Annotated in this window: 52 protein-coding genes, 1 tRNA gene, 1 pseudogene and 1 riboswitch (1 of these 55 cut by a window edge); of the genes and pseudogenes, 31 read left to right on the forward strand and 23 right to left on the reverse strand. The window is 60.4% G+C overall.

The annotated features are described in order from the left end of the window. Positions 1 to 22: 22 nt before the first annotated feature. The 8 genes and pseudogenes from BM174_RS09245 to BM174_RS09280 form a co-directional block, all read right to left on the reverse strand. Positions 23 to 283: pseudogene (locus tag BM174_RS09245) on the reverse strand (transposase); the annotation flags it as partial. A gap of 92 nt (positions 284 to 375) precedes the next feature. Then, complete coding sequence (locus BM174_RS09250) at positions 376 to 822, reverse strand: trypco2 family protein (RefSeq protein WP_093923584.1); 447 nt, start codon at positions 820 to 822, stop codon at positions 376 to 378. 52 nt (positions 823 to 874) lie between these two features. Further along, entirely contained in the window at positions 875 to 1426 is a 552-nt protein-coding gene (locus tag BM174_RS09255) for a hypothetical protein (protein WP_093923585.1), read from the reverse strand. A gap of 233 nt (positions 1427 to 1659) precedes the next feature. Next, a tRNA-Glu gene (locus BM174_RS09260) sits at positions 1660 to 1734 on the reverse strand. Between the two features lie 78 nt (positions 1735 to 1812). Further along, positions 1813 to 3552: a single-stranded-DNA-specific exonuclease RecJ gene (gene recJ, locus BM174_RS09265; protein WP_093923586.1), complete on the reverse strand. Its 1740-nt coding sequence runs from the start codon at positions 3550 to 3552 to the stop codon at positions 1813 to 1815. A gap of 70 nt (positions 3553 to 3622) precedes the next feature. After that, positions 3623 to 4591, reverse strand: a complete 969-nt coding sequence (gene glpX / locus BM174_RS09270) for a class II fructose-bisphosphatase (protein ID WP_093923587.1) — start codon at positions 4589 to 4591, stop codon at positions 3623 to 3625. A 173-nt stretch (positions 4592 to 4764) separates the two neighbouring features. Then, positions 4765 to 6051, reverse strand: a complete 1287-nt coding sequence (locus BM174_RS09275) for a homoserine dehydrogenase (protein ID WP_093923588.1) — start codon at positions 6049 to 6051, stop codon at positions 4765 to 4767. A 185-nt stretch (positions 6052 to 6236) separates the two neighbouring features. Further along, on the reverse strand, positions 6237 to 6527 hold the full coding sequence (locus BM174_RS09280; protein WP_093923823.1) for a hypothetical protein: 291 nt from the start codon (positions 6525 to 6527) through the stop codon (positions 6237 to 6239). Positions 6528 to 6603: 76 nt separating this feature from the next. Here BM174_RS09280 and BM174_RS09285 point away from each other — a divergent pair, with 76 nt between their 5' ends. Further along, positions 6604 to 7194, forward strand: coding sequence for a TetR/AcrR family transcriptional regulator (locus tag BM174_RS09285; protein WP_093923589.1), 591 nt, complete (start codon positions 6604 to 6606; stop codon positions 7192 to 7194). 48 nt (positions 7195 to 7242) lie between these two features. On the opposite strand, the gene BM174_RS09290 is transcribed toward BM174_RS09285, so the two are convergent. Continuing rightward, complete coding sequence (locus BM174_RS09290; RefSeq protein WP_093923590.1) at positions 7243 to 8154, reverse strand: pirin family protein; 912 nt, start codon at positions 8152 to 8154, stop codon at positions 7243 to 7245. A gap of 199 nt (positions 8155 to 8353) precedes the next feature. On the opposite strand from BM174_RS09290, the gene BM174_RS09295 reads away from it, so the two are divergent. Both BM174_RS09295 and BM174_RS09300 read left to right on the forward strand, forming a co-directional pair. Then, positions 8354 to 8548, forward strand: coding sequence for a hypothetical protein (locus tag BM174_RS09295; RefSeq protein ID WP_093923591.1), 195 nt, complete (start codon positions 8354 to 8356; stop codon positions 8546 to 8548). Positions 8549 to 8686: 138 nt separating this feature from the next. Continuing rightward, positions 8687 to 9631 (forward strand): NAD(P)-dependent oxidoreductase, encoded by a 945-nt coding sequence (locus tag BM174_RS09300; protein WP_093923592.1) that lies wholly within the window; start codon positions 8687 to 8689, stop codon positions 9629 to 9631. A 6-nt stretch (positions 9632 to 9637) separates the two neighbouring features. On the opposite strand, the gene BM174_RS09305 is transcribed toward BM174_RS09300, so the two are convergent. The 5 genes from BM174_RS09305 to BM174_RS09325 all read right to left on the reverse strand — a co-directional run bounded on the left by BM174_RS09305 (position 9638) and on the right by BM174_RS09325 (position 13967). Continuing rightward, positions 9638 to 10159 (reverse strand): Pycsar system effector family protein, encoded by a 522-nt coding sequence (locus tag BM174_RS09305; RefSeq protein ID WP_093923593.1) that lies wholly within the window; start codon positions 10157 to 10159, stop codon positions 9638 to 9640. A 20-nt stretch (positions 10160 to 10179) separates the two neighbouring features. Further along, positions 10180 to 11550, reverse strand: coding sequence for an L-serine ammonia-lyase (locus BM174_RS09310; RefSeq protein WP_093923594.1), 1371 nt, complete (start codon positions 11548 to 11550; stop codon positions 10180 to 10182). After that, positions 11550 to 12245 (reverse strand): glutathione S-transferase family protein, encoded by a 696-nt coding sequence (locus tag BM174_RS09315; RefSeq protein WP_093923595.1) that lies wholly within the window; start codon positions 12243 to 12245, stop codon positions 11550 to 11552. The genes BM174_RS09310 and BM174_RS09315 overlap by 1 nt, the downstream gene beginning before the upstream one ends. A 139-nt stretch (positions 12246 to 12384) precedes the next feature. After that, a complete protein-coding gene (locus BM174_RS09320) occupies positions 12385 to 12870 on the reverse strand; it encodes an isoprenylcysteine carboxyl methyltransferase family protein (protein WP_093923596.1) in 486 nt (161 codons plus the stop codon). Continuing rightward, positions 12867 to 13967 carry a type III polyketide synthase gene (locus BM174_RS09325; RefSeq protein ID WP_093923597.1) on the reverse strand — a complete coding sequence of 367 codons (1101 nt, stop codon included), beginning with the start codon at positions 13965 to 13967 and terminating at the stop codon, positions 12867 to 12869. The genes BM174_RS09320 and BM174_RS09325 overlap by 4 nt, the downstream gene beginning before the upstream one ends. Positions 13968 to 14185: 218 nt before the next feature. On the opposite strand from BM174_RS09325, the gene rpiA reads away from it, so the two are divergent. The 6 genes from rpiA to BM174_RS09355 all read left to right on the forward strand — a co-directional run bounded on the left by rpiA (position 14186) and on the right by BM174_RS09355 (position 20700). Next, positions 14186 to 14974 (forward strand): ribose-5-phosphate isomerase RpiA, encoded by a 789-nt coding sequence (gene rpiA / locus BM174_RS09330; RefSeq protein WP_093923598.1) that lies wholly within the window; start codon positions 14186 to 14188, stop codon positions 14972 to 14974. Between the two features lie 152 nt (positions 14975 to 15126). Beyond that, complete coding sequence (locus tag BM174_RS09335) at positions 15127 to 16605, forward strand: FAD-dependent oxidoreductase (RefSeq protein WP_093923599.1); 1479 nt, start codon at positions 15127 to 15129, stop codon at positions 16603 to 16605. 71 nt (positions 16606 to 16676) lie between these two features. Further along, on the forward strand, positions 16677 to 17894 hold the full coding sequence (gene hflK / locus BM174_RS09340; RefSeq protein WP_177209454.1) for an FtsH protease activity modulator HflK: 1218 nt from the start codon (positions 16677 to 16679) through the stop codon (positions 17892 to 17894). Then, on the forward strand, positions 17894 to 18793 hold the full coding sequence (gene hflC, locus BM174_RS09345; protein ID WP_093923600.1) for a protease modulator HflC: 900 nt from the start codon (positions 17894 to 17896) through the stop codon (positions 18791 to 18793). The genes hflK and hflC overlap by 1 nt, the downstream gene beginning before the upstream one ends. Continuing rightward, positions 18790 to 18984: a DUF2065 domain-containing protein gene (locus BM174_RS09350; RefSeq protein ID WP_093923601.1), complete on the forward strand. Its 195-nt coding sequence runs from the start codon at positions 18790 to 18792 to the stop codon at positions 18982 to 18984. Before hflC ends, BM174_RS09350 begins: the two co-directional genes overlap by 4 nt. A 297-nt stretch (positions 18985 to 19281) precedes the next feature. Continuing rightward, positions 19282 to 20700 carry a Do family serine endopeptidase gene (locus tag BM174_RS09355; protein ID WP_425442350.1) on the forward strand — a complete coding sequence of 473 codons (1419 nt, stop codon included), beginning with the start codon at positions 19282 to 19284 and terminating at the stop codon, positions 20698 to 20700. 85 nt (positions 20701 to 20785) lie between these two features. On the opposite strand, the gene BM174_RS09360 is transcribed toward BM174_RS09355, so the two are convergent. Next, a complete protein-coding gene (locus tag BM174_RS09360; protein WP_093923603.1) occupies positions 20786 to 21355 on the reverse strand; it encodes a peptidoglycan-binding domain-containing protein in 570 nt (189 codons plus the stop codon). Between the two features lie 178 nt (positions 21356 to 21533). Here BM174_RS09360 and BM174_RS09365 point away from each other — a divergent pair, with 178 nt between their 5' ends. Beyond that, positions 21534 to 21857, forward strand: coding sequence for a 2Fe-2S iron-sulfur cluster-binding protein (locus BM174_RS09365; protein ID WP_093923604.1), 324 nt, complete (start codon positions 21534 to 21536; stop codon positions 21855 to 21857). Next, positions 21857 to 22657, forward strand: coding sequence for an FG-GAP repeat domain-containing protein (locus BM174_RS09370; RefSeq protein WP_093923605.1), 801 nt, complete (start codon positions 21857 to 21859; stop codon positions 22655 to 22657). Before BM174_RS09365 ends, BM174_RS09370 begins: the two co-directional genes overlap by 1 nt. 78 nt (positions 22658 to 22735) lie before the next feature. Here the strand turns inward: BM174_RS09370 and purD are convergent, their stop codons facing one another. Further along, on the reverse strand, positions 22736 to 24001 hold the full coding sequence (gene purD, locus BM174_RS09375) for a phosphoribosylamine--glycine ligase (protein ID WP_093923606.1): 1266 nt from the start codon (positions 23999 to 24001) through the stop codon (positions 22736 to 22738). A gap of 72 nt (positions 24002 to 24073) precedes the next feature. Between purD and xseA the strand changes: the two genes are divergently transcribed. Continuing rightward, entirely contained in the window at positions 24074 to 25693 is a 1620-nt protein-coding gene (gene xseA, locus BM174_RS09380; protein ID WP_093923607.1) for an exodeoxyribonuclease VII large subunit, read from the forward strand. Positions 25694 to 25716: 23 nt separating this feature from the next. Here xseA and BM174_RS09385 read toward each other — a convergent pair whose 3' ends face one another. Then, complete coding sequence (locus BM174_RS09385) at positions 25717 to 26112, reverse strand: hypothetical protein (RefSeq protein WP_093923825.1); 396 nt, start codon at positions 26110 to 26112, stop codon at positions 25717 to 25719. Between the two features lie 49 nt (positions 26113 to 26161). Further along, positions 26162 to 27175 (reverse strand): alkane 1-monooxygenase, encoded by a 1014-nt coding sequence (locus BM174_RS09390; protein WP_093923826.1) that lies wholly within the window; start codon positions 27173 to 27175, stop codon positions 26162 to 26164. Between the two features lie 173 nt (positions 27176 to 27348). Here BM174_RS09390 and BM174_RS09395 point away from each other — a divergent pair, with 173 nt between their 5' ends. Further along, entirely contained in the window at positions 27349 to 29061 is a 1713-nt protein-coding gene (locus tag BM174_RS09395; RefSeq protein ID WP_093923608.1) for an NAD(P)H-dependent oxidoreductase subunit E, read from the forward strand. A gap of 13 nt (positions 29062 to 29074) precedes the next feature. On the opposite strand, the gene BM174_RS09400 is transcribed toward BM174_RS09395, so the two are convergent. Beyond that, positions 29075 to 30010: a lytic transglycosylase domain-containing protein gene (locus BM174_RS09400; protein ID WP_245766314.1), complete on the reverse strand. Its 936-nt coding sequence runs from the start codon at positions 30008 to 30010 to the stop codon at positions 29075 to 29077. Positions 30011 to 30060: 50 nt separating this feature from the next. On the opposite strand from BM174_RS09400, the gene ftsY reads away from it, so the two are divergent. From ftsY to BM174_RS09415, 3 genes are all read left to right on the forward strand, one after another. Then, a complete protein-coding gene (gene ftsY / locus BM174_RS09405; protein ID WP_218152923.1) occupies positions 30061 to 31566 on the forward strand; it encodes a signal recognition particle-docking protein FtsY in 1506 nt (501 codons plus the stop codon). A gap of 65 nt (positions 31567 to 31631) precedes the next feature. After that, complete coding sequence (locus tag BM174_RS09410; protein WP_093923610.1) at positions 31632 to 32534, forward strand: DMT family transporter; 903 nt, start codon at positions 31632 to 31634, stop codon at positions 32532 to 32534. An 11-nt stretch (positions 32535 to 32545) separates the two neighbouring features. Then, entirely contained in the window at positions 32546 to 33157 is a 612-nt protein-coding gene (locus tag BM174_RS09415; RefSeq protein ID WP_093923828.1) for an inner membrane-spanning protein YciB, read from the forward strand. A gap of 71 nt (positions 33158 to 33228) precedes the next feature. Here the strand turns inward: BM174_RS09415 and BM174_RS09420 are convergent, their stop codons facing one another. Beyond that, positions 33229 to 34173, reverse strand: a complete 945-nt coding sequence (locus tag BM174_RS09420) for an alpha/beta hydrolase (protein WP_177209455.1) — start codon at positions 34171 to 34173, stop codon at positions 33229 to 33231. A 116-nt stretch (positions 34174 to 34289) separates the two neighbouring features. Further along, positions 34290 to 34366, forward strand: a riboswitch (SAM riboswitch). A 60-nt stretch (positions 34367 to 34426) separates the two neighbouring features. Between BM174_RS09420 and metZ the strand changes: the two genes are divergently transcribed. The 5 genes from metZ to BM174_RS09445 all read left to right on the forward strand — a co-directional run bounded on the left by metZ (position 34427) and on the right by BM174_RS09445 (position 40483). After that, the gene (gene metZ, locus BM174_RS09425) at positions 34427 to 35608 is read left to right on the forward strand and encodes an O-succinylhomoserine sulfhydrylase (RefSeq protein WP_093923612.1); all 1182 of its coding nucleotides are present in this window, start codon (positions 34427 to 34429) and stop codon (positions 35606 to 35608) included. 89 nt (positions 35609 to 35697) lie between these two features. Next, positions 35698 to 36792, forward strand: a complete 1095-nt coding sequence (folE2, locus tag BM174_RS09430; RefSeq protein WP_093923613.1) for a GTP cyclohydrolase FolE2 — start codon at positions 35698 to 35700, stop codon at positions 36790 to 36792. Between the two features lie 250 nt (positions 36793 to 37042). After that, positions 37043 to 37282, forward strand: a complete 240-nt coding sequence (locus tag BM174_RS09435; RefSeq protein WP_093923614.1) for a hypothetical protein — start codon at positions 37043 to 37045, stop codon at positions 37280 to 37282. A 154-nt stretch (positions 37283 to 37436) separates the two neighbouring features. Then, complete coding sequence (locus BM174_RS09440; RefSeq protein ID WP_093923829.1) at positions 37437 to 38885, forward strand: TrkH family potassium uptake protein; 1449 nt, start codon at positions 37437 to 37439, stop codon at positions 38883 to 38885. 44 nt (positions 38886 to 38929) lie between these two features. Beyond that, positions 38930 to 40483 (forward strand): 5-guanidino-2-oxopentanoate decarboxylase, encoded by a 1554-nt coding sequence (locus tag BM174_RS09445; protein WP_425442353.1) that lies wholly within the window; start codon positions 38930 to 38932, stop codon positions 40481 to 40483. Between the two features lie 63 nt (positions 40484 to 40546). Here BM174_RS09445 and BM174_RS09450 read toward each other — a convergent pair whose 3' ends face one another. Further along, entirely contained in the window at positions 40547 to 42376 is a 1830-nt protein-coding gene (locus BM174_RS09450; protein WP_093923830.1) for a serine protease, read from the reverse strand. Between the two features lie 155 nt (positions 42377 to 42531). Here BM174_RS09450 and BM174_RS09455 point away from each other — a divergent pair, with 155 nt between their 5' ends. The 9 genes from BM174_RS09455 to glmM all read left to right on the forward strand — a co-directional run bounded on the left by BM174_RS09455 (position 42532) and on the right by glmM (position 54136). Continuing rightward, the gene (locus BM174_RS09455; protein ID WP_093923616.1) at positions 42532 to 43470 is read left to right on the forward strand and encodes a glycine--tRNA ligase subunit alpha; all 939 of its coding nucleotides are present in this window, start codon (positions 42532 to 42534) and stop codon (positions 43468 to 43470) included. Between the two features lie 43 nt (positions 43471 to 43513). After that, a complete protein-coding gene (locus tag BM174_RS09460) occupies positions 43514 to 44038 on the forward strand; it encodes a DUF6446 family protein (RefSeq protein ID WP_093923617.1) in 525 nt (174 codons plus the stop codon). A 103-nt stretch (positions 44039 to 44141) separates the two neighbouring features. Beyond that, positions 44142 to 44963, forward strand: a complete 822-nt coding sequence (locus BM174_RS09465) for a DUF1206 domain-containing protein (protein WP_245766315.1) — start codon at positions 44142 to 44144, stop codon at positions 44961 to 44963. 88 nt (positions 44964 to 45051) lie between these two features. Next, entirely contained in the window at positions 45052 to 47328 is a 2277-nt protein-coding gene (glyS, locus tag BM174_RS09470) for a glycine--tRNA ligase subunit beta (protein ID WP_093923618.1), read from the forward strand. 81 nt (positions 47329 to 47409) lie between these two features. Continuing rightward, positions 47410 to 49992, forward strand: coding sequence for a putative PEP-binding protein (locus BM174_RS09475; protein ID WP_143092440.1), 2583 nt, complete (start codon positions 47410 to 47412; stop codon positions 49990 to 49992). A 118-nt stretch (positions 49993 to 50110) separates the two neighbouring features. Beyond that, complete coding sequence (locus BM174_RS09480) at positions 50111 to 50752, forward strand: cell wall hydrolase (protein ID WP_177209456.1); 642 nt, start codon at positions 50111 to 50113, stop codon at positions 50750 to 50752. 98 nt (positions 50753 to 50850) lie between these two features. Then, positions 50851 to 51774, forward strand: a complete 924-nt coding sequence (locus tag BM174_RS09485) for a dihydroneopterin aldolase (RefSeq protein WP_093923619.1) — start codon at positions 50851 to 50853, stop codon at positions 51772 to 51774. Then, positions 51771 to 52793, forward strand: coding sequence for a dihydropteroate synthase (gene folP / locus BM174_RS09490; RefSeq protein ID WP_093923620.1), 1023 nt, complete (start codon positions 51771 to 51773; stop codon positions 52791 to 52793). The genes BM174_RS09485 and folP overlap by 4 nt, the downstream gene beginning before the upstream one ends. Then, positions 52790 to 54136, forward strand: coding sequence for a phosphoglucosamine mutase (glmM, locus tag BM174_RS09495; RefSeq protein ID WP_093923621.1), 1347 nt, complete (start codon positions 52790 to 52792; stop codon positions 54134 to 54136). Before folP ends, glmM begins: the two co-directional genes overlap by 4 nt. A gap of 22 nt (positions 54137 to 54158) precedes the next feature. On the opposite strand, the gene BM174_RS09500 is transcribed toward glmM, so the two are convergent. Both BM174_RS09500 and ilvC read right to left on the reverse strand, forming a co-directional pair. Beyond that, a complete protein-coding gene (locus BM174_RS09500; RefSeq protein ID WP_093923622.1) occupies positions 54159 to 55082 on the reverse strand; it encodes a DMT family transporter in 924 nt (307 codons plus the stop codon). An 85-nt stretch (positions 55083 to 55167) separates the two neighbouring features. Further along, on the reverse strand, positions 55168 to 56190 hold the full coding sequence (gene ilvC / locus BM174_RS09505) for a ketol-acid reductoisomerase (protein ID WP_093923623.1): 1023 nt from the start codon (positions 56188 to 56190) through the stop codon (positions 55168 to 55170). 135 nt (positions 56191 to 56325) lie between these two features. On the opposite strand from ilvC, the gene BM174_RS09510 reads away from it, so the two are divergent. Next, on the forward strand, positions 56326 to 56491 hold the 5' end (the start) of the coding sequence (locus BM174_RS09510; RefSeq protein ID WP_093923624.1) for an Lrp/AsnC family transcriptional regulator. The gene runs 290 nt beyond the window's last position; only the first 166 of its 456 coding nucleotides appear in the window; the start codon lies at positions 56326 to 56328; its stop codon lies beyond the right edge, outside the window.

The following is a 56491-nucleotide window of genomic DNA, read 5'->3' on the forward strand; positions in this document are numbered from 1 at the left end:
CGTCGATGAGACGGCCTCAAGACTTTTTTCCGAGGGCTTCCTTGAGCAACTCATTCTGCATGCTCATCTCCGCATACATCTTCTTGAGGCGGCGGTTCTGCTCGGCCATGTCCTTCATCTCTACGATGAGCGACGCGTCCATACCGCCAAATTTGGCCCGCCATTTGTAAAAGCTGGCACTGCTCATCCCATGCTCCCGGCAAAGCTCAGAGACCGGCACACCGCCCTCCGCCTGCTTCAACACAGCCATGATCTGCGCATCGCTAAATCGTCCGTTCTTCATCGTAAATCTCCTCAGATATCTCGCCGAGAAAATTCTACTTTTGAACACCACTAATTTTAGGGGGGATTACCGGGCGGCGTTAGCCGCGCGACCTAGGTCACCTGCCGGCCTCCTTGTCTGCCTTGGTTAGCTCTGCGCGTTCTTTCTTGAGACTCCCTCTTTTCTTTCTCTTTCTGTTCTATATTGCGGGATTCCGCGAGGCTCGCACGTAGCGTGAGTGGGATTGTGAATTGAACGCGGCTTACCTCTTCACTTTGTCGACTGTGCTCCCCCTTGGCACCAATTTCAGCGGAAAAAACCTTGAGACCTGCTTTACCGCCTCCGCTCGTCTCGGATGCAGCGGTGACCGCAACATCGAATTTCACGGTTTGAATTTGACGGAAGATATGGTCGCTACTGTTTTCTTCGTAAACTTCGGAACTGCTTTTTGACATCGGCGGGTTTACATACACACCTTCGTCCGACCATTGGTCCTGTAGTTCGTTCGTTGCTTCAATGATCCCAGTCATTGTTTCCTTAATGAAGTCCTTGAGGTCCATCTTCGTGTTCCTAATCCAACTAGTTTGAAGGAAAAATCTTCAGTGGTGATATTCACCTTCCTGCTGCATCGCAGATGGCACTTCCACGCCAAGTGGCGGCGACTTGAATGAAGCCAGCACTGGCTTGCCCCGTGATGCTTTCAGGTTCTGCGCCCATTCCGCACACAGACGTAATCGACGACTTCATACCGGCAAGAATCCTGTCTCCAATTTCGCTTGTCCAAGCGGTATTATAGAGTTCAGTTTTTATCTCACCCGCATAACCAGTGAGCGCCGGTGCGAACGTCACAGGGGCAGCATCGGAGCTATTCGGCACAACTAAATATCCGACCTGTCCGGGTCCCGAAGTGCTGGAGTAGATCGTAAAGTCGTCTGCCGAGTTTAGCCAAGGCGCGTCAAAGTCTACTGTGAAGCCGGACTCCTCAAGTGTCCTCCGTACTTTTTCAGCGTCGACACCGGCATGCCTTTCGGTCCAACGATTCATTACTTGAGCTTTGTCTTCAAGCTTCGAAAAATCGTCTTCGAGTTGAAATGGCTCCGTTATGACCATTTGCGCATCAGCGCTTGTGGCAACGGCAAACGATAGGGCTAAAATACGTAGCATTATCCAACCTCATATTTAAAAAGCGAAGCGAACCTCAGGTTGAAGCTAGTTGGGCAGTATGACTGGCGCAACTATAATGCGGACCCCGCAACTAAACCGCTGACGCGGTCCATTAGCGCGATAACAAAGGTAATCGCAGCAAGGGGGTCAAAAAGTGGGTTGTGGGCTGGCTTGTGGGTCAGCTTCACGACCGGCCCCTAAGTATCTGTTATGAAACAATAAAATAGGGGAAGTGGCAGCCCGTAGGGGAGTCGAACCCCTCTTTTCAGGTTGAAAACCTGACGTCCTAACCGATAGACGAACGGGCCACTTGGTCGTGAGGGGTCTCTAATATTTTCCCGATGGGGGCGCAAGTATAAATCTCGAAAAATCTGCAAGAAAATGACTCACGCCGCAGCCGCGTCCTCCAAAAGCAATTGCACCGACTGTCGCCCGCGCCAGCTGTTGATGTCCAAACGCCCTGTCAGATGGAACCGCGCACCCCCGTGGTTCTCCAGTGCAGCGCCAAGAGGGGTATCAAACGCCCCGAACGCGATCGCCTCCATCACTGTGCCATCGCCATTGGTAAAGCTGACTTTGAGGTGGGTCTCACCCACGCGCTTGGCAAAGCGGATCGCCATATTCGAGAATACATAGCGCGGGGCAGGGGCGGCGGCGCCGAACGGACCTGCCTGTTCGACTCGCTCGACCAGCTCAACCGTCGCCGCGGCAGGCATCAAGAGGCCGGTAATCTGCAAATCCGACGGTCCGGCCAAATGCGCGCCCTGTTTTTTAAGCAATTCGCCCAAACGCGCCATCGCGGCTTCAAGCTTGTCCTCGGCCACAGTCAAACCCGCTGCCATCTTGTGCCCGCCACCTTTGAGCAGCAAACCCTCTGCAGCAAGTCGCTGGATCGGCGCGCCCAGATCAATCCCGCTGATCGAGCGCCCCGAGCCTTTGCCAATGCCATTCTCGACCCCGATCACGATCGCAGGGCGGTTGGCAGCCTCCTTGAGGCGTGACGCCACGATGCCCACGACCCCGGGGTGCCAACCGGGCCCTGCGGCCCAGACTAGCGGCGCGTCAAAGCCGCGCGCTTCGGCCTGTGCCATGGCCTGTGCGCGCACAACTGCCTCCATCTCCCGCCGGTCGGTGTTAAGTGCATCCAGACGCTCCGCCAAGGCCGCTGCTTCATGCGGATCGTCCGTGGCAAGCAATCGCGCACCTAAATCGGCTTGTCCGATCCGCCCGCCCGCGTTGATGCGCGGACCCAGCAGAAATCCCAGATGATAGGCCGCAGGCGCCGCATCCATCCGCGCCACATCGGCAAGGGCGGCCACCCCGATCCGCGCCCGTCGCGCCATGACCAACAATCCCTGCCGCACAAAAGCACGGTTCACGCCGATCAAAGGTGCTACATCTGCCACCGTTGCCAAAGCCACCAGATCCAGCATGTCCAACAGCGCCGGAGAGGTACGCCCCGCAACACGGCATTGCCGCCCCACCTCGACCAGCATCAGAAACACCACCGCAGCGGCACACAGATGCGCCGAGGTGCCGTCTTCATCCTGCCGGTTAGGGTTCACCACCGCCAAGGCATCCGGCAAGGTCTCCGCCGCCAAATGGTGATCGAGCACAATCACCTCCGCTCCGACCGCCGCAGCAATCGGCCCGTGCGAAAGCGTGCCGCAATCCACACAGACGATCAGATCATGCTCTGCCGCTAAGGCCGCCATAGCCTCCTCATTGGGGCCATAGCCTTCGTCAATCCGGTCAGGGATGTACAAAGTGGCCCGGTGGCCCATCTCGCGCAGCCAGACCAGCAACAAGGCCGCAGAGGACCCGCCATCAACATCATAATCGGCAAAGATCGCAATCCGCTCTCGGCGATCAAGGGCAGCCAGAAACCGCGCCGCCGCCGGCTCCATATCGCGCAGTGATCGCGGGTCCGGCAACAAATCCCGCAAAGCGGGGGCGAGAAAACCTTCCGCCTCCTGCGGTGTCACACCCCGCCGCGCCAAAATCTGGCATAACGCCTGCGGTAAATCCGTCTGCTGCACCAGCAGTTCCGCCGCGCGCTCCACTTCAATGCCGGGCCCAACCCAGCGCCGTCCGGTCAAAGACGTCTCAACACCTAAATAGGCCACAGTACCCCCAAAATTCATTTGGCCGGAAAACTCCCCGCGGAGCGTCCCGCCACCGCCTCACGCGATTGCCTCAGCTATTGCTAACTGGCGTGCGATATATCATGCGCCGTATCGATCCGGTCTTGGACCGCATGATCAACGTCTCGGCAGTCACCCAGCCCCCTGTGCGTTTAACACCCGGCAGCAAAGCGCCATCGGTCACGCCTGTGGCCGCGAAGATCACATCATCGGTGACCATGTCATCAAGGCCATAGATCCGCTCCAAATCGGTAATTCCGGCTTTGATGGCGCGCCCCCGTTCGTCGGCATTGCGAAACACCAATCGGCCAAACATCTGGCCTCCCATACATTTTAGTGCAGCCGCCGCCAACACGCCCTCGGGCGCACCGCCCGCACCCATATACATATCGATGCCGGTCGCTCCATCGGCGCAATGCATAACGCCGGCCACATCGCCATCGGTTATCAGCCGGATCGCCGCACCCGTGCTGCGGATTTCAGCAATCAAGGCCTCATGGCGCGGGCGCTCCAGCACGCAAACTTTGATCTCTGACGCGGCACAGCCGCGTGCGGTGGCCTGTGCAGCGATCCGCTCGGCTGGCGACATCTCGAGCGAAACAACCCCCGCCTCAAACCCCGGACCAATGGCAAGCTTGTCCATATACACATCAGGCGCCTGAAGCATCGAGCCACGCGGTCCCATAGCGACCACCGTCAAAGCATTGGGCATATCCTTGGCGGTCAGCGTCGTGCCCTCCAGCGGGTCAAGCGCGATATCCACATCCGGCCCGTTGCCAGTGCCAACGGCCTCACCGACATACAGGAGCGGCACCTCGTCGCGTTCGCCTTCGCCGATCACCACCGTGCCCGCAATGTCGATCAGATTGAGGGCTTCGCGCATTGCCTGCACCGCCGCTCGGTCTGCCGATTGCTCGTCGCCGTTACCAACAAATCCGGACGCAGCCAGTGCTGCGGCCTCAGATACCCGCGCGAGGCCGAGGGAGAACATGTGGTCCTGAAATTCGGAAGTGACTGTCATGGCACGATCCTTGTTAGCGGTGGGCCAGCCGCAAGGCGGCGGGCAGCGCGAGGTCCCAGCTGTGCGATGGTAACGGCATCACGCGGCTTCGCAACAAGTCTTCTCAGCAGGGGGCCGCCAGTGATGCAGAAGGGCCGCGCCAGCCGCCGCGCCTTCTAATCACGCCAGTCTGTTCAGACTTCTTCGATCCGCAGGGCAACCGGCTCTGCCGCCAGAACGCCCGTCGTGCCCATCGCGCAAAGCGCCCGATCCAGCGAGGCGCGGTCGGTTTTATGAGTGACGATCAGAACGGGCGCGTTGGTATCGGTATGCTCGTACTGGCGCATCCGGTTGATGCTGACACCGGCATCGCCAAGCACCGTGGCGATCTTCGCCATCGCGCCGGGCTTATCCACGAGGGTCATTCGCAGATAATAGGCCGCTGGCCGCTGCGAGGTTGCGGCAACGGCGCTTTGCAGGCTGGCCACCGGTTGCCCGAACACCGGACCCCGCCAGCCGCGCGCGATATCGCAGATATCGGACATCACCGCGCTCGCGGTCGGACCTTCGCCCGCGCCGGGACCACGCAACACGATCTGACCGACCGCATCGCCTTCGATCACCACCATATTGGTGCCGCCATCCAGCTGGCCCAAGGGCGAGGTATCAGGCACGAGACAAGGCTGCATGCGCTGCTCTAACCCGCGACCGGTTTTTTGAGCCACGCCCAAGAGTTTGATTTTATAGCCCATATCTGCGGCGGCGCGGATGTCGTCGATGGAGACCCGTTCGATGCCTTCAAGCTGGATGCCCGCAAAATCGGGACGGGTGCCAAAGGCAATGGCGGCCAGCAGCGCCAGCTTGTGCGCCGCATCAATGCCGCCCACGTCCAGCTGCGGATCAGCTTCGAGGTAGCCCAGACCATCGGCCTCGGCAAAGATTTCCTCATAGGTTTTGCCGGAGTTTTCCATGCGGGTGAGGATGAAGTTACACGAGCCGTTCATCACCCCCATCACGCGGCTTATCTGATTGCCCGCCAAGCCTTCGGTCAGGGTTTTAATCACCGGAATACCGCCCGCAACGGCGGCCTCATAGCGCAGGACGAGGCCGTTGTTTTCGGCCAGTTCGGCCAGTTCGGCACCGTGAATTGCGAGCATTGCCTTATTGGCAGTCACCACCTGTTTGCCAGCTTTCAGCGCCGCTTCGGTCGCGTCTTTCGCGGGCCCGTCTTCGCCTCCCATCAGCTCGACAAAAACGTCGATATCGTCGCGTGTGGCCAGTTTGATCGGGTCGTTTTCCCAGTCATAACCGCTGAGCGAAACCCCACGATCACGGTCCTTGCTGCGGGCGGAAACGGCCGAAATGGTGATTTTGCGCCCCAAACGTGCCTCTAGCAGCGCGGCCTGTTGGCGGATGATGCGCACCACGCCGACGCCAACAGTGCCCAGACCAGCGATTCCAAGGCGAAGCGGTTCAGACATGGTCGGTATTCCTTTGGCGATTTGATTGCCGCGGATGTAGCGGTTTCGGGGTGGCGGTGCAACGCGCAAGGCGTTTGAGGACCGATTGTGATTTCCGGGCGGAGCGGAAGGGGGCGCTGCCCCCGGCCTGCAGCCTTCCAACGGGATATTTTTTGTCAAATAGGGGGGGGCAGGCCGTCGCCAGCCTATTGGCGACCTTGGGACAGGCGTTGGCGTTCGGCGCTGGTGAGGACCGGGTTGCGCAAACTGGCGGCGCGGGCGCGCAGGCGCGAGACGCGGGAGGTCAGGGTGGATTTTGTCTGGGCGGCGTCCACCTGTCCTGCGGTAGCTTGCGCGAGCAGCGGCTCCAGCGGCACGAGGGCGGGATAATCAGCGGCTTCGAGAGCGGGAGTAAGCGTGCGATCAAGTGCAGGAAATTGCGTGCAGGCACTGAGCAGCACGGGTGTTATCAGGCACAGAGATAAGCGGCGTATCATGCGTTGTTCTTGCACCACGCGCCGCAATCGCGCAAGCGGCCTTTGCTTTTGAACAAGTGTTCATTAAATTGATCGCATGGCACGCACGCAGGGCTCACATTCTGGTATCACGGGTCCGCGGGTGCGGGCGGTGGCGTTGCGGCTGTTTGCCAAGGGGGGCTATGCGGCGGTATCGATGCGGGCCATCGCGGCTGAGGTCGGGGTGCAGGCAGGGGCGCTTTATAACTACACACCCGACAAGCAATCGCTGTTGTTTGATCTGATGCAGAGCCATATGGCAGATTTGCTGGCCGAAGCGCCATTGGACGCAGGTGCTGCGCCGCCCGAACAGCTGCGTCAGTTTGTCGAATTCCACATCCGCTTTCATGCGGACCGGCCTGATGCGGTGTTCATTGCCTATATGGAGTTGCGCAATCTGACGCGGGAGAACTTTGCCCGTATCGAAGAATTGCGCCGTGCCTATGAGGACCGTCTGGAGGCGATTTTGCGTGCAGGTGTGGCCAGTGGGGATTTTGGCGTGGCCGACACGCGGATTGCGACCTTTGCGATCATCGCGATGCTGACGGGCGTCAATACCTGGTTTCGGGCCGGGGGGCGTTTGTCGCTGAAAGAGGTGACAGCGCAATATTGGGATATGGTTCAAAAGGCTGTGGCGAAAGCCGACTGATAGTCCTGCGCGCAAGCGTGGTGCCTGCGCGCAGTGTTTTGGTGCGGTTCAATGCGCCGGTGCGATGAAGGTGCCATTGCGCAATTCGGCAAAGGCGCGCTCAAGCTCGGCACGGGTGTTCATCACGATGGGGCCGTGCCATGCCACAGGCTCGTCGATGGGGGCGCCGGAGATCAGCAAAAAGCGCATGCCCTCAGGGCCGGCCTGAACCGTGACCTCGTCGCCGGTGCCAAAGCGGATCAGCGTGCGGTCGCCGGACAGATCGCGAATGTTAAGCTCCTGACCCGCGACCTCTTTCTCCAGCAGCACGCCGCTGGGGGCCGAGGCATCGGCAAATGCGCCAGCGCCTTGGAACACATAGGCAAACGCCCGGCGGTAGGTATCGACGGGGAAGGTTTTCTTCACTCCCGCTGGCACTGTGACGTCGAGGTATTGCGGATCAGCGGCAATGCCATCGACAGGGCCGGTTTTCCCCCAAAAGTCGCCGGTGATCACGCGCACACGGGTGCCGTCATCCTCGATGATTTCGGGGATATCGGCGGAGGTGACATCCTGATAACGCGGCGCGGTCATCTTCTGGCTCGAGGGCAGATTGCCCCAAAGCTGGAAGCCGTGCATCTGGCCTTTGGCGTTTCCGCGCGGCATTTCCTGATGCATGATCCCCGAACCGGCGGTCATCCACTGCACATCGCCCGCACCCAGATTGCCGGTATTGCCCAGCGAGTCGCTGTGCTCCACCGTGCCTTCCAGCACATAGGTGATGGTTTCAATGCCGCGGTGCGGGTGCCAGGGAAAGCCTTTCTCAAAGTCTTGCGGGCGCTCATTGCGGAAATCATCGAACAGCAGAAACGGGTCGAGTTCGGACGGATCCTGAAAGCCAAAGGCGCGGTGTAGTTTGACGCCAGCCCCCTCCATCGTGGGGGTAGCGCGGCGGGTTTCAAGCGTGGGTCTGAGGGACATGGGTCGTCTCCTTTCTGGTGTGCCGCAGAGGTAAGCGCAGTAGCGGCAGCACACAACTCAGCAGCCACGAACCATGGTTGTGCGCGCATGCGCAACTCATCAGATTTCGTGATGGGTTGCGGGTTAAGTATTCGTTTTACTGATTTCTGTTCCAGATTTAGACACCTCTCGTAGAAACAGCTTTTCAATGGAGACTATCATGGCTTTTCAACAAACGGTCACACCCGCAGTGCGCGGCGCAGACTTTGCCCTGCTGGTTGCGGTTGCACTGGCATTTATTGCAGTCGTTTACATCGCATCGGGATACCGCATCGTACGTAGTAATGTCGCCGCGCAGGAGATCATCATCTCAGGGGAAGACTGGCACGGAAATGTGCGCCGCTCGCCGCGCTGAGAGAGGCACGGCAGTTAAATTTCCGAAGGGCCGGGCATGCCTTGTTTGGCCCCAAGGCGCGTAAAAAGCGTCGTTTTCGGGCGCGACAGGGCGGGGCGGGCACAGGCTGATGGTCGAAACTGGATCAGGGAGAGATCAATGAAAATCGGCTTTATCGGGTTGGGCAATGTCGGCGGCAAGCTGTCGGGGTCACTGATCCGCAATGGCGTGGATGTGGCGGTGCACGACCTTAACCCTGAGTTTGTGGCGGCCAAGGTAGCAGCAGGGGCGCGCGACGGGCAGAGCCCTGCACAACTGATGCAAGACTGCGACGCGGTGATCACCTGCCTGCCGTCCCCCGCCGCCAGTGCTGCGGTGGTGACGGAAATGCTGCCCCATGTCGGGCCGGGCAAAATCTGGATGGAGATGTCGACCACCGACGCCGAAGAGGTCAAACGCTTGGGCGCGCTGGTAGCAGAAAAGGGCGGTGCGGCGGTCGATTGTCCAGTTTCGGGTGGCTGTCACCGTGCCGATACCGGCAATATCAGCATCTATGCGGGCTGTGACCGCGCCACTTTCGAGCGGGTGCTGCCGATCCTCACCCATATGGGGCGTCGTATTTTGCATGTCGGGGATATTGGCGTTGCGAGCACCTTAAAGGTGATGACCAATTACTTGGCGACAATGAACCTTTTGTCGGTTTGCGAGGCGCTGACGGTAATGAAAGCTGCTGGCATGGACCTTGGTGTGACCTATGAGGCGATCGCGGCATCGTCGGGCAATTCCTTCGTGCATGAGACCGAAAGCCAGTTGATCCTGTCGGGGTCGCGGGATGTGAATTTCACCATGGACCTTGTGCAGAAAGACATCGGGTTGTTTCAAAAGATTGCCGATGACCACGGCGTGCCTCTAGAACTGTCACCGCTGATGATCGAGATGATGTCGGACGGCCAGCGCCGCTATGGCATCCGCGCGCAATCTGACCGGATGATCGAGCGGTTGGAGGAGGCAACGGGGCTAAGTATCACTGCGCCGGGATTTCCGACTGAATTGCTGGACGATGAACCCGAAGAGCGGGGCTATGAGGTGGCAGTGCGGCGTTAGGGCCGCTCAGGTCAGGGCGGTGATTTCGAGCGCGCAGAGCACGGCAAAGGATAGTGCCGTGGCCCCCAGCGCACGAATGAACCGCATCCGCTTGAGCTCGCGCAGGCGCGAAACTTTCAGCACTTCGTAGCCAAGCTCGCGGTGCCAATCTGCCCCCGTGGTTGCCGCCACGAGGGCATCAACATCGGCAAAACGCGCGGTTTCAACATAGAGCAACCGGCGCGGCTGTTCGGCATCATGTGGTTGCACGCGCGGGGCGACACGGCGCGAGGGGTAGAGCACCGCTCCGAACAGAAACAGCGGCGCCATGACGATCCCCCAAAAGATCGCGAGCGACAGCAGCGACCCGTCCGCCGCACGCGGAAACCCCGCCGCAGCATTGGCCACAATATTCAACGCGAAGGTATAGCCGATGCCGACGATCTGGGCCTTGGTGTCATAGCTGCGCACCGTCGCCTGGGCCTCTTCCAGCGCCTTTTCAAGGTAGTGCCGCGCGGCGGGGTCGGGTGGCGTGGATGCGTCTGGCATGGGCGTTTGTGTCTCTGACGTCAGCAGTTGGGAACGTTCACAGCCAGACCCCCAAGCGAGGTTTCCTTGTACTTCTCGCTCATATCCGCGCCGGTCTGGCGCATGGTCTCGATACAGGCGTCGAGCGGCACAAGATGGGTGCCATCGCCGCGCAGCGCGAGGCTGGCCGCCGATACGGCCTTGATCGCACCCAAGCCATTACGCTCGATACAAGGCACCTGCACCAAGCCCTTGACCGGATCGCAAGTCATCCCGAGGTGGTGTTCTAGCGCAATTTCCGCTGCGTTCTCAACCTGTTCGGGCGTGCCGCCCAACACGGCACAAAGCCCGGCCGCAGACATTGCCGCCGCCGATCCGACCTCGGCCTGACAGCCTGCTTCGGCGCCGGAAATTGAGGCGTTGAACTTGACCAGCCCGCCGATGGCCGCAGCGGTCAGCAGGAAATCTTCGATATGTGCCTCGGAGGCGCCGGGGACGTGATCAAGATAATAGCGCAACGTTGCGGGCATCACCCCTGCGGCCCCGTTGGTTGGCGCGGTGACAACCTGCCCACCGGCGGCGTTTTCTTCGTTCACCGCCATGGCATAAACGCTCATCCAGTCGTTGATGGTATGGGGCGCTTGCTGGTTCATGCCGCGCTCGGCCAGCAGCGCATCATGAATGCCCTTGGCGCGGCGTTTGACGTTAAGCCCGCCGGGCAGGATACCATCGGTGGCCAGCCCGCGATCAATGCAGTCGGTCATCACCTGCCACAGCCGTTTGGAGCCTTCGCGCAGATGCACCTCGCCGTTGCGTGAGATTTCATTGGCGCGTTTCATCTGGGCGATGTTTTTGCCCGAGGCGCGGGCCATCTCCAGCATCTCGGCGGCAGATTTGAAGGGGAAGGGCACCGGCGCGCCTTCGGCAGAGTCCTTGCCTGCCGCAAGCTCGGCCTCGGTCATCACGAAACCGCCGCCGATGGAATAGTAGGTCTCGCGCAGCACAACGTCACCTTGGGCATCGGTCGCCATCAACATCATGCCATTGGCGTGGCCGGTGAGGCGGGTGTCGTAGTCAAAGATCATATCGCTTTTGGGATCGAACTTGAGGGTCGCACCGTCAAAGTCGATCTGCCCCGTCTCATGGATCTTATTCAAAACCGCCTCGGCCTTTTCAGCGTCATACTCGGCGGGAGTGAACCCTGCGAGGCCCAGAATGGTTGCGCGGTCGGTGGCATGTCCGACACCGGTAAATGCCAGCGAGCCATGTAGCGAGGCGCGCAGACCCGCGAAGTGGAAAGGCGAGGCGCGCATGGTATCCAGAAACCGCGCGGCGGCGACCATCGGCCCCATCGTGTGCGAGGAAGACGGGCCGATCCCGACCTTGAACATATCGAATACAGAAAGAAACATCAGGTGGCGCTGCCTATAGGAGGATTGGGATGGCGGGGTGCGGTAAAGGGTGTATCGCCCAGCCCTTCGGCCTGTTGCAAGGCGATGGTGGCGGGCAGGCTTTCAATTTTGGCGCAGACTCGCTGGAGGGCGGGATATACGCCAAGGCGAAACCAGCTGCGATCATGGTCAGCGGGGTAGAGCGCAGGCCAGCGCAGCAAGGCTGCCACGTAGAAATCAAGCACCGTGGGGGCCGTGCCGCCCAGCCAATCGGGACGGAGTGCCGCTGCCGCGTCCAGAGTGGTAAAACTCTGATGCAGGTGCTGCGTCAACCCTGCGCGCAGGGCGGTGGCATGGTCTGGTGCGATGAACTTCTCGGGGTAGAACAACATCCGCTCGGCCGGGTGCAGGGTGTTGGCGACAAAGAACAGCCATTTCAGGAAATCGCCACGCTCGGGGGCATCGGGGGCGGGGCCAAGCTGCCCATGCGTATCCGCCAGCCACAAAAGGATCGCGCCGGTCTCAAAGAGTGGGCCTTGCGGCGTTTCCAGCACCGGAATCAGCCCGTTGGGATTAAGTTGCCGGTATGCGGGGCCCGACTGCTCGGCCTGCTTTCGGTCAACCAGCACCGCCTTATAGGGCAGGCCGCGCTGTTCCAGCGCGAGCCGAACGGCCAGCGAAGCATTGTCAGGGGCGTAGTGCAGAATATAGCTCATGCGCCGATATATAGCGTTTGGCGACACGCGGGTCCGCCTTAATGCGACACATGGAAGCCACTTGGCGCAGAGGCGAAAGAAATCCCAGGTGCGCGGGGCAGATTGTAAGACTAGGCGAAGCGCTGGGCGAGGCGGCAGGTCATGGACGCAGGGCCGCATCCTCTGCCGCGATCCTGTGGCGCAGCATCAGCGCATTCAGCAAGGTAAAGACCGCCGCAACGCCCCAGAGCCCCAGCACCATCGGGGCGACGATGATTTCGGCCACGACCAGCGCATAATTGGGATGCGGCAACACGCGAAACGGGCCGGAGGCGACCAGCGGCGTGTCGGTGACGATGATCCGTGTGGTCCAGCGCGACCCCAGCGTCGACAATATCCAGACCCGCGCGATCTGCAGCAAGACGTAAAGCACCAGCCAACCTGCGTGGATCGCTTGGTCAAAGCCAAAAATAAGCAGCGCAACGACCCAACTGGCGTGCAGCGCGACCATCACCGGATAATGTCCCGCTCCGACCTCGCGCGCGCCTGCGGCCATCAGCTTGGAAGTGTTGCGCCGCGCGATCACCAGTTCGGCAAGCCGCTGCACGACGATGAAACCCAAAAACAGGGCGGTGGCCAGCGTCATCTGTGAACCGTCAGCGGCAACAGTGACGCGGTAAAGCCCGGTCCCAGAGCACAAAGCGCCATCGTGCCACTGTGACCCGCGTCCATCACCCGCTTCAGCACGAACAACGCGGTCGGGGCCGACATATTGCCTGCAGCGCGCAAAGTCGCACGCTCGCAATCGAGACTGCCGGAGGGCAGGGACATCGTCGCCTCAATTGCCTCGACCACCTTAGTGCCGCCGGGATGGCAGACGAAGCGGTCGATCTGGTCAGGGCGCAGGCCGGCGGCGCCAAGCATCGTGGTCACAGCGGTGCGGAAACTCTCCTGCACAAAGGCGGGGATCGAACGGTCAAAGACCACGCCAAGCCCTGTTTCATCAACATCCCACCCCATGATCGGCAAAGTATCGGGCCAGAGGTGCTCATGCCCGTTGGCCAAAGTTACAGCGCCTTCGCCCGCGCCCGAGGTCAAAACCGCCGCCGCTGCGCCGTCCCCGAATAAAACCGTGGCAATCACATCGGCTTTTTGCAGCCGGTCATTGCGAAACGCGAGCGAGCAAGCCTCGACCGCGACCATCAACACGGTCGCCCCCGGTTGTGCGGCAGCCAGCCTGCGGGCGATTGCCAAACCGGTGACACCACCTGCACAGCCCAACCCGAATACTGGCACCCGTTGCACATCGGCGCGAAACCCCATCGCCTTGTGGGCCTGCGCCTCCAGCGTCGGGGTGGCGATACCGGTGGAGGACACGGTGACGATAATATCGACCGCGTCAGCCTCGATCCCTGCATCGCTCAGCGCGGCAGTAGCGGCATCCTGAAACAGCGCTGTCGCTGCTTTGAGGTAAACTGCACCACGATCAGCCCAACCATGCTGTTCGCTGAACCACTCAATCGGCAGCACGCTATAGCGGGTATCGACGCCGGCATTCTCAAACGCGGGCACCAATCGTTCAAAGCTGGGGTATTTTTCCGCGAAAAGATCGCGCGCGGCGGCCAGTACATCGTCCTGTCGCATCTGATAGGGTGGCAGCGCGATGCCAAGGCCCGCAAGGCTGACATGGGTTTTCGCGGCGTGATACGCGGGCTGCAATGCGGGCGTCGGGACGTGAAGCATGGTACTGATACCTTTGAGATCACTAACCGTCGTGAGGTAGCGCCGTGGCAGGCTTTGTCCACCGGGCTGCATTCCGTGCAAATGCCGTTAAATCATGTCTTAACCTGCGCAGGTCAGGCTGGCCGAGCCTGCGCGAAAAAACCGCGGCAAAGCCCCTCGCGCCTGACCGACATTGTGCCTATAACGCTGCAACAACCCATTTCATCGGAGCTGCCCCCATGAGCGGAGAACTTTCCCCCATCGACAAAGCCAAATTCGTGGCCGCCAAACGCGCCTCGCAATTTGTCGAAGACGGCATGCGCGTTGGACTGGGTACAGGCAGCACCGCCGCATGGCTGGTGCGCTGTCTGGGCGAGATGGTGCGCGACGACGGGCTGCGGATCAAAGGTGTGCCAACCTCGACCCGCACCGCTGAGCTGGCCCGCGATGTCGGCATCGAAGTCATCAGCCTTGATGAGGCAAAATGGCTGGACCTGACCATCGACGGGGCCGACGAATTTGATGGCGAGCTGAACCTGATCAAAGGCGGCGGCGGTGCCTTGCTGCAAGAGAAGATTGTAGCAACTGCCAGTGATCAGATGATCGTGATCGCCGATATCGGCAAAGAGGTCGAAACCCTCGGCGCTTTCCCCTTGCCCGTTGAGGTGATCCCCTTTGGCTGGCAGACCACGCAAGCGCTGGTCGAAGAGACTTTGATCAGCATGGATGTGCTGGGGCGGACCTCGACCCTGCGGATGAACGGGCAGGTGCCTTTCATCACAGATGAGGGCAATCACATCCTTGATTTGCATCTCAACCGCATCGGCAACGTGCGCCAGTTGGCGCTGGTGCTGAACCAGATGCCGGGCGTGGTGGAAAACGGGCTATTCATTGATATCTGTGATGCGGTTGTCATCGGCTATGGCGACGGTCGGGTCGAGGTGCGTGACATCAACGAAGGCACCGTGGCGACCGAGCGGCTGGATTTTGTCGAAAGCGACAATCTGTTTTCCGATCTGGGCGACTGAAGCAGAGGATGCGTGAGGCTGCGCCGCTCCCGTCATTGAGGGGGGGCGCTGCACGCACGCGCTCTGCGGCGAATTGTCCGGCAACATATGGCAATCAGCCTTGCGCCCCCATATAGGTAGTCACCAGCACAGCTTTTGACCGGAGACAGCCCATGGCCGCAGACACCCCCGCAGCAGATACATTCGACTATGACCTCTTTGTCATCGGTGGCGGATCGGGCGGGGTGCGGGCGGCGCGGGTTGCGGCCTCGGAATACGGCGCACGGGTCGCTTTGGCAGAAGACGACCGCTATGGCGGCACCTGTGTGATCCGCGGCTGCGTGCCGAAAAAGCTGATGGTCTATGCTTCGGAATATTCCGAGCTTGTGGACGAAGCCCAATGCTACGGCTGGGATATCAAGCAGGGGTCTTTCAACTGGCAGAGCTTTCGCGGGCGGATGCACGCAGAGTTGGATCGCCTTGAGGGCATCTATAAAAAGTTGCTGGACGGGGCAGGGGTCGAACGGTTCGACCAGCGCGCCAAAATGCAGGATGCCCATACGGTCAAGCTGGCGGATGGCACCACTAAAACCGCCAAACATATCCTGATTGCAGTCGGCGGCCATCCGGTGCGGCCCGATATGCCCAATGCCGAGCTTGGCATGGTCTCGGACGATATTTTCCACCTTGATGCGCTGCCCAAGACCATGCTGATCATCGGCGGCGGTTACATTGCGTGTGAATTTGCCTGCATCATGAACGGCTTGGGCGTAAAGGTGACGCAGTATTACCGTGGCGCCCAAATCCTGCGGGGCTTTGATGAGGAGGCGCGCGGGCTGATAGCTGAAGCGATGTGCGAGAACGGGATCGACCTGCATGTCGGCACCGATGTGGTTGAAATGGCTCCGGCGGCAGACGGCGACAGCGGGGCGATGCCCACCGGATCAGACGCGGCTGCCGGCGGCACCAGTTCTGCGGCTCCCTCGACCGCCAACGCCAGCGCCAAGAGCGGGCCAATGCGGGTCAAGCCAACCACGGGCGACGCGCAAGTTTTCGACGCCGTGTTTTTCGCCACAGGCCGGACTCCCAATACAAAAGACCTCGGACTTGAGGATTTAGGCATCGAGATGGGGCGTCGCGGCGAGATCAAGGTCGACGAATACAGCCAGACGGGCGTGCCGTCGGTCTATGCAATTGGCGATGTAACCGATCGGGTAAACCTGACACCAGTGGCGATCCGCGAGGGCATGGCCTTTGTGCAAACCGTCTTTGGCGGCGAGCCGACACCGGTGGACCACGAGTTGATCCCCTCGGCGATCTTTACCCAGCCCGAAATGGGCACCGTCGGGTTGAGCGAGGAAGACGCGCGCGATCAAGAAGAGATCGAGGTCTATTCTACATCCTTCCGTCCGATGCAGACCGCCTTTGCGGGCAAATCGGACCGCGCCTTGATGAAACTGGTGGTTTCCAAGAAAGATCGCACTGTGTTAGGCTGTCACATCGTCGCACCCCATGCGGGTGAAATGATCCAGCTTGCGGGCATAGCGGTTAAGGCGAAACTTACAAAAGAGCAGTTTGACGCCACTTGTGCGGTGCATCCGACCATGTCCGAGGAACTGGTCACGATGCGTACGCCGACGCGGACTGCTTGAATTCCGGCACAAACACGCACAAATTCGGGACAACTGGCCACCGCAAAGGTGGTTCATGAAGGGAAGATTACATGGCAGGAAATTCGGGCGGCCCATGGGGCGGCGGAGGAAATAAGGGTGACGGAGGTGATCGTGAGGAGCGCCCTTCGGGCAATCGTGGCAATGGCGGCGGGCGTGGCCCGGGCGGCGATCGGCCACAGATGCCAGAAATTGATGATCTGGTCAAAAAAGGTCAGGAGCATCTGCGCGTTTTGATGGGGGGCGGCTCTGGTCGTGACCGGACCGGCGGCACAGGTGGCTCCGGTGGTGGCAATGGTCCGATGCTGACCGGCGGCACAATCGGTTTGGGCTTGGTTGCGGCCGGCCTGCTCTGGGCTTTCGCGAGCTTCTACACCGTACGGCCTGAACAGCAGTCGATTGAACTCTTCTTGGGCGAGTTCTCCGGCGTTGGTACCGAAGGTCTGAACTTTGCGCCTTGGCCCGTTGTCACCGCCGAAGTCTTCGATGTGACCACCAACCGCACAGAAGAGCTGGGGGTGAACAAAGGCAGCACCGACAACGAAGGTCTGATGCTGACCACCGATGAAAACATCGTGGACATCGATTTTCAGGTCGTCTGGAACATCAAGAACGCCAAAGATTTCAAATTCTCGCTGCGTGACCCCGAGGCTGCCGTGCGGGCAATCTCTGAGTCCGCGATGCGCGAAGTCATTGCGCAATCCGAACTGGCACCGATCCTGAACCGTGACCGTGCCTCTGTTGCCGAACGTGTTAAAGAACTGATCGAGACCACTCTGGACAAACGTCAGGCTGGCATCAACATTCTGCGGGTCAACGTGAACAAAGTCGATCCGCCCAAACAGACGGTGCAGGTCACCAATGCAGCTGGTCAGACGACCACACAATCGGTTGTTGATGCTTTCCGCGATGTGCAGGCCGCCGAGCAGGAGCGCGACCGGGTCGAGCGTCAGGCAGACGCCTATGCAAACAAAAAAACCGCCGAAGCCCGTGGTGAAAGCGCGCAGTTGATGGAAGCTGCGGAAGGCTACCGTGCCCGCGTTGTGAACGGTGCCGTCGGTGAGGCCAGCCGTTTTGAAGCTGTGCTCAAGGAATATACGGCCGCGCCAGAAGTTACCCGCAAGCGGCTTTATATCGAAACAATGGAAAAAGTGCTGGGTGACGTGGAAAAGATCATTCTTGAAAACAACACCGGAAACGGCACAGGCCAGGGCGTCGTGCCTTACCTGCCGCTCAATGAATTGCGTCGCAACTCGGGAGGGTCGAACTAATGCGTAAACTCGGATTATTAATCCCCGTCGTCGTGGTTGTGCTGGTTGGCATACTGGCATCGATCTTTGTTGTGGATGAGCGCGAAAAGGCGCTGGTGCTGCGCTTTGGTCAGATCAAGCAGGTCCGCACCGAGCCCGGTATCGGGTTTAAAGTGCCTTTGCTGGACGAAATCGTGCGCTTTGAGGACCGTATCCTGACGCTGGAAACACCGGTGATCGAAGTCACGCCCGCCGATGATCGCCGTTTGGAAATTGACGCCTTTGTCATGTACCGTATTGCCGATATCGTGCAGTACCGCCAAGCGATTGGTGTGGGCGGCGAACGTCAGGCCGAGAGCGAATTGCGCGGTATTCTGGAATCCCAGATCCGAGCTGTTCTGGGTTCGCAGGGTGTGACCTCCAACACCATCCTGTCGCCTGAGCGTTCTGCCTTGATGGACCAGATCCGCGAACGCTCCGACTCGCGTGCGCAGCTTTTGGGGCTGGATGTGGTTGATGTGCGTCTGCGCCAGACCAATCTGCCAGAGCAGAACTTTGATGCGACGCTGCAACGGATGATCGCCGAGCGGGAACGCGAAGCGACAGACGAGCGCGCCCGTGGCCGTGAAGCTGCCCAGCGGGTCACCGCTCTTGCAGACCGGACCTATGAGGTCATCCTGTCGGAAGCCCGTCGTGATGCCCGCATCATCGAAGGTGAAGCCGACGCCGAGCGCGCCAACATCTTTGCAAAAGCCTATGGACGCGATCAGGAATTCTTTGAATTCTACCGCTCGCTGTCCGCCTATGAGGAAGCCTTGAAGGGCGAGAACTCCACTATGGTTCTCTCGCCTAACAGCGAATTCTTCAACTATCTGCGCTCCGATCAGGGCAGCCGGTCCAACGAAGGCGAGACCAATTGAGCCTTCTGCTGCTGGCCTTCGGGTTGGTGATGATACTGGAGGGGCTGGCCTATGCGCTGGCCCCTTCGCTTTTGGAGCGCATGCTGGAAGTGCTGCGCAGCCTGCCTGAGAGCGCCGTGCGCCAGATCGGCGCGCTGGTTGTCGTCGCGGGCATTTTCCTTGTTTGGGTTGCTTTCCAGATCGGGATGTAAGGCGCTGACCGGTTGGCCGCCCCTCATGCTTTTCGCGCTCCCGTGTGCGGCAAGCCCCGCGGCTCCACAGTTTTGAAATATCTGCCCCGATATCATCACGCAGTGGTGAGGCGGTTGAAATGCGCCAGAATCACCACATCTTTGATGTTGCGGCGCAGGCATGCAGGATGCACTCTGCGTCTCAATACGTGTCCTCTTCGGGGTGACATCAGAATTTGACAGGAGACGATGATGCAGTCACAGGTCCGCGCGCGAGCCAGAGCCCTTCACGAGACCCCGGTGTTCAGAGCATTTCTAATGAGCGTGCTGACCTTGGCATTTATCATCCTTCAGGCTGTGGCCGTATTGGCCAAGCCCGAGAGCCTTGCCCCGCTGGCCGAAAAGATCAGCCCATCCGTAGTTAACATCACCACCTCAACGATGGTCGAAGGCCGCACCGGCCCGCAAGGCATTGTGCCCGAAGGCTCGCCTTTTGAAGATTTCTTCCGCGAATTTCAGGACCGCAACAGCGACGGCGACGGGCAGCAGCCGCGCCGATCCTCGGCGCTGGGGTCGGGTTTTGTGATCTCCGAAGACGGGTTTGTCGTCACCAACAACCACGTGATCGAGGGTGCCGACGAAATTACCATCGAGTTTTTCTCGGGCTTGGAGCTTAAGGCAGAAGTTGTCGGCACCGATCCCAACACCGACATCGCCTTGCTGAAGGTTGAGGCGACCACACCGCTGCCCTTCGTCAACTTTGGCGACAGCAATGCCGCCCGTGTTGGTGATTGGGTGATCGCGATGGGTAACCCGTTGGGGCAGGGGTTCTCTGTCTCCGCGGGCATTGTTTCGGCCCGTAACCGTGCGCTGAGCGGCACCTATGACGACTACATCCAGACCGACGCGGCGATCAACCGGGGCAACTCAGGTGGCCCCTTGTTCAACATGGACGGCGAAGTGATTGGCGTGAACACCGCAATCCTGTCCCCCACCGGCGGTTCCATCGGGATCGGCTTTTCGATGGCGTCAAACGTGGTGACCCGCGTTGTGGACCAGTTGAAGGAATTCGGTGAAACACGTCGCGGCTGGTTGGGCGTGCGTATTCAGGACGTGACCGAAGATGTCGCCGATGCGATGGATCTGGCCAAGGCCACCGGCGCACTGATCACAGATGTACCTGACGGTCCCGCCAAGGACGCAGGCCTGCAAACAGGCGATGTCATCTTGTCGTTCGACGGCGTTGACGTGGCCGACACGCGCGGCTTGGTCCGCCAGGTCGGCAACAGCCCCGTAGGCCAGACCGTGCGCGTCACTGTCATGCGCGACGGCAAGAGCCAGACCATTAAAGTGGTTCTGGGCCGCCGCGAAGACGCAAACTCTGACGCCCCCGTTGCACCGGAGAATGAGGAAAACCCTGCTGAAGTTTCCCCCCAGACCACATCGCTGTTGGGGTTGACCCTCACGCCACTTACTGACGAGATGCGCGAAGAACTGGCCGTGGGCGACACAATGAACGGCCTTGCGGTGACCGAAGTCGACGAAGCGTCAGAGGCCTTTGAAAAAGGTCTGCGCGCTGGAGACGTGATCACCGAAGCCGGTCAGCAAAAAGTTGTGACCATTGCAGAGCTTGAGGAGCGCTTGACCTCTGCCAAGGAAGCGGGCCGCAAGTCACTGCTGCTACTTGTGCGCCGCGCTGGCGATCCCCGCTTCGTCGCGCTGACTTTGGCTGAGTAAGCCTCAATATTGGGCACTGTTTAAAAACTAAAAAAGCGCCTCCAATCGGGGGCGCTTTTTTCATAGGTCCAATGCCTCTTCGTACCTACAAAGTCGAGCGCGGCACCGCGATCAGCCCCAGTTCACGCGCCGTCTCCAAAGACAATACGCCACTATCCGGCCCGTCGCTGCGTTGGAGTTTCTGAACCGCGGCGCGCGTTGCGGCATCCATCTCGCCATTCACAGCGCCCGCATAAAGCCCGCGCGCTTGCAAAGCCCGTTGCAGGGTTTCCACAAACTCGACCGTCAAAACCTCGTTGCAGGGCGTCTCGAACCAGTTTTCAACCCGCTGACGCACGATCTGCTGCCGCGTCTCGGTGTTATAGACCGGCGGTTTGGCAATGGTGCCATCAGCGTTCACCTTGGCGGGCGATATCTGCACCTGTTCGGTCACGCTCTCAATCACCGCAGGGCTGACGGTTTTGCCCCAGCAGCTGCCTTCCGCTGCACCGTGCGGGCCATTGCGGGTCGGCTCGTAAACCCCCGGCTCCGGCCTTTCAGCCTTGTCCCCTTGCGTGGTGTCTCCACAGCCCGCAAGCACCAGCGACAGGCCCAATGACAGGCCAAGCCAGAGCGGTGCGGATGCGGTGGGTCGTGAAAGTGGTGCCTGTGTCATCGCCCAATGCCTCTTGGGTCTATTGCTCGGCCAGCAACCTAGCTTTTTTTGCCTGCATTGCAAAGGGGATGCGGCATTTGTTGCAGCCCTCCGCGCAACATGACGCAAAAGGGCTGGCACAGCCGATGCGTGCTTAGTAGACAAGGCCAAAGCGAATTATTGAGAAAGGGCTGTGAGCATGGCCAAGATCACATATGTCGAACATAGCGGCACCGAACATGTCGTCGATGTTGCCAATGGCCTGACGGTCATGGAAGGCGCACGCGACAACAATATCCCCGGCATCGAAGCCGATTGCGGCGGTGCATGCGCCTGCTCGACCTGCCATGTCTATATCGATCCGTCTTGGGTCGAAAAACTGCCCGCGAAAGACGACATGGAAGAAGACATGCTCGATTTCGCTTATGAGCCCAACCCCGCCACCTCGCGGCTGACCTGCCAGATCAAGGTCACTGACGCGCTGGATGGCCTGCGGGTGCAAATGCCCGAAAAGCAGATTTGATGGGCAGGCTGCGGTTCGGTGCGCTGACCCTCATCGCGCTGGCTGTGGCCGGATCATCGGCGGCGGCATGCCAGATGCCGCCCCACAAAACCACCCAGATGCCGCAAACCGTGCGTCTGGCCGAAGACAGCAGCACTGTCGCAGGTGCGTGGTTTGACGGCCCCTCCACCATCTATCCGCACGGCATTCTGGGCGATGCGATCGAACCCACGGTGCTGGCGGCTTATTCTCCTCATGCCAAATCATCCTGTGGTGACATCCGCGCCGCTTCGGGCTCTGATCACGTTTTCGAGGACGTGGCCCCGCGCCAGATCGACCTCGACAACGACGGCACGCCCGAGATCATCGTGGTGCGTACCCACCTGAAAAAAGGCGCACAGCTCGCAATTTATAAAGACACACGGGACGGACTGCTGACCCTGATCGCGACGACCCCCTATATCGGGCGCCGCAACCGCTGGCTGGCGCCCATTGGTGCCGCCGATCTTGACGGTGACGGCACCATCGAGATTGCTTATATCGACCGTCCGCATCTGGCAAAAATTCTGCGGGTCTGGCGCTTTCAGAAAGATACCCTGACTGAAATTGCCCAAATGTCGGGCCTCACCAACCACCGCATTGGCGAATCCGACATCGGCGGCGGCATCAGAACCTGCGCTGGCGCGCCTGAGATGGTGGTCGCGAGCGCCGATTGGTCACAGATCATGTTGGTCCGGCTTAGCGAGGGTAAGCTTTCCAGCACGCCTTGGGGCCCGCACAGAGGCCGCGAAAGCTTCGCCCGCGCCTTATCCTGCTCTTAACTCTCGTTTAGGCTAAAATATCCCCAGAGGTGGGGTGCGGGGGGCAGCGCCCCCTGCGGTTCTTTACACTACTCCGCCTCAGCCGAGCGCACGCCACCCGATATCGCGACGGCAAAACCCTTCAGGCCAGTCAATACCGTCAACCATCGCATAGGCCCGCTCCCGCGCCTCGCTCAGCGTCGCGCCGCGTGCAGTCACATTCAACACCCGCCCGCCCGTGGCGACAATCTCGCCCTTCTGCTCTGCCGTTCCGGCATGAAATACCATCTGCGACGCAGTCTCCGGCAGGGTGCCAAGACCGTTGATCACGCTGCCCGTCTGGTACGACCCCGGATATCCCGCTGCCGCCATCACGACAGTCAGCGCATGATCCTCGGCCCAATTCACCCGCATCTCGCTCAAACGCCCGCGGGCGGTCGCCTCGATCAGATCAAAAGCCTGCGCGCCCAGCCGCATCATCAAAACCTGACACTCCGGATCACCAAAGCGCACGTTGTATTCCACCAGCCGTGGCACGCCGTCCTTGATCATCAATCCTGCGTAAAGCACGCCCTGATAGGGGGTGCCGCGCCGCGCCATTTCGGCCATGCAGGGACGGATGATTTCCGCCAGGGCCCGCTCGGCAATCTCGTCGGTCAGCACTGGCGCGGGGGAATAGGCTCCCATGCCGCCGGTGTTGGGGCCGGTATCGCCATCGCCCACACGCTTGTGATCCTGCGCCGTGCCAATTGGCAGCACCGTTTCACCATCACACAGCACAAAGAAGGACGCCTCTTCGCCTTCCATGAATTCCTCGATCACCACTTCGGTGCCCGCATCGCCAAAGGTGCCGTCAAACATTGTATCCACGGCTTCTAACGCTTCGGCGTCAGTCATCGCGATGATCACGCCTTTGCCCGCCGCCAGCCCGTCTGCCTTGATCACGATCGGCGCGCCCTGCGCTTTGACATAGTCTCGCGCCGCTGCGGCATCGGTGAAATGGCCATAAGCCGCTGTCGGCGCCTTCACGGCGTCGCATATCTCTTTGGTAAAGGCTTTGGAGGCTTCAAGCTCTGCCGCCGCTGCCGAGGGGCCAAATACTGCAAACCCAGCGGCCCGCAAATCATCGGCCACACCGGCGGCCAAGGGCGCCTCGGGGCCGACAATCACGAAATCGATGTTATTCTCTTCGCCAAAGGCCACCACCGCAGCGCCGTCCAGAATATCCAGCGTCGCACAATCGGCGATCTTGGCGATGCCCGCATTGCCCGGTGCCACGATCAGCTTGTCGCATTTTGGGTTCTGCATCACCGCCCATGCCAACGAGTGTTCGCGTCCGCCGCTGCCCAGAATGAGGATGTTCATGCAACCAGTGCTCCCTTGGCCTTCGTTGCTGGGCGTTCTAAGCTGCGCCAGCCAGATGCACAAGGACGCCCCATGGACCTGCTAGACGACCCGACCCCGGGCTCCAACACCCCTGAATTCACTGTCTCCGAGATCGCCGGATCGGTCAAGAAACTGGTCGAGGCCGAACTCGGCTGGGTGCGAATCAAGGGCGAGGTCGGGCGCGTGGTGCAGGCGCGGTCGGGGCATCTGTATTTTGACCTCAAGGACGACCGCTCGGTTCTGTCTTGCATGACATGGAAAGGCCAGATTGCCGCGCTGGGTATTGTGCCCGAAGAAGGTACCGAGGTCGTTGCCGAAGGCAAGATGACCGCCAGCGGTTTTCAATCAAAATACGCGCTGAACGCGCAGCGCATCGCCATCGCGGGCGAGGGCGCGCTGATGGCGCTGCTGGAGAAACGTAAAAAGGCGCTCGCCGCCGAAGGGTTGTTCGACGAAGCGCGCAAGAAACCCCTGCCGTATCTGCCTGAAATCATCGGTGTCGTGACCTCGCTGCAGGGCGTGGTGATCCGCGACATCCTGCACCGGTTGCGTGACCGGTTTCCGCGCAAGGTGCTGGTCTGGCCCGTTGCGGTGCAGGGCGCGGCCTGTGCGCCCGAAGTCGCCCGCGCCATCGCGGGCTTTAATGCGCTCACTCCCGGCGGCGCGATGCCACGGCCCGATCTGATTATCGTGGCGCGGGGCGGCGGCTCGGTCGAAGACCTCTGGGGCTTTAACGAAGAAATCGTAGCACGCGCAGCGGCGGCCTCGGACATCCCGCTGATCTCTGCCGTGGGGCACGAAACCGACACCACCCTGATCGACTATGTTGCCGACCGCCGCGCCCCAACGCCGACGGCTGCCGCCGAACTGGCGGTGCCCGTGCGCCACGAGCTTGCCGCTTGGGTCGACGGGCAGGGTGCCCGGCTGGGCCAATTGCTCAGCCAAAGCCTGACGAACCGCCGCCAGCGTCTGCGCGATATGGCCCGCGCATTGCCGCGCAAAGAGAGCCTGCTCGACGGGCCTTGGCAGCGCTTTGACCGTGCCTCTGACAAGCTGGGGCCGAGCCTGATTGCCGGCGTGCAGCGGCGTCGCGTGCATCTGTCTGAAATCTCGGGACCACTGCGCCCTGCAACGCTCGCGCGGCGTGTGGCGGAGCAACGCCGTGGTCTGGCGCAATCAGGGGCGCGGCTGGGGCCTGCCTTGGCGCGGCCTGTGGCGCTCAAGCGCCGCGAGTTGGACAAGACAGATGAAAGACTCGCCCCCGCTCTGGCGCGTCGTGTCGCGAAAAATCGCAATGATTTTGAAGCCCAACTGCGCCGTCTGCGCCCTGAAACCCTGATCCGCGATAACGCTGCGAAACGCTCCCAGCTCGACCAGATGCTCGCGCGTCTGTCCAAGGCCGGCAACCGCCAGATCGGCGATTGGCAGCGCAAGATTGACGCTTTGGACCGGCTGCGGGTCACGCTTGGCTATGAGGCGACGCTGGAGCGGGGCTTTGCTGTGGTGCGCAGTGGCGGGGCGGTTGTGACCTCGGTCACCGGCGCCGCGAGGGCTGAGACGTTGGAACTGCAATTCGCTGATGGGCGCATCGAGATTGGCGGAAGCGCGGGGCAGGCGACCGCAAAAGCGCAAAAACCGGCGGGGCCACCAGATGAGGGATCGCTTTTATAGCGGCTTAAGTCTGGCAATGGTCCCTAGACGCCGACTTTCGGGCCAAGGCACAACATCTCCTGATCGATGTCTTGCGCCTCGTAAAGCTCTGTTGCGGCGGGATTGTTCTCAAACTGTGCGATCAGGCCAGTGGGGCCCTCGCGAAACGTCCAGCACTGCGGATCGGGGTTTTCCTCATAGGTAAAGCAAATTTGGCCCGCGTCTTCGTACCACGTGCCTTCCTTGCATTCGCCGTCAAGGAACGACCACTGAACACGGCGATTCTTGTGATAGACCTCGGCGCCGTAAGGTTGCCCGCTCTGCCCGTAAAACAGGGTTTTCCCGCTGGTATAGGCCTCGAAATCCGCGCCCGACATGGATTGCTGGGCGGCGGCAGGCAGGGCGGCGAACGCCCATAGGATCACGGCAAGATGTCTCATGAGGCCAGATTGGCAGAGAGCGCGGCGCGGTGCCAGTGTGCAAAAGGCATTACGCGGCATCCTGCCAGCGCGCGACGCGGCGGTCCATCAGCCTACGCCATAGTGGCGGGAACAGCGCGACCACTGCCATCACCGGCAAGGAGCGCGGCAAAACCGGCATCGTATCAGGGGTAATCTCAAGCGCCGGAAAGGCACGGGTCGGGCGCAGATGGTGGTCGGAATGGCGCGCGGCGTTCAACAACATCGCGCCGGAATACCACTGCGGCGCGTTCCAGCTGTGTTGCGGGCCGACAGGTTCGGGTTTGCCGCCTGGCAGGCTGCGCCGTCGCAGGCCGTAGTGCTGCACGTAATCCGACAGATAAAGTTGAAGTTGGGCATAGCTGGCCAAGGCCAGATGCACCAGTACACCACGCCAACCGGCGAATGCGAAGCTGATCAGCAGCACCACAAAGCTACCGCCGACCCAAGCGATATAGGGGTGCGACAGCGGGTTAAGCGGCGTGGTCGCACGGGCGCGGTGCAGGGTATCGGCCCGCCATCCGGCGCTGAACTCGCCGCGCATGGCACGCAAAGCAAAACGCCAGAATCCTTCGCCGCGCCGTGCCGAGTTAGGATCGGCGTCGGTCGCGGCATGAATGTGGTGCACCCGCAAATGCGCCGACACGTGATGCCCGTGCAGAAGCGAGACATAAATCGCTGCCCCCACACGCCGTGGCCAGCGGCTCGCGGCGTGGATCAACTCATGCGCGTTAGAGTTCGAGACCTGCCCGAAATAGAGCCCTAGCGTGATGTAAATCAACAGCTTGTCGACCAGCGACAAATGCGTGCCCGCCCCTAAGGACCAAACCCCGAGCCCCAGCAGGGCGAAATGCACTGTTGCCAGTGTCAGGCTCAGCGCCCGCCCCGATTGCACAAGAGGGGCAATGTCGCGCGCCAGCCGGTCGAGCCCGAACACCAGCACCGTGACCGAGCCCAATGCCATCAGCGGCCACGGCCCGCCAAACAAGCAGGCGAGTGTTGCTAAAACGGCAGGGGTCAGGCTGGCGAGCGTAAACCAGAGCATGGCGGGGGTCCGATCAGGTGTCACAGGTTTCATATAGGCAATTTGCGCCACCACCAAGAACAACGCGGCGTGCGATGCAACGCAAAGCGCTGCACAACTGTCGTTTTTTGATCGCGGCGCGGCGACGCGGTTTGCTACTGTCGGGGCAATCACCGGATATAAGGGCCCGTTTCATGGCACTGGACGAATACGCAAAGAACGCAGGCAAAACCCCCGAGAAGGGGGTCTGGAAGTCCGGTAAGGGCAAGGGACGCCACTACACCAAGGGCCGCCAGTTGCAGGATGACGCATGGACCGAAGTGCGTAGCCTCTTGGGCGCCGCACCGCGCCAGCGTGATTTGCTGATCGAATATCTGCACTTGATCCAGGACGAATATGGCTGCCTGTCTGCGGCCCATCTGCGTGCCTTGGCCGAGGAAATGCGCCTGTCGATGGCCGAAGTTTACGAGGTCGCAACCTTTTATGCCCATTTTGACGTGGTCAAGGAGGATGAAACACCGCCCCCCGCGCTAACCATCCGTGTTTGTGATTCGCTTTCTTGCGAGCTGGCCGGGGCGCAGGCGCTAAAGGCCGCCCTGGAAAATGGGTTGAACGCGTCAGAGGTACGGGTTCTACGCGCACCTTGCATGGGCCGCTGCGACACCGCGCCGGTGCTTGAGATCGGGCACAACCATATCGACCACGCCACGCCGGAGAAGGCGATGGCGGCGATCGCGGCGGACGACACCCATGCGCATCTGCCTGACTATGAGACGTTTGCGAGTTATGCCGCCGACGGTGGCTATGCCGTGTTGAAGGACCTGCGAGAGACCGGAAATTGGGAGACGGTGCAGGAGAAAGTGCTGGCCTCGGGGCTGCGCGGCTTAGGCGGGGCGGGGTTCCCGTCCGGCAAGAAATGGGGATTTGTGCGCGCCAACGCGGGGCCGCGTTACATGGCGGTGAACGGCGACGAAGGCGAGCCCGGCACCTTCAAGGACCGCTGGTATCTGGAGCGTACGCCGCATCTGTTTCTTGAAGGTATGTTGATTGCCGCTTGGGCGGTCGAGGCGGAGAAAATCTTTTTGTATATGCGGGATGAATACCCCGCAGTTCTGGAAATTCTGCGGCGTGAGATCGCAGCGCTGGAAGCGGCAAACATTGTCCCCGCAGGCTATATCGATCTGCGGCGCGGCGCAGGAGCCTATATCTGCGGCGAAGAATCCGCGATGATCGAGAGCATCGAAGGCAAACGCGGTTTGCCACGCCACCGCCCGCCGTTCGTGGCGCAGGTCGGCATCTTTGGCCGCCCGACGCTGGTGCATAACGTCGAAACTCTGCATTGGGTCGCGCGGATTTGCCGCGAGGGGCCAGAGGTTATGTCCTCCACAGAACTCAATGGTCGCAAAGGTTTGCGCAGCTATTCAGTATCGGGGCGCGTTGCGGCACCGGGGATGTATCTGTTGGCGGCGGGTTCAACCATCACCGATGTCATCGCCGCAGCAGGCGGCATGGCGGCGGGTCATGTGTTTAAAGCCTATCAACCGGGTGGGCCGTCATCGGGCCTGTTGCCCGCGTCAATGAACGACATCCCGCTCGATTTTGATACCTTGCAGCCGCATGGCTCTTTCATCGGATCGGCTGCTGTAATTGTTCTATCCGAAAGCGATAGTGCGCGGGCGGCAGCCTTGAATATGTTGCGTTTTTTCGAGGATGAAAGCTGTGGACAGTGCACGCCTTGCCGTGTCGGCTGTGAAAAAGCCGTGAAGCTGATGCAGGCAGAGCGCTGGGATACTGGCCTTCTGGAAGAATTGAGCAGCGCGATGGTTGATGCGTCGATCTGTGGCTTGGGGCAGGCTGCGCCGAACCCGATCCGGATGGTGATCAAGCACTTCCCCGAGGAGGTTTGACGCTGATACAACGCTATTTATTCGCGTAGACCGCGCAGGTGCAGCCCGCGGCGCGCACTGTTGCGCAAAGCTTGTCGGCAGCCTCGCGGCTGTTGCGACTGACCCGCGCCATGACAAAGCCCTTCTGCCTGCTGGCACGGTGCTTGACCTTGATGTAATCCGGCTTTTCGCCTGAAAACGGCGCGGGGCAACTGGCAATGCGCCGCGCATATGCGGCCTGCGCCTGTGCCTTTGATTTGCCAAAGGCAATCTGTACGCCCCAAGGCTTTAGCGGCGGTTCAGGCTGTTTGAGCGGGGTTAGGCGGCGGGCCTTGCCCATCGCGTAGCAGGCGGGCAAGAAGTCCTCGGTCTTCGACAGGCGGAAATCGGGCTTCTCGGGCGGGGCATCGCGCCAAGTTTCGGCGTCCAACCCTGTGATGATCGGCACGTAAGCTATGGTTTCATCAGCCAGACCGCCGCCTTGCAAAAACCCTTCGACCCGACGCTCGCCGCCGTTGTACCCGATCGCCGCCAGCCCCTCGTTGCCGTAACGGCGCGACATTTCCGCCAGATATTGCGCAGAATGCTCCAGCGCATCAGCGGGATTGTAAGGGTCGGCCAGACCGCGCAGCGCGGCGGTTGAGGGGATGAACTGCGCGATGCCACGGGCATTAGCGTGGCTCAGCGCATTGGGATCAAAGCGGCTCTCCTGCCAGATCAGGCGGGCGAAAAAGTCGCGGTTCAGCCCGTGCCGTTCTGAAAAAACCGCGATGGCATTGCAAGTGTCATAGACGAAATGCGCGCCACGAATGCAGTGGGATTGCCCCCATTTGGTGCTGGAGCATTGAAGATCAGGCGGCTCGGCCCAAGCTGCCTGCACCCAGAATAGCGCCAAAATGGTGATCAAAATTCTCATATTCCGGTGGTGCGGTTTACCGCCGGAAGTGTCAATCGCCTGCTGCCCTTCCATCTGCCGCCCCTTGGGTTTAGATCATGCAAAACCTAACGCGGAGTGGCCCCTTGGCATTTTTCAAAAAGCTGAAAGAGCGTCTGTTCAATTCGTCGTCAAAGATTGATGAGGGATTGGAAGCGATTGTCGGTGACGGCGGCGAAGAAGAGGTCATCGAGGCGCAGGCAGACGCTCAGGACACGGCCGCGCGCGAGGCGAGAGACGCAGAGGCCCGTGAGGTTGAGGATGCCGCGCGCGCGGAAGCCGAAAACCAGCGCCGCGCCGCAGAGACTGAACGAGCCGCCCGCGACGCAGCCGCCGAAGCCGAGCGCGTCGAGGCCGGGCGCGCCGCTGCGATCAAAGCCCAACAGGAAGCCGCCGAAGAGTTGCGCCGCGCCGCTGCCACGGCTGCAGAGGGTGAGGCCGCAGAGACCGCCCGCAAGGCGGCAGAACAAGCGACCGCCGAGGCCGCTGCCGCGCAAGCTGCGCGGGAGGCCGCCCAGAAATCTGCCGCCGAGCAAGCTGCCCGCGATGCCGAGGTTCGGGCCGCTGCCGAGCAGCAGGCGCGTGAACACAAAGCCCGCGAAGATGCTGAAAATGCCGCCCGCGCCAAACTGGCCGCCACGATGGCCCCCGTAGCACCCTCGCTTGAGGCCGTGACCCCCGTCGCACCTTCAAAGCCAAGTCTGCTGGGCCGATTGATCGGGCGCAGCGCCGCCGCCAAGCCTGACACCGTCGTGCGCCGCGTCCTTGATGACGAGATGCTGGAACAGTTGGAGGAATTGCTGATCTCGGCGGACATGGGCGTGGATACGGCACTGCGGGTTACGGCCAATATGGCCGAGGGCCGGTTTGGCCGTAAACTTTCGGTTGCCGAGATTAAAGAGCTGATGGCGCAGGAAATTGCGCGGATCATGGAACCTGTGGCTAAGCCGCTGCCGCTATATGCCAAGACGCCGCAGGTGGTTTTGGTGGTCGGCGTCAATGGGTCGGGCAAGACTACGACTATTGGCAAGCTGGCCAGCCAGTTTAAGGCTGCGGGCAAGCAGGTGGTGATTGCCGCAGGCGATACGTTTCGCGCCGCAGCGGTGGAGCAGTTGCAGGTCTGGGGCGAGCGCGCTGGTGTGCCGGTACTAACCGCCGCGCAGGGTAGTGATCCGGCCAGCCTTGCCTTTGACGCCATGGCCCGCGCCGAGGCCGACGGTGCTGATCTGTTGCTGATCGACACCGCGGGTCGCTTGCAAAACCGCGGTGATCTGATGGAAGAGCTCGCTAAAATCGTGCGGGTAATCCGCAAGAAGGATCCGTCTGCGCCGCATAACACCTTGCTGGTCCTTGATGCGACGACCGGACAGAACGCGCTGAACCAAGTGAAGGTTTTCCAAGAGATTTCTGATGTGTCCGGTCTGGTGATGACCAAGCTGGACGGCACCGCCAAGGGGGGTGTGCTGGTGGCTTTGGCCGATAAGTTTGGCCTGCCGATCCATGCAATTGGCGTGGGCGAGCAGATCGACGACCTGTCGCCCTTTGATCCACAGGAATTTGCCGATGCGTTGGTCGGGGTAAGCCGGGAGTGAATCGCGATACGCGTCATGGCTGAAAGGCTCCCCTTTGATTTTGCCCCACCTGTTCAGGACCCAGAATGACCGATTGGCTTTTATCTATTGAAGGCACCCCCGCGGGCCATACGGCTGCTTTGTGGCTGGCGCTATCCGCAGCTGTGCTGCACGCAGTTTTCGGTGCCTTGCAAAAAGGCCGCCATGATCCGTGGATATCGCGCGGTGCGATTGATGCATCTTACGGCCTGATGGCCGCGCCCGTTGCGTTGTTTGTGGTGCCTTGGCCCGAACCGCATATGTGGCTGATTTTCGCTGGCGCCTTTGTTATTCACGTCGTCTACAAGATCTTGCAGGCTTGGGCCTATACCAAAGGGGCCTATACGGTCGTCTATCCGGTGGTGCGCGGGACGGGGCCGCTTTTTGCCGTGCTGGGCGCTTACGTGATTTTTGGCGAACGGTTTACCGGCATCCAGTGGCTGGGCGTCGCGGTGTTGCTCTCGGGTATTTTCGGGCTGGCGATCTATAATCTGCGCAATCTGGTGGCTGAGCGGGATACGTTGAACGCGGCACTGGGGATTGCCGTTCTCACCGGCCTGTTTGTGGCGGTTTACACCACCTACGATGCCTACGGCATTCGCGCGACGGCCAATCCGTTTACTTTTCTGGCTTGGTTTTTCATGATCGACGGGATTGTGATGCCGATCATCGCATGGCGACGGTGGCACCGGATGGCATTGCCCCCTGCGCTGGGGCCTTTGGCCCTGCGCGGCGTCATCGGGGGCTTGGTTGCGTTCATGAGCTTTGGCTCGATCATGATGGCGACACGGCTGGACAAGGTCGGCGAAGCTGCGGTGTTGCGCGAAACCTCGACGGTATTTGCGGCAGTCATCGGTGTGATATTCCTGCGCGAAACTGTGGGGCCACGGCGGATTGCACTGATGGCATTGATCGCCGTCGGCGCTGTGATAGTGGAGATGGGTGGATGAAGGAGCCTGAGATGCAGCCGACCCGAGAGATTAACCCGTTTTTGAAATCCGCGCTGGAATTTGGACCAGTGCTGATCTTCTTCATTGCCTACCTGCGCCTGAAAGACCGCGTGTTCACCATTGGTGGGACCGAGTATGACGGCTTTATCGTGGTGACAGCGGCGTTTATCCCGCTTTTGATCCTCGCCACCGGCGCACTTTGGGCGCTAACCGGCAAGCTGAGCCGGATGCAGGTCGCAACAGTAATCCTTGTGGTGGTGTTTGGCGGTCTGTCGGTCTGGCTGAATGACGACCGGTTCTTCAAGATGAAACCCACGATGATATATGCGCTGTTCGGGGGGCTGTTGCTGTTTGGGCTGCTGCGCGGAAAATCCTATCTGAAGTATGTGATGGAAGAGGTTATGCCGCTACAGGATGCCGGCTGGATGATCCTCACACGGCGGCTGATGTTTTGCTTTTTCGCGCTGGCCGTGGCGAACGAGCTGATCTGGCGCAACTTCCCGACCGAGACATGGGTTTACTTTAAAACCTTCGGACTAACGGCGGCGGTATTTGCGTTCTTTATGACGCAGGGCAAGCTGTTCCAGACTTACGGTCTGGAGAAGGATCAAACCAAAGAATAGGCGGCCAGCCCCCCCGCGCTGCATGGCGCGCGTCCCCCGGAGTTTTTCGAGCTTTTCGGCCAGCTGAATACCTAATTGGCGCGGCCGTAGTGCATTGCAAAGGCGATCTTCTGCGCCCTGAGTGTGATGCGGGTTTTGAGCGCCGAGCCAAGCGAAAGCCGTGCCCAACGCGGTGCGCAGGTGGCGGGCAAATGGGCCCGCAAGTGCGCCAAAGGCAGGCTGTGCGGATCCAGCAGGCATTTTGCGTAGAAGGCCATCGCACCGCTACGGGTATAGCCCGACCAATGGCAGATGCGTGTCTGCGAGGGAGCGATCGTGCTGCCCAATCGGGCGAGGCCAGCAAGCGTTTTGGGGCAATCGAGTTGCAGGGTTAGCGCATTCACCGCGTCGATGCCTTGGCCGAGCACCTTGCGCGCGGGTGCAGGCGCGGGAATCAGCCATTCAAACAGGCAATCGAACAGGTCGTTTTCGCGGCTGACGACATTGATAATTTCGGCTGTGCGTCCTGCGGGGCTTTGCAAGGCCGCCTCGGCATGGCTTTGGAAGCTGGCGCCGGTGAGCAAGATGACGCGCCCGATGGCACCCTTAGGCGCGAGGGCGAGCGCGGCGAGGGCAACTTCAGCACCTAGCGAATGTGCAATCAGGTGCACGGGGTTTTGCGGCGCTTGGCGATGTATCTGGCCGATAATGCGGGCCAGTTCCGCGCCCGCGCGGGATGCTGCAGCAAAGGCGCGGTGCAGCGGCCCGCGTGCTGGCCAGCCAAAGGTGATCCCGACTGCGCCGGATGTGACCAATCCCAGTGACACCGGCCAACCGCCTGCATGGTCGGCGGCGAATATACGGGTTTGCGGACAGTGCGCCGGTGATGCGGGATCATATTTGTAGCCATGTATCATGATCACCACGGGCTCGCCGGGCTGCGCCGCTCTGCGCAGGGCTTGTGTCGGGTTCTGCCCGCTGCCGTGCAGGTTCGCGCGGCCGCTTTGCGGGCAATGGTTGAGCCGGATCACTGTCATGCGCTGCTCTCGCATCTATATGGTGTGGGTGAATTGTGGCTCAACTCTATGACAGCAGTGTAAAGCCGCCGTTACACCATCGTGACGGTGTTGACGCAGACGCGGGCAGGGCGTAGCAACACCCCCGTGGTGATTTGTTACCGGATTGCGGGCCACGTTAAACAATCTGCTAAAAGGTCAGGATGAAAGACCCCCTTTCGCTTGGCCGCGACTGGGGTTTTTTTGTGCCGCAAGGCCAGCCAAGGAGATGGATATGACCGATAAACTGCACGCGCGGACCCGCGCCATTCATGACGGCACCCGCCGCAGCCAGTACGGCGAAGTCAGCGAAGCGTTGTTTCTGACGCAGGGCTTTGTCTATGACAGCGCCGAACATGCCGAACAGCGATTTCTAAAATCCGGACCGGACGAGTTTATTTATGCCCGCTATGGCAACCCCACAGTCGCGATGTTCGAAGACCGGATTGCCTCGCTGGAGGGGGCCGAGGATGCCTTTGCTACTGCGTCGGGCATGGCGGCAGTATCCGGTGCGCTCACGTCGATCCTGCGGGCGGGTGACCATGTGGTATCAGCCCGGGCGCTGTTCGGTTCCTGCCTTTATGTGCTGGAGGAAATCCTGACGCGCTACGGGGTAGAAGTCACCTTTGTCGATGGTGCCGATCTCGACGCATGGGATGCGGCGATCCGGCCCGACACTAAGGTGGTTTTTTTCGAATCCGTCGCCAACCCGACGCTGGATGTGGTGGACATCGAAGCCGTGTCCAAGCTGGCGCATAAGCAAGGCGCGCTGGTCGTGGTTGATAACGTCTTTGCCACACCAGTTTTCTCAAAGGCAATCTCGCAAGGCGCTGATGTGATTGTTTATTCCGCGACCAAGCATATCGACGGGCAAGGCCGTGTGCTGGGCGGCGTGGTCTTGGGCACGCGCGACTTTATCCGTGGCACGCTTGAGCCTTACATGAAGCATACCGGCGGCTCGATGAGCCCGTTTAACGCCTGGGTCATGCTCAAGGGGTTGGAAACGATGAGCCTGCGGGTTCATGCACAAGCCGCTGCCGCACTTGAGGTGGCAAGCGCGCTGGAAGGCCATGCCAAGCTGGCGCGGGTGGTCTATCCGGGGCTGAAAGGCCATGCCCAGCACGCTTTGGCGATCAAGCAGATGGAGCAGGGCGGCACCGTGATCGCGCTGGATGTGAAAGGCGGCAAAGAGGCCGCGTTCAAGTTCCTTAACGCGCTGACCATTGGCGTGATTTCCAACAACCTCGGTGATGCAAAAACCATTCTGACCCATCCGGCGACGACAACCCACCAGCGCCTGCCGCAAGAGCAGAAAGACACGCTGGGCATTACCGACGGTTTAGTGCGTGTCAGCATCGGGCTGGAGCATGCAGGTGACCTGATTGCCGACTTCACTGCCGCGCTTGAGGCGGTTTAGGCCGTATCCGGACGGGCATTTAAGCACAGGGAATGGAAATATGGCCACATCCCCCTTAGATTGGGGGTGTGGTAAGAAGGAATCTGCTGATGAACGTTGTCCCCACGATGCCTGAAAAGGCCGACCGCGCGGCGGCAGAGGCAGCTTTAGCCACGCTCAAGACATGGGCCGCGACCGCCAGCAGCGCCGAGATCGCAGCGCTGGATGCCGGTGTTGCGCGCTTGTTGAGTGATGCGGAGCCCTATCCCGCTTTCAGCCGTATCTACCCTGACGATTTCGCGGCGGGGGGCAATTATACTTCCACCTTGCCCGATTTGCAGAACGGACCTGCCAGCCTGATCCGTGGATCGCGCCAGCAAATCCAGCATGTGGGTATTTCGAACTTTCGCCTGCCGATCCGGTTTCAAACCCGCGACGGCGATGCGCTGACGCTCGAGACTTCTGTGACCGGCTCTGTCAGCCTTGAGGCCGACAAAAAGGGCATCAACATGTCGCGGATCATGCGCAGCTTTTACAAACATGCCGAGGCAACGTTTAGCTTTGAAGTGATCGAAGCGGCGCTGGACGACTATAAGGCAGATTTGGAAAGCCTTGATGCGCGGATTCAAATGCGCTTCTCTTTCCCGATGAAGATTAACAGCTTACGCTCCGGGCTGAGCGGGTATCAGTATTACGATATCGCGCTGGAATTGATCGAGACCGCAGGCCAGCGGCAAAAAATCATCCATCTCGACTATGTCTATTCCAGCACCTGCCCCTGCTCTCTGGAGCTGTCGGAACATGCGCGTTCAACACGCGGGCAATTGGCGACGCCGCATTCGCAACGTTCGGTCGCGCGGGTGTCGGTGGTGGTTAATTGCGATGAGGATTGTCTGTGGTTCGAGGACCTGATCGAAGCCTGCCGCCGTGCGGTGCCGACCGAAACGCAGGTGATGGTGAAGCGCGAGGATGAACAAGCCTTTGCCGAGTTGAACGCCGCCAATCCGATCTTTGTCGAAGACGCGGCGCGGCTGTTCTGCGAGCAATTGCTGGCCGAAGCACGTGTTGGTGATTTTCGCATCGTGGCCAGCCATCAAGAAAGCCTGCACAGCCATGATGCCATTTCGATTCTTACCGAGGGGCCGACTTTCGCCGCGCGAAGCATTGATCCCAAGCTGTTCAACACTCTGTTCCACGTCGGCTAATCCGGCGCGGGAACGGGACATCTGCGCCGCTCCTCCTCTAGTGAGCTATGCCGCCAGCGCGGGGCCGTTTTCCGCCTGCGTTGGTGCTTTTCGCGCGTGAAACCGCGCAAAATCTAGCCACTGTGGCATCCAAGCCCTGCAAAAACCGCCGAACGGCTATGCAAATTCAGGGGTACTGCTGCGCTGCGGCATTGCCTATCTGAGGGTCACGAACACAGCAATGAGACCAACGGAAAGCAAGGTACTCAAAATGACTTATCAGACACCCACAGCCCCCGCATCCTTCGGCGGCACCGTGCACGGCCTTCTGGCCAGCGTCGGCGGTTTCTTCCGCGCGCTCGGTCGCGCGATTGAAGTGAACTCCACCGCTCAAAAGCGTCTGGACACAGTGCGCCGCTTGCAGGGCAAGACAGATGTTGAACTGGCTGCCATTGGCGTAAAGCGCGAAGACATCGTGCACCACGTTTTCAAAGACCTCTACTACATCTAAGTCACTACCAATATCCGAAACAGCCCGCGCGGGCTGATCCTATAACGATCAACGGCTCGGGTTTGTGTTTGGAATTCAGACACACCGGGCCGTTTTCATGTCTGGCGTCCGGTGGTCGCTTGACACCGCGCGCGGCCCAAGCCAACGCTGCGGCATGTTTGATATGCGCCCCGTCGGATATGTGGTTGGCCTGCTGGTGGCGGTATTGGGCCTTGCCATGATTGTCCCCATGTTGGTGGACCTTGCCCAGGGGCGGGGCCATGCCATCGTGTTTTTGCAGACCATGCTGATCACCACTTTGGGCGGCAGCATGATTGCGCTGGCCTGTGCCAATGGCGTGAAATCCGGCCTGACGATCCAGCAGACCTTTTTGTTGACCACCAGCATCTGGATATTGTTGCCGGTCTTCGGGGCCTTGCCGTTTATGCTCGGCGCGCCTGCCTCCAGCTTTACCGATGCGGTATTCGAGGCGATGTCGGGGCTGACGACCACGGGTGCCACGGTGCTGACGGGGCTCGACGATATGCCCAAGGGCTTGCTGATCTGGCGCGGTATTCTGCAATGGCTTGGCGGCATCGGTATCATCGTTGTGGCGATGGTGTTTCTGCCCGAACTCAAGGTCGGGGGTATGCAGATTTTTAAGTCGGAGGCCTTTGATACCTTTGGCAAAATTCTGCCGCGTGCTGGTCAGATCGCGACCCAGATCTCGGTGATTTATGTCTGGCTGACGCTGGCTTGCGTATTGAGCTATCTGGCGTTGGGGATGAACACGTTCGACGCGACCGTGCATGCGCTGACCACGATCTCGACAGGGGGTTTTTCGAATTATGATGCCTCCTTCGGCGCGTTTTCGGGCCGTATGGAATACGTCGCTTCGATCTTCATGATCCTCGCGGCCTTGCCATTTGCGCGCTACGTCCAGTTGGTCAACGGCAATATGACCGCGCTGCACCGTGATCCGCAGGTCAAAGGCTTTGTCGCGACGATTGCCGTGCTGGTGGCGATTATCTTCGTCGCTTTGCAGCACGTTTTTCCACAGCACTGGGAGCAGTCGTTCCGCGAGGCTCTGTTCAACATCACCTCGATCATCTCTGGTACCGGCTATGCCTCGGTCGACTATATGCAATGGGGCAGCTTCGCGGTTGCGATGTTCTTTTTCATCGGATTGATTGGCGGCTGCGCGGGTTCGACCGCCTGTTCAATCAAGATTTTCCGCTATCAGATTCTATTTGCTTCAGTCCGCACTCAGCTGCGCCGGATCAGATCACCGCACGGCATTTTTACGCCGCGCTATGCGGGACGCCCGATTGCGGCGGATGTGCTGACCTCCGTGATGTCGTTTTTCATGTTCTTCGTCGTCACCTTGGGCCTTGTCGCCGTAGCGCTCAGCATGACCGGACTTGATTTTGTCACCTCGATTTCGGGGGCAGGGGCGGCCTTGGCCAATATCGGCCCCGGGCTGGGTGATATTATCGGTCCGGCTGGCAACTTCAGCACCCTTAACGACACTGCCAAATGGATTCTGACCGCCGCCATGCTGATTGGCCGGTTGGAATTGATGGCCGTCTATGTCCTACTTACCGTCAAATTCTGGAGAGCCTGATGCCCGATACCACCACAAGACCCCTTGGGGCGCAGATATCCCACATGCTCAAGGCACGCGGTGTCGAGGTGATTTTCGGCATTCCGGGCGTGCATAACCAAGAGATGTATCGCGGCATCGAAGAGGCGGGCATCACTCATGTGCTGGCACGTCACGAGCAGGGCGCAGGCTTCATGGCCGACGGTTACGCCCGCGCCACGGGCAACCCCGGCGTGGCCTATGTGATCACCGGCCCCGGGGTGTGCAATATCATGACACCGATGGGGCAGGCCTATTCAGATAGCGTGCCGATGCTGGTGATTTCTTCCTGTCTGGACGAGACCTCGGCGCGGCGCGGCCAGCTCCACCAGATGAAAGACCAACGTGCAGCCGCCGAGACCGTTTGCGACTGGTCCGAAGAGGCCCGCAGCGCCGAGGCTGCCTATGCGCTGGTCGATCGCGCCTTGGCTGAATTCACCGCACAGCGCCCGCGCCCCAAACACCTTCAGGTGCCGATTGCCTTGTTGGAGGCTGAGGCGGACGCCGCCCCCGCCAAGATGAGCCATACCCGCCAAGCGGGCGTCACCTCAACCGATTTGACCGATGCTGTGCAAGTTTTGGAAAAGGCCCGCCGACCGCTGTTCATCTTTGGCGGCGGGGCGCGAAACGGCTCGGACAGCGCGCGGAAGTTGGTTGAGAAACTCGGCGCTGCCAGTTTCTGTACCTATGCTGGGCGCGGCATTATTGGTGCTGGCGATCCGCTGTATTTCGGCAGCTACCTTGCCAAACCGGGCAGTGCGGATGTGATTGCCCGCGCCGATGCGGTGATTGCCGTGGGCACCGAACTGGCTGAAGTTGATATGTGGCGCGCGCATTTGGGGCATGACTGCCCGATGGTGCGGGTCGATCTCGACCCAGAAGTGCTCGCCGATCCGGCGCGTGCCGAGGTCCACGTGCAGGCCGATGCAGCAGAATTCCTTGCGGGTTTGCTGGAGGCGTTCGAACGGGATGCAGGTCGCAAGACCGGCTGGACCGCGAAAGAAGTCACCACCGCGCGCGCCAAGTGGCGCAGTGAGGTCGATGCCGAATACCCCGGCGTGGTGCGGGTCGCCGATGCTCTGCGGGATTGCCTGCCGGGCGACGCGATGATCTATTCCGATATGACGCAATTCGCCTACGCCGCCAAGGAAGTGTGGGACATGCCGCAGCCCGGTCATTGGCATCACCCCTACGGCTTTGGCACACTGGGCTATGCGCTGCCTGCGGCCATCGGCGGCGCAATCGGGCGCAAAGGCAAGCCGACGGTTTCGATCATGGGCGACTACGGGTTCCACTATACTATGCAAGAGCTTGGCGTCGCGGTGGAGCTTGGCCTGCCGATCCCGATTATCTTGTGGGACAACGGCAAGCTCGGCGCGATTGAGGCGAGCATGGTCAGCGCCCAGATCGCCCCCAACGCAGTGGTCGCGCGTAATCCCGATTTTGTAAAACTGGCCGAAGCATTCGGGGCGGCAGCGGTGGCACCGAAATCATTGGCCGAGATGCAAAAGGCAGTGCAGGCCGCGTTATCGGCCAGCGGTCCAACCTTGATCTATGTGACGCCCGCTATCGCGGATTGATCACTGATCGATAAGAAAAACGAGAGGCGGGCTTTCTAAACCAGAAAGCCCGCTCCTGTCCGTTTACTCCCAGCAGCTTACCAGCACGGTCATGCTCTGCGCCGAAATTGTCAGGTCACGTGGCGCCATTGTGGTGCCGCTGTCGGAGGTGGTCAGGGTGATCCCTGCCTTCGCAGCCGCATCGGTGATGGCGTCGCCTGCAAGGGCGAAGGCCACATCGCCCGGTAATTGTTTGTCGCCTTCCGGCTGTGGCAACAACATACCCACTACATTGCCGTTGGCATCAAACACAGGGCCGCCCGCATCCCCCGATTGCGCCTTGATTTCAAGGCGGTTCAGATGGGTCTCGCCCGCCAGCCCGCGCAGATCGGCAAAGGTGCCAAAAGTCAGCGTCGCGGCGCTCAAGACGCCCTCATAGGAAAACCCAGCGACCGAGACTTCGGATTGCAACCGTGGCACGCCGGTGCTGAAGCGGGCAACCGCCAGCGGGGCCAGCGTCTTGCGTGGCTTCAGAATGGCGATGCCCTTGGCGGTGTCATCGGCGATGACGTCAGCCTCGGTGTCTTCGTCCAGCGTCAGCCGTGAGCAGGCCTGCACAGTCTCCGACGTGGTCACGACACTGCCTGCAGCGTCCACATAAAAGCCGGAACGCGAGATTTTCGGTTTGCGGATTTGCAAGCCGGCGACAAGGTCGATGGCCTGACCGTCATCCGCGCCCGCCGCGGCATCCAACACACCTGGCAGGCGCACAAGACTTTTAGACATCTCGCTGATCACGCGGCGGCGGCGGTCTTCGTCACCCGCTGGCCAGATCAGAGTGAACCCTTTGATCTGCCCGTCCTGCAACGAAACCTGGGTCTGGCTGATGACGCTGCCATTTTCGCCGACCAGCTCGAACGAAGTGCTCTTGCGCTCGCGCGGGCCGTTCAGCGGCACGATTTCCAAGGTTTGCATGATATCATAGAGACCCGACAGAGTGTCTTGATTGCCAGCCTGACTGATCAACAACACCCGCACGCCCAGATCGCCAGTGGCGTTGTAATGGGCAAAGGGCGGCTCATATTCGGCAAAGGTCACCTCGGCGGTGGGCATGATGATCTCGATGCCCGCGCTTTCGTCACGTACCAGTTCAAGACCAAGCCCGTCGAGTACGGCATTATACTGTTTGGCAAGGGCCGCACGCTGCACCGTGGTCAAGATGCCGGTCACGTCATAGCCGTTGGCCTCCTGCCACGCTGCCATCGAATTACGGGTGCCGCGCCCGAAGGCACCATCAATCGCGGCATTATAAAACCCCGCCCATTGCAAAGCTGTTTGCAAACCCTTGCGGTCTTCACTGGTCAGCGCACGTTCGCTGGCCTGTGCTTCTAGCGGGGTTTCATCCGCAGGCTCGCGCTCGGGGGCAGGTGGGGGTGTGGCTTCAGCGACAAGGTTCGCGGGCTGTTCGGTCGCCGTATCGTCCGTAGCCGTATCGGGTGCCGTTTCTTGCGCCGTCTCGGTGCCACCCAAATTGGCCGGTGGCTCAATGACCCCACGGCTCAGCACATTGGCACCCACGGGCCAGAACTGCTGCCGGAAACGGTCGGACAGCTGGACAAAGCTGTCGCGCGGCACCAAACCGTCACGGCGATAGGCGCGCAAAACAGCCTCGGCGTCGTCACGTGCATAGGGGCCTACGGCAATGCCATACCATCCGCTGCCCAAGGCGAAACCGTTCACATCCTGTAGCAGGGTGCTATAGGCCCGCGCGCGGTCGGTCGCTTCGGCCAGACTGGGCTGTGCCTCGATCTGTACCCAGACCACGTCATCGGCGGATTGCGCCTGTAAGGGCTGGGCCAGCACCACCAAAAAGGTCAGGACCGGGGCCAACAGGGCAAATAGGGTACGCGGCATCAGGTTATGGGCTCTCTGCAATTTTGATCCGGCGCAGATAAGCAGGAATGCACCCTGAACACCATCGGTTTTGACGCGCAGAATATCACAAAGCCGCAATTGACCCCACCTTGCCACAGCCGTAGGTAAGACCCGCGTAATCAAAGGTGCCTGACATGAAAAAGAACCAGAACGCCCCGCGTTCCTTCCAAGCGATTATTCTGGCGTTGCAGAACTATTGGGCAACCCAGGGCTGTGCCATTCTACAGCCCTATGACATGGAAGTGGGTGCTGGCACCTTTCACCCGGCGACCACGCTGCGCAGCTTGGGCGCGCAACCATGGGCCGCGGCCTATGTGCAGCCCTCGCGCCGCCCTACCGACGGGCGCTATGGCGAGAATCCTAACCGTTTGCAGCACTACTACCAGTATCAGGTGCTGATCAAACCAAGCCCGCCGAACCTTCAGGATCTCTACCTCGGCTCGCTGGACGCCATTGGCATCGACATGGAGCTGCATGACATCCGCTTTGTCGAGGACGACTGGGAAAGCCCGACTTTGGGCGCTTGGGGCCTTGGTTGGGAAGTCTGGTGTGACGGCATGGAAGTCAGCCAGTTCACCTATTTCCAGCAGGTCGGCGGCCATGATTGCACCCCCGTCTCGGGTGAGCTGACCTATGGGTTGGAGCGTTTGGCGATGTATGTGCTCGGCGTAGATCATGTGATGGACATGCCGTTCAACGACCCCGATGCAATGATCCCGCTGACCTACGCGGACGTCTTTAAACAAACCGAGGAAGAATACGCGCGCTGGAACTTTGACACCGCAAACACCGATGTGTTGCTGCGCCAGTTCGAAGAGGCCGAGGCCCATTGTAAGGTGATCCTCGACCAGCCCGCCATGGACCCAAAAACCGGCAAGCGCATCATCATGGTGCATCCGGCCTATGATCAATGCATCAAGGCCAGCCATATGTTCAACCTGCTCGACGCGCGCGGCGTAATTTCGGTGACAGAGCGGCAGGCCTATATCGGGCGGGTGCGGGCACTGGCCAAGATGTGCGCCGATGCCTTCGTGCAAACCCGCGCTGGCGGCTGGCAGGGTGACGCAGCGTGAGTGATCTGCAACAGCGTGGACGCGTCACGTCAGAGGCCAACCGATGAACGGTAGAATCGTAGGAATCGTTATTTTGCTATCGGCATTGATTGCGGGCGCGGCCCTTTACTACGCGCAGATATACGGGTTCTACGACGAAGTCTCGGCGCAGGCCGCCGAGGTGGAGCTTGTTTCGGTCGGGTCCAACCTGCCCGAGGCGATCGTCGCGGATGGTGTTTCGGCCATCGATGCCGACAGCTCGCCAATCCGCTACCGCGCCTGCTTTACCACACCGCTCAGCCTTGCCATGCTCAGCGAAACCTATGTGCTCACCGATCACGCCACGCCGCGCAACGCGCCGCGCTGGTTTGATTGCTTTGATGCCGCAGCCATCGGGGCCGAGATCGAAGCGGGCACGGCGCTGACCTTTCTCGGCGGCAAGAACGTGCACTTCGGCGTCGACCGGATTGTCGCGATCACCGATGACGGGCGCGGTTATGTCTGGCACGAGCTGAACGACTGCGGCGAGAAATCCTATGACGGCACCGTGGTCGGCGAGACGTGCCCCGAGCGGCCCCAGTCAGAGTAAATTCGACGTCTAATTTGCCACGTGGCTCAAATTCGCACCGCAGTCGGGAACGATTGCCCGCTTCCAAACGCTTGTAGGGTGAAGAACCCCAAGGAGCGCGGGCATGGACGACGACACAGCAAAAGATGGACTGAAGTGGATTATGCGGGCGGGCTACGGCGCGCGCGGGGCTATCTACACTCTGGTTGGAGGGCTCGCGTTGCTGGCGGCATTCAAATCCACCAACGCCCAAGGCACCAAAGATGCGCTGGCCACCCTGCGCAATGAACCCTACGGCGTGCCTGCGCTTTGGGCGATCGGGATTGGACTATTTGCCTATCTGGTCTGGCGTGTGGTCGCGGGCGTCAAGGACGTGGAAGACCACGGCACCGACGCCAAAGGTCTCTTTGCCCGTGGTGCTCAGGTGATTACCGGATTGATCCACGGCGGTATCGGTATTTCTGTAATTGGTCTAGCGATGGGCGGGCAGGGCGGTGGCAGTGGCGATTCCGCCCAAGACTGGACGCAAAAGCTGATGTCGATGCCGATGGGCCGCTATGTGGTGGCCGCTGTGGCGTTGGTCTTGCTGGGCGCGGGCATCTACTACGCGCAAAAAGGCTGGCGCGGCACTTATAAATCCCACCTCGCCCGTTCACAGGTGACCGAAAAGGTCGATCCGCTCATTACTATCGGACTGGTCGTGTATGGCGCGATCCTCGCGATGGTTGCGATGTCGTTGGGCTATGCCGCACTCACGGCCGATCCCGCTCAGGCCGGTGGCTTGGGGCAGGCCTTGCATCAATTGCGCAGCATGGCTTTTGGGCGCATTTTGCTGGGCGGTGCCGGATTGGGGCTGGTGCTCTTTGCGGTCTACAACTTTGTCGAGGCCGGATACCGGATCATTCCGCGCATCTCGGGTCCCGACATCAAATCGCTGATCGACTGACCGCGCTTGAGGGCTGGACCCTTGCCGCCTTGACCGTTATCCAAGCGGCCAAACAAGCGCCGCACTGCGGCACAAGAAGGGTGCCGCCGTGCCAGACCTGCTGATTGAACTGTTCTCCGAAGAAATCCCCGCGCGGATGCAACGACGCGCGGCGGAAGACCTCAAAAAGCTGGTGACGGATGGCTTGGTCGAGGCGGGGCTGACCTATGCCGCCGCCGCGTCCTTTTCGACCCCGCGCCGTCTGACATTGGCAATTGAAGACATGCTCGCCGCTTCGCCCCGTCAGGTGGAAGAGCGGAAAGGCCCGCGTGCTGATGCCCCCGAGAAGGCTATCGAAGGCTTCCTGCGCGGCGCAGGGCTGACCCGCGACCAGCTTGAGGAACGCGACACGCCAAAAGGCGCTATCCTCTTTGCAAAGATCGAAAAGCCGGGCCGTCCAGCTGCGGAAATTGTTGCCGAAGTGCTGGAACAGACGATCCGCAACTTCCCTTGGCCCAAATCCATGCGCTGGGGCGCGGGCACGTTGAAATGGGTGCGCCCGCTGCATTCGATCCTGTGCATTACCAGTGACGAGGCCGGCGCGTCCGTCGTGCCGCTTGAGGTAGATGGCATTCAGTCCGGCGACACCACGCGCGGACACCGTTTTCTGGCGCCGGATACCATCGCCGTCAGTGGTTTCGAGGATTATGAAGCCAAGCTGAAACGCGCTTTTGTGGTGCTTGATGCCGAGGCCCGCGCCGAAACGATCCGCAACGATGCCGAGAACGCCGCCTTCGCCCAAGGGCTTGAGGTGGTCGCCGATGCCGGATTGCTGGCCGAAGTCGCAGGCTTGGTAGAATGGCCCGTGGTGTTGATGGGGCCGATCGGGGACGCCTTCCTCGACCTGCCGCCCGAAGTGTTGCAAACCTCGATGCGCGAACACCAGAAATTCTTCTCGGTTCGTAACCCCAAAACAGGGCGCATCGAAAAGTTCATCACCGTCGCCAACCGCACTACAGCGGACGAGGGGGCAACGATCCTTGCGGGCAATGAAAAAGTGCTGTCGGCGCGTCTATCGGACGCGAAGTTCTTCTGGGAGAATGATCTGCGCATCGCCAAATCCGGTGCGGGCATGGAAACATGGGTCGAAAACCTGCGCAACGTGACTTTCCACAACAAGCTGGGCACGCAGGCCGAGTTGATCGACCGCATGGCCGTTCTGGCCCGTGAGATCGCCCCGATGGTCGGCGCTGATCCGGACGAAGCCGAGCAGGCCGCGCGTGTGGCTAAAGCCGATCTCAGCTCGGAAATGGTCTATGAATTTCCCGAATTGCAGGGGTTAATGGGCAGCTATTACGCCCGTGCTGCCGGGCTTTCGGATGCCGTAGCCGATGCCGCGCGCGAACACTATTCGCCGCTGGGTCCGTCCGACGATGTCCCGACTGCGCCGGCTTCCGTCGCCGTGGCGCTGGCCGAAAAGATCGACAAGCTCACCGGTTTCTGGGCAATTGATGAGAAACCGACGGGGAGCAAGGATCCTTTTGCGCTGCGTCGGGCTGCGCTCGGGGTAATTCGGATTTTGGTTGAGAATGATTTGGGTATTGGCCTAATATCCGCGCTTCGCCAATCGTATGAAGGTCTTTTAAGCTCGCTGCTCGATGCAAAGAAAGCTTATATTCTCGACGGCGAAGATAATGATAGCGAGTTCTGGAGCCTCGGATCAGAAGTCATGATGAATGACGGTCAGTTTGTCCGAAGGAATTACGACGAGATTGTGCGGGCGATCGCTGAAGGGGAGATCAGCCTTTCGAAGAGTTTGGAAGGCGACAACATACGGGCAATTCCAGCTTCTACAGTCTGCGAAGACCTCCTCTCCTTCCTCCACGACCGCCTCAAGGTTTACCTAAAAGACCAAGGCATCCGCCATGACATCATCGACGCTTGCATTGCGATGGATGGCAACGACGACCTGACGCTCCTCGTGAAACGCGCCCGCGCTTTGTCGGAAACGCTCAAAACCGACGACGGCGGCAACCTGATCCAAGGTTTCAAACGCGCCAACAACATCCTGACACAGGCCGAGGAGGCCGACGGGGTCGAATACTCCTACGGTGCGGACGTGAAATATGCCGAGACCGATGAGGAACGCGCAGTTTTCGCCGCTCTCGACACCGCCGAGGCCAAGATCAAACCCGCGATGCAGGCGCAAGACTTCAGCGCTGCGATGACGGCGATGGCGGAGTTGCGGGGTCCGATTGACGCGTTTTTTGATGCGGTTCAGGTCAATAGCGACAATGGCATGGTGCGGCGCAACCGGCTCAACCTGCTCAGCCGCATCCGCCAGACCTGTAGCAGCGTCGCCGACCTGACCAAAATCGAGGGCTAGGGCAGGCGGCAAGACGCGCGCAGCGATGCTTCGTTTGTGTCATTTGCCTGACAATCGCTTGCCTCAGGCCTTTAAAAACCTATGCTGCATCCGAACCTAAAGGATGCCGCAGTGCAGAATGATCCGCATACCACCCTCGTGACCGAAACGGCCCCGATTGCAAACGACACCCACGGCGGGCGGGCGAAATGTTTGCAGCGGTTGGTGCGGTTGCATTTGCCGGTGCCGCATACGGTAGCGCTGTCGTTTGATGCGGTGGCACGGATCGGCAAGGGCAATTTGCCGGATGTGCAGGCGGTTGTCGGGCAGTTTCCAGCTGGAACCTTGCTTTGTGTGCGCCCCTCCAGCCAAGATCCTGATTGGGGCGGTCCGGGCGCCGTTTTGAACATCGGCATCAACGACACGCGCTTTGAGGCGCTGTGTAAAACCATCGGTGAAAAGCCTGCCGCCGCGCTCTATACCCGTTTTGTGCAGGCTTATGCGGTCGGCGTAGCGCGGCTTGATCCCGACATGTTTGATGACGTCAAGGGCGACGGGCGGTTGGCACTTCAGGCCTCTCTCAGTGCCTATGAGGCTGAAACAGAAGAAGAATTCCCTCAGGATCCGGCGACCCAGCTGGCCGCTGTACTGCGGTCAATGGCGCGGGCGTGGGATGGCACCTCGGCGCGGTTGCTGCGTCAGGCAAAAGGGGCGCCTGCCGATGCCGGTCTTGGGCTGGTGGTGCAACAGATGGTCTTTGGCGTTGGCACGGGGCAATGCGGGGCAGGCGTCTTGCAACTGGTTGATAGCGATACCGGCTTGCCGCAGATCACCGGCCGTTACCTGAGCCAGTCGCAAGGGCGCGACGCGCTAGAAGGCGATGCTGCCGCGCTCTACCTCACCTGCGACCCGCGCGGTCCCTCGTTTGAGGAGCTGGTGCCGGAGGCTTTCGCCGAACTGACCGCCCATGCCTCCCTGATGCGGCAGCGGTTGCGGGCTGAAATGCAGGTCGAATTTGTGATCGAAGACGGCAAGCTGCACATTCTGGATGGGGTGCGGGTGTCACGATCATCTCGCGCCTCGGTGCGGATCGCCGTTGCTTTGGCGGATGACGGGATTATCAGCCGCGAAGAAGCTCTGATGCGGGTGCAACCCCGTACCCTCACTGAATTGCTGCACCGGCAGGTCGATCCGCGCGTCAAACGCGACAGGATCGGGCGCGGTATCCCCGCAAGCCCGGGCGCGGCGACAGGAAAAATCGTGTTCAATGCCACCGAAGCACAGGCCAGTGCGGCGCGGGGCGAGCCTTGTATCCTTGTGCGGCGCGAAACCAGTCCCGAAGACATTCGCGGCATGCATGCGGCGCAAGCGGTGATCACCGAACGGGGCGGTATCACCAGCCATGCGGCAGTGATCGGGCGCGGCATGGGACTGCCTTGTGTGGTCGGCGCGTCGAACATGCACCTTAATATGGCGAAACGCACAATTACCGCGCCAGACGGGCGGGTGTTTACCACAGGCGATGAAATTACTGTGGACGGTACCAAGGGCGAAATTCTGGCCGGCGCTGCAGCGATGCAAGAGGCGGCGCTGGACGATACCTTCACCCGCCTGATGGAATGGGCGCAAGATTGTGCCGACATCGGCATTCGCGCCAATGCCGACACCCCTGCCGACGCCCAAACCGCCCGCAATTTCAACGCACATGGCATCGGGCTGTGTCGGACTGAACATATGTTCTTTGATCCCGGCCGCCTGACGGTGATGCGCGAGATGATCTTTGCCGCTACGGGCGAGGATCGCCGCGCAGTGCTGGAACGGCTGCTGCCGATGCAACGCGATGATTTTACGCAGCTATTTCGCATCATGCAGGGCCAGCCGGTGTGCATTCGTCTGTTCGATCCGCCTTTGCACGAATTCCTGCCCGCCGACAAAGCGGGGCAACGAGAACTGGCCGAAGCTTTGGGGCTGCCCCTGTCTCAGGTCACCCGCCGCATCGAATCGATGACAGAATACAACCCGATGCTGGGTTTGCGCGGTGTGCGTTTGGGTGTCACGGTACCTGAAATCTACGAAATGCAGGCCCGCGCGATTTTCGAAGCCACCATCGAGGCCAGCCGCGACGGCGAACCTGTGGTGCCGGAAATCATGATTCCCCTGGTCAGTGCGCGCCGTGAGGTGGAGATGGTCAAAGCTTCGGTCGATGCTATTGCCGCCGCGGTCCGGTCTGAACGCGACGCGACATTTACCTACCGTCTGGGCGTGATGGTCGAAACCCCGCGTGCTGCCTTGCGCGCGGCTGAAATTGCGCCGCATTGTGCCTTTCTCAGCTTTGGCACAAATGACCTGACCCAGATGACCTATGGCCTCAGCCGCGATGATGCGGGGCGGTTCATGTCGGACTATGTCCAGCAAGGCGTCTTCCCCGAAGACCCCTTCCATGTGTTGGATCAGGACGGTGTCGGAGAGCTGCTGCAATTGGGGGCGGAGCGGGGTCGAAAGGCGCAGCCGGGGATTACATTGTCGATCTGTGGCGAGCACGGCGGCAACCCCGAATCGATAGCTTTTTGTCGCGACGCGGGTTTTGACTACGTTTCTTGCTCGCCTTTTCGCGTGCCGGTTGCACGGCTCGCTGCGGCGCAGCTCGCGATTTCACACAAGATAGGCGGTGAGGATTTCATATAAACCACAACATGTGGTGTTCGTGGGCGGGTTTTCGCGACTCCGGCGGGCCGTAGACTTTACCATAACGCTTTCTTTGGGTAAGCGCCGTCTCAGGTTTTAATTACACAAGAGGCGCGGCATGCGTTTATTCGAAGCAACTTTTCTGGCTGGCCTGATGGCAGCAACCACTTTGATCCCGACTTCTGGCCTCGCCAGCTCGGAGAGCGCCAAGGAATTGGCCAAGATCGAAGCACAGGGGCTTAAATCGGCAGGCGGCAAGCGGCTTCAAGATATTATTGCGCAGCCAGTGCATGCGCCGGGCTCTGTTGAGTACTCCAAAACATGGTTGGACCAGCAGCCCAAAGCGTCAGGTAGTTCAGAATGGCGCTGTCTGGCCGAGGCGCTTTATTTCGAAGCGCGCGGCGAAACGGTCAAAGGCCAGTTCGCAGTGGCCGAGGTGATTTTGAACCGGGTCAAAAGCGCGCGGTACCCCGGATCGCTTTGCGGTGTGATTAACCAAGGCACCGGTAAGAAATACCAATGCCAGTTCACGTATACCTGCGACGGTAACAGCGAAAAAATCAACGAACCTATGGCCTTTGCCCGCGTTGCTAAAGTGGCCCGCGCTACTATCGACGGCAAAGCGCCGGTGCTTACCGGCGGTGCGACCCACTACCACACCACGGCCGTATCGCCGCGTTGGTCCAAGGTCTTCACCCGCACGGCACAGATCGGCCAGCACCTGTTTTACCGTTCCGGTGTGAAAACAGCCTCCAACTAACGCCGCATTCGGGCGCTCGGCTGCCGTAACTCTCCTGCACCTTGCCGCGCAGATAAAGTAGGGTATAGCCAGTATTCCATTTGCAAAGGCCCCTATCTATGCCCGACGAAGTCCGCCTCGCGTTTGCTCACCCTTCCGAACGCGCGGCAGCCACGGCTGGTTCCGACCCGCTTGATCGAATTTCGCTCCGCGATCACATTGTCGAGGTCGAAATAGGAGCGTTTCAGGCCGAACGGGGCGTCACGCAACGGATTTGCTTTAACGTTGTCGTCGAGGTGCGCCCGCTCACCGGACCGGTGGATGATGATGTGGACCGCATCCTCAGCTATGACCGAGTGACCGAAGCGATTGCCGGTGAGTTAGCTGACGAGCGGTTGAACCTGCTTGAGACTCTGGCCGAGCGCGTCGCGGACCGGATTCTTGGCGAGCCGCAGGCGATGCGGGTCTTTGTGCGGATCGAAAAGCTTGATCGCGGTCCGGGTGCCTTGGGCGTCGAGATTGTGCGCGCCAGCGAATCTGCCCCGCCGCCCGAGCGCAGCATTGCCCATGTCCTGCACCCTGAATTGGTGTTTCTCAGCAATGCTGCCATCGCTTCGCCGTACGTGAGCGGCTGGCTCGACCAGCTTGAAAATCTGGGTCGCCCGCTGATTCTATGCGTTGGCGCCGCCGATGCGCCTGCGCCGCAGGTGCCGCACCGCATGGCACAGCGCCGGATCGACCTGCTGGCGATTGAACAGAACGCTTGGGTGCTTGCCTCAAAAGACGACCGCTGCGTTGTGGTCGCCACCCGCACCGAACTTGATTGGGCGATGAAGAATGGCCAGACCTGCGTTTGGGCGCCCTCGAAGATTGTTCTGGATTCCGTTGATACGCCTTCGGCCCAGCCGCGTGATGCGGTGGCCTTGGCGGCATGGTTTGCCGCGACCTTTGATGCCGAAGAGATGCTGGTGATCGGTGCTGATCTGCCAAGCAGTGCGTCAGTGCCGCTGCGCAGCGCTACTTCTGACAAGGAAGTGCTGTGAGCGCACAGAAAAGCTACTTCCGCCCTTTGGTTCAACATGGTTTGGCCCGCCCAGATGCCGCGCTACCTTTGGCAGGCGGGGAGGGGTGGTTCACGCATGTCGAGGTCTTGGCGCGGGGTCGCGCGCCTGAGTTCATGCCTGCAAGTGACATGCCTGCCGAGTACTATGTCCTTCTGACCCAGCCGCGCCCGCCGATAGCGGGTCTCACCTTCGACCGCCCTCGCGTGATGGGCATTCTCAATGCGACCCCCGACAGTTTTTCTGATGGGGGGGTACATGCGCAGGCCGAAGCGGCCATCGCGGCGGGTAGGGGCATGTGCGCGGCGGGCGTCGACATCTTGGACATCGGCGGCGAATCCACCCGCCCTGGCTCAAGCTATATCGACCCTGACGAAGAGATCGCGCGGGTCACGCCGGTGATCGCCGGATTGCGCGACAGCGGATGCCTGATCTCGATTGATACGCGCAAGGCGCGTGTTGCGCAGGCGGCGGTGGCAGCAGGTGCCGCATTGGTAAATGATGTGTCTGGGTTGACCCATGACGCCGAGATGGCCCCGTTCTGTGCTAGTCAGAACCTGCCGGTTTGCATCATGCATGCGCAGGGCGATCCCGCGACGATGCAACAAGATCCGCGTTATGACGATGTGTTGCTGGATGTCTATGACGCGCTGCACGGTCGGATCGCGCAGGTGCAGCGCCAGTTCGGCATCGCACCGGCGCAAATCATCGCCGACCCCGGCATCGGGTTTGGCAAGACCCAGACCCACAACTTGGCGCTGCTGGCGCGGCTGAGCCTGTTTCACGCGCTGGGGGTGCCGGTCTTGCTAGGCGCCTCACGTAAGAAGTTCATCGGCACGATCGGCAAAATGCCAGTGGCGGCAGACCGCGCAGCGGGCTCGATCGGGGTAGCGCTCGCGGCATTGGGTCATGGTATTCAGGTGCTGCGTGTGCATGATGTACCGCAAACAATACAGGCAATTGCGCTGTGGCGGGCCGCCACAGCAGGAAGATACCCATGACAAAACTTTTCGGTACCGACGGCGTGCGCGGCACGGCCAACATCCATCCAATGACCGCCGAAATGGCGTTGCGGATCGGCGCGGCGGTGGGGCGTTATTTCCGGCGCGACGGTTCTGCGGTGCACCGTGTTGTAATCGGCAAGGACACGCGGCTTTCAGGCTATATGTTTGAAAATGCCCTGACGGCTGGTCTGACCTCCACGGGGATGAACGTGCTGCTGCTCGGTCCGGTGCCGACGCCTGCGGTGGGGCTCTTGACGCGCTCGATGCGGGCTGATCTGGGCGTAATGATCTCGGCAAGTCACAATCCCGCCCATGATAACGGCATCAAGTTTTTTGGCCCCGACGGGTTCAAGCTAAGCGATCAGGCCGAAAGCGAGATCGAAGCCTTGGTTGAGGGCGGTGTCGAAGCGACGGCGGCGGGTGATATTGGTCGGGCCAAACGCATCGACGACGGGCGCTACCGCTATGTGGAGCGGGTAAAATCCTCCTTCCCGCGCCAGATGCGTCTGGATGGTCTGAAGGTCGTTCTCGATTGTGCCAACGGCGCCGCCTATAAGGTTGCGCCCGAAACCCTGTGGGAACTGGGCGCCGAGGTGATCCCCGTTGGGGTTGCACCGAACGGACATAACATTAACCAAGGCTGTGGCTCGACCCACCCTGAACTGGCGGCGCAAACCGTACGCGCCCACGGCGCCCATGTCGGGATCTGTCTGGACGGTGATGCTGATAGGGTGATCTTGCTCGATGAAAACGGCGAGGTCGGCGACGGCGATCAGTTTATGGCGCTGATGGCAGCGCGTTGGGCCGCTGAGGACCGTCTGAAAGGCCGCGCCTTGGTGGCCACGGTGATGAGCAATTTGGGTCTGGAGCGGTTCATGACCGATCGCGGGCTGCGGCTGGAACGAACGGCGGTCGGGGACCGCTATGTCGTCGAGCGGATGCGCCAAGGCGGATACAATCTGGGCGGCGAACAATCGGGCCATATCGTGATGAGCGATCATGCCACCACCGGTGACGGGCTCATGGCGGGTCTCCAATTTCTGGCCGAGATGATCCGTTCGGGCAAGCCATCCTCGGAATTGCTGCACCAGTTCGAACCCGTGCCGCAATTGTTGAAAAACGTCCGTTTCGAGACGGGGCAGACGCCATTGGACACCGCCGAGGTGCAGGGCGCTATTGCGCAAGCCGAAGCCGATTTGGCTAATGGCGGCAGGCTGTTGATCCGCAAATCCGGCACCGAGCCTTTGGTCAGGGTCATGGCCGAACACGAAGACGCCGCCTTGATGGAACGGGCTGTCGATGATGTTGTGATGGCGGTCGAACGGGCAGTCCAACCCTGAGCGGGGTGGCGCCGCCTGTGTCTTAATCGTTCAGCCCGAACAACCGTTTGAGCGCACCAAATTGGCTGGTGCCGACCCCTATCAAGATCAGCGTCATCGCGACAAGGAGCGAGGGCGGCAGCTGTTCGGCTAGAAACACCGACCCCAATAGCACCGACCAGACCGGCACCTGATAATTCACCAAAGACATAAAGACCGGACCGGCGCTGCGCACAACCAGCACCCGTAGCAGATTGGCCAAGGCCGTGGGGACGATGCCGAGGAACAAAAGAACCAGCAGGATGTCGTTTGACGGCAGGGGCGGTAGCCCTTCAACCACCAAGGCCAACGGGATCGAAATTGCCGCGCCGATCAGCGACAAAACGGCGGCCAGCCCAATTGAATCAACGGCTGGCAACCGGCGCAGCAGGATCGAGCCTACGGCATAGCAGGCCGCCGCCCCGACACAGGCGATCCGGCCCGGAATTTCCAACGTGGTGCCAGTGCTTTCAAAGGCCTGTCCGCCGATTAGAATACAGACCCCGATAAACCCCAGCACAAATCCCGCCACGCGGCGGCGGCTCATCTGCTCGCCGGGGACAAAGAAATGCGCCAGTGGCAGAATGATTAGCGCCACCGAGGCCATAGAAACGCCCGCAAATCCCGCAGTGACATACTGCTGCCCCCAAGCGAGCAGCGCGAAAGGCACCGCCGAGCTGAGCGCCCCGATGATCCCCATTGCGACCAGTTCGCCGCTGTCGGGACGTGCGGTGAACAGACGAAATCCGCGCAGCCCCCAAACGCCCGCCAGAATGACCGACGCTAACCCGATGCGCGATGCGGCAAGCCAGAAGGGGGTGATGCCCTCCAGCGCGATCTCCGTCACCATGAATGTGCCACCCCAGACGACGCCGAGTAGCGCAATCATAAGCCAGCTTGAGAGGGTGATTTGGGGGGTGTCGGTCATAAAAGCTCTTTGTGTATAAAAACGAAAGACCCCGGCGCGGGGCCGGGGTCAAGCTCAAGTCATTTTAGGCCGCAATGGTTCCGGCTTAGTTTTTCGCTTTGTCGACCATTTTGCCCGCAGAGATCCACGGCATCATTTCACGCAGCTTGGCACCGACCTGTTCGATCTGGTGCTCATCGTTCATGCGGCGTGTGGCTTTGAACGATGGCTGGCCGACAGCGTTTTCCTGCATGAAGTCACGCACGAACTTGCCGTTCTGGATGTCGGTCAGAACCGCTTTCATCTTCGCCTTTGTTTCGTCGTAAGGCAGGATGCGCGGGCCGGAGACGTACTCGCCGTACTCGGCTGTGTTGGAGATCGAGTAGTTCATGTTGGCGATGCCGCCTTCATAGATCAGATCGACGATCAACTTCACTTCGTGCAGGCATTCGAAATAGGCCATCTCGGGGGCATAGCCCGCTTCGACCAATGTCTCGAAACCCATGCGGATCAGCTCAACCAAGCCACCGCAGAGCACGGCCTGCTCACCAAAGAGATCGGTTTCGCATTCTTCGCGGAAGTTGGTCTCGATGATGCCGGAGCGGCCGCCACCGATGGCGGAGCAATAGGACAGACCGATTTCCAGCGCCTTGCCGGAAGCATCCTTGTCAACGGCCACAAGGCAGGGCACGCCGCCACCTTTGGTGTATTCGCCGCGCACAGTGTGGCCGGGGCCTTTGGGGGCCATCATAATGACGTCGATGCCTTCTTTGGGCTCGATCAGGCCGAAGTGTACGTTCAAGCCGTGGGCGAATGCGATGGCAGCACCTTCACGGATGTTGTCGTGCACGTATTTCTTGTAAGTCTCTGCCTGCAGCTCGTCGGGCATGGTGAACATGATCACATCGGCCCAAGCGGCGGCTTCGGCGATGCCCATAACCTTGAGGCCTTCGCCTTCGGCTTTTTTGGCCGAGGCAGAGCCTTCGCGCAGAGCGACGACGAGGTTTTTCGCACCGGAATCGCGCAGGTTCAGCGCATGGGCGTGGCCCTGACTGCCATAGCCGAGGATGGCGACCTTTTTGTCTTTGATCAGGTTAACGTCGCAGTCACGGTCATAGTAAACGCGCATTGGTGCGTCCTTTCGGGTTTGATGAATTCTGGGTGTACCATAGCCAAGGCAGCGCGGAGTTCCATTGTCGGATTATGAGTTTATTTGGTCAAATGAAGATGGTAATGCGTGAGGCTGTGAAAAAATGGAAAAATCATGCTTGATGATGTGGATCGTCGCTTGTTGCGCTATTGGCAGGCCGAGCCGAGCCTGAGCGCCGGGGAGTTGGCGGATCGCTGTGGGCTGACCGTTGGCAAAGCGGCGCGGCGGATGGCGCGGATGCAGGAGGAGAACGTTGTCTCGGGTGTCGGGGTGGTGATTG

Source organism: Sulfitobacter brevis (genome assembly GCF_900112755.1).
In the GTDB taxonomy this organism is placed as follows: Bacteria; Pseudomonadota; Alphaproteobacteria; order Rhodobacterales; family Rhodobacteraceae; genus Sulfitobacter; species Sulfitobacter brevis.

Excerpts from the sequence above, each read along its gene's own strand:
- BM174_RS09250 (WP_093923584.1), bottom strand. The coding sequence starts at position 822 with ATGGACCTCAAGGACTTCATTAAGGAAACAATGACTGGGATCATTGAA.
- BM174_RS09255 (WP_093923585.1), bottom strand. The coding sequence starts at position 1,426 with ATGCTACGTATTTTAGCCCTATCGTTTGCCGTTGCCACAAGCGCTGAT.
- glpX (WP_093923587.1), bottom strand. The coding sequence starts at position 4,591 with ATGACAGTCACTTCCGAATTTCAGGACCACATGTTCTCCCTCGGCCTC.
- BM174_RS09275 (WP_093923588.1), bottom strand. The coding sequence starts at position 6,051 with ATGTCTGAACCGCTTCGCCTTGGAATCGCTGGTCTGGGCACTGTTGGC.
- BM174_RS09280 (WP_093923823.1), bottom strand. The coding sequence starts at position 6,527 with ATGATACGCCGCTTATCTCTGTGCCTGATAACACCCGTGCTGCTCAGT.
- BM174_RS09285 (WP_093923589.1), top strand. The coding sequence starts at position 6,604 with ATGGCACGCACGCAGGGCTCACATTCTGGTATCACGGGTCCGCGGGTG.
- BM174_RS09290 (WP_093923590.1), bottom strand. The coding sequence starts at position 8,154 with ATGTCCCTCAGACCCACGCTTGAAACCCGCCGCGCTACCCCCACGATG.
- BM174_RS09295 (WP_093923591.1), top strand. The coding sequence starts at position 8,354 with ATGGCTTTTCAACAAACGGTCACACCCGCAGTGCGCGGCGCAGACTTT.
- BM174_RS09300 (WP_093923592.1), top strand. The coding sequence starts at position 8,687 with ATGAAAATCGGCTTTATCGGGTTGGGCAATGTCGGCGGCAAGCTGTCG.
- BM174_RS09305 (WP_093923593.1), bottom strand. The coding sequence starts at position 10,159 with ATGCCAGACGCATCCACGCCACCCGACCCCGCCGCGCGGCACTACCTT.
- BM174_RS09310 (WP_093923594.1), bottom strand. The coding sequence starts at position 11,550 with ATGTTTCTTTCTGTATTCGATATGTTCAAGGTCGGGATCGGCCCGTCT.
- BM174_RS09315 (WP_093923595.1), bottom strand. The coding sequence starts at position 12,245 with ATGAGCTATATTCTGCACTACGCCCCTGACAATGCTTCGCTGGCCGTT.
- BM174_RS09320 (WP_093923596.1), bottom strand. The coding sequence starts at position 12,870 with ATGACGCTGGCCACCGCCCTGTTTTTGGGTTTCATCGTCGTGCAGCGG.
- BM174_RS09325 (WP_093923597.1), bottom strand. The coding sequence starts at position 13,967 with ATGCTTCACGTCCCGACGCCCGCATTGCAGCCCGCGTATCACGCCGCG.
- rpiA (WP_093923598.1), top strand. The coding sequence starts at position 14,186 with ATGAGCGGAGAACTTTCCCCCATCGACAAAGCCAAATTCGTGGCCGCC.
- BM174_RS09335 (WP_093923599.1), top strand. The coding sequence starts at position 15,127 with ATGGCCGCAGACACCCCCGCAGCAGATACATTCGACTATGACCTCTTT.
- hflK (WP_177209454.1), top strand. The coding sequence starts at position 16,677 with ATGGCAGGAAATTCGGGCGGCCCATGGGGCGGCGGAGGAAATAAGGGT.
- hflC (WP_093923600.1), top strand. The coding sequence starts at position 17,894 with ATGCGTAAACTCGGATTATTAATCCCCGTCGTCGTGGTTGTGCTGGTT.
- BM174_RS09355 (WP_425442350.1), top strand. The coding sequence starts at position 19,282 with ATGAGCGTGCTGACCTTGGCATTTATCATCCTTCAGGCTGTGGCCGTA.
- BM174_RS09360 (WP_093923603.1), bottom strand. The coding sequence starts at position 21,355 with ATGACACAGGCACCACTTTCACGACCCACCGCATCCGCACCGCTCTGG.
- BM174_RS09365 (WP_093923604.1), top strand. The coding sequence starts at position 21,534 with ATGGCCAAGATCACATATGTCGAACATAGCGGCACCGAACATGTCGTC.
- BM174_RS09370 (WP_093923605.1), top strand. The coding sequence starts at position 21,857 with ATGGGCAGGCTGCGGTTCGGTGCGCTGACCCTCATCGCGCTGGCTGTG.
- purD (WP_093923606.1), bottom strand. The coding sequence starts at position 24,001 with ATGAACATCCTCATTCTGGGCAGCGGCGGACGCGAACACTCGTTGGCA.
- xseA (WP_093923607.1), top strand. The coding sequence starts at position 24,074 with ATGGACCTGCTAGACGACCCGACCCCGGGCTCCAACACCCCTGAATTC.
- BM174_RS09385 (WP_093923825.1), bottom strand. The coding sequence starts at position 26,112 with ATGAGACATCTTGCCGTGATCCTATGGGCGTTCGCCGCCCTGCCTGCC.
- BM174_RS09390 (WP_093923826.1), bottom strand. The coding sequence starts at position 27,175 with ATGCTCTGGTTTACGCTCGCCAGCCTGACCCCTGCCGTTTTAGCAACA.
- BM174_RS09395 (WP_093923608.1), top strand. The coding sequence starts at position 27,349 with ATGGCACTGGACGAATACGCAAAGAACGCAGGCAAAACCCCCGAGAAG.
- BM174_RS09400 (WP_245766314.1), bottom strand. The coding sequence starts at position 30,010 with ATGGAAGGGCAGCAGGCGATTGACACTTCCGGCGGTAAACCGCACCAC.
- BM174_RS09410 (WP_093923610.1), top strand. The coding sequence starts at position 31,632 with ATGACCGATTGGCTTTTATCTATTGAAGGCACCCCCGCGGGCCATACG.
- BM174_RS09415 (WP_093923828.1), top strand. The coding sequence starts at position 32,546 with ATGCAGCCGACCCGAGAGATTAACCCGTTTTTGAAATCCGCGCTGGAA.
- BM174_RS09420 (WP_177209455.1), bottom strand. The coding sequence starts at position 34,173 with ATGACAGTGATCCGGCTCAACCATTGCCCGCAAAGCGGCCGCGCGAAC.
- metZ (WP_093923612.1), top strand. The coding sequence starts at position 34,427 with ATGACCGATAAACTGCACGCGCGGACCCGCGCCATTCATGACGGCACC.
- folE2 (WP_093923613.1), top strand. The coding sequence starts at position 35,698 with ATGAACGTTGTCCCCACGATGCCTGAAAAGGCCGACCGCGCGGCGGCA.
- BM174_RS09435 (WP_093923614.1), top strand. The coding sequence starts at position 37,043 with ATGACTTATCAGACACCCACAGCCCCCGCATCCTTCGGCGGCACCGTG.
- BM174_RS09440 (WP_093923829.1), top strand. The coding sequence starts at position 37,437 with ATGTTTGATATGCGCCCCGTCGGATATGTGGTTGGCCTGCTGGTGGCG.
- BM174_RS09445 (WP_425442353.1), top strand. The coding sequence starts at position 38,930 with ATGCTCAAGGCACGCGGTGTCGAGGTGATTTTCGGCATTCCGGGCGTG.
- BM174_RS09450 (WP_093923830.1), bottom strand. The coding sequence starts at position 42,376 with ATGCCGCGTACCCTATTTGCCCTGTTGGCCCCGGTCCTGACCTTTTTG.
- BM174_RS09455 (WP_093923616.1), top strand. The coding sequence starts at position 42,532 with ATGAAAAAGAACCAGAACGCCCCGCGTTCCTTCCAAGCGATTATTCTG.
- BM174_RS09460 (WP_093923617.1), top strand. The coding sequence starts at position 43,514 with ATGAACGGTAGAATCGTAGGAATCGTTATTTTGCTATCGGCATTGATT.
- BM174_RS09465 (WP_245766315.1), top strand. The coding sequence starts at position 44,142 with ATGGACGACGACACAGCAAAAGATGGACTGAAGTGGATTATGCGGGCG.
- BM174_RS09475 (WP_143092440.1), top strand. The coding sequence starts at position 47,410 with ATGCTGCATCCGAACCTAAAGGATGCCGCAGTGCAGAATGATCCGCAT.
- BM174_RS09480 (WP_177209456.1), top strand. The coding sequence starts at position 50,111 with ATGCGTTTATTCGAAGCAACTTTTCTGGCTGGCCTGATGGCAGCAACC.
- BM174_RS09485 (WP_093923619.1), top strand. The coding sequence starts at position 50,851 with ATGCCCGACGAAGTCCGCCTCGCGTTTGCTCACCCTTCCGAACGCGCG.
- glmM (WP_093923621.1), top strand. The coding sequence starts at position 52,790 with ATGACAAAACTTTTCGGTACCGACGGCGTGCGCGGCACGGCCAACATC.
- BM174_RS09500 (WP_093923622.1), bottom strand. The coding sequence starts at position 55,082 with ATGACCGACACCCCCCAAATCACCCTCTCAAGCTGGCTTATGATTGCG.
- ilvC (WP_093923623.1), bottom strand. The coding sequence starts at position 56,190 with ATGCGCGTTTACTATGACCGTGACTGCGACGTTAACCTGATCAAAGAC.